The sequence below is a fragment of the Corallococcus sp. BB11-1 genome (assembly GCF_026626625.1).
In the GTDB taxonomy this organism is placed as follows: Bacteria; Myxococcota; Myxococcia; order Myxococcales; family Myxococcaceae; genus Corallococcus; species Corallococcus soli.
Window position 1 is genome coordinate 1 of the sequence record NZ_JAPNJY010000008.1, and the last position, 55,241, is coordinate 55,241.

52 protein-coding genes and 1 pseudogene (1 of these 53 running past the window's edge) are annotated in these 55,241 nt (G+C 72.2%); 28 read left to right on the top strand and 25 right to left on the bottom strand.

The window, feature by feature from the left end:
• Positions 1-364 (bottom strand): annotated as a pseudogene (locus tag OV207_RS09520) (hypothetical protein); the annotation flags it as partial.
• A gap of 80 nt (positions 365-444) precedes the next feature.
• Complete coding sequence (locus OV207_RS09525; protein ID WP_267554423.1) at positions 445-1,242, bottom strand: pilus assembly protein N-terminal domain-containing protein; 798 nt, start codon at positions 1,240-1,242, stop codon at positions 445-447.
• A 55-nt stretch (positions 1,243-1,297) separates the two neighbouring features.
• Here OV207_RS09525 and OV207_RS09530 point away from each other — a divergent pair, with 55 nt between their 5' ends.
• On the top strand, positions 1,298-2,722 hold the full coding sequence (locus OV207_RS09530) for a hemolysin family protein (protein ID WP_267554425.1): 1,425 nt from the start codon (positions 1,298-1,300) through the stop codon (positions 2,720-2,722).
• Between the two features lie 15 nt (positions 2,723-2,737).
• Here OV207_RS09530 and OV207_RS09535 read toward each other — a convergent pair whose 3' ends face one another.
• Genes OV207_RS09535 through glgA form a run of 3 tightly spaced genes read right to left on the bottom strand, consistent with a single transcriptional unit; the run spans position 2,738 to position 5,616 of the window.
• Entirely contained in the window at positions 2,738-3,229 is a 492-nt protein-coding gene (locus tag OV207_RS09535) for a hypothetical protein (protein ID WP_267554426.1), read from the bottom strand.
• The gene (locus tag OV207_RS09540; RefSeq protein WP_267554427.1) at positions 3,229-4,146 is read right to left on the bottom strand and encodes a serine/threonine protein kinase; all 918 of its coding nucleotides are present in this window, start codon (positions 4,144-4,146) and stop codon (positions 3,229-3,231) included. Before OV207_RS09540 ends, OV207_RS09535 begins: the two co-directional genes overlap by 1 nt.
• Positions 4,147-4,182: 36 nt before the next feature.
• Entirely contained in the window at positions 4,183-5,616 is a 1,434-nt protein-coding gene (gene glgA / locus OV207_RS09545; protein WP_267554429.1) for a glycogen synthase GlgA, read from the bottom strand.
• Positions 5,617-5,682: 66 nt separating this feature from the next.
• Between glgA and pdxH the strand changes: the two genes are divergently transcribed.
• The gene (pdxH, locus tag OV207_RS09550) at positions 5,683-6,279 is read left to right on the top strand and encodes a pyridoxamine 5'-phosphate oxidase (protein WP_267554430.1); all 597 of its coding nucleotides are present in this window, start codon (positions 5,683-5,685) and stop codon (positions 6,277-6,279) included.
• 9 nt (positions 6,280-6,288) lie between these two features.
• Here pdxH and OV207_RS09555 read toward each other — a convergent pair whose 3' ends face one another.
• Positions 6,289-8,694, bottom strand: coding sequence for a CapA family protein (locus OV207_RS09555; RefSeq protein WP_267554432.1), 2,406 nt, complete (start codon positions 8,692-8,694; stop codon positions 6,289-6,291).
• A gap of 161 nt (positions 8,695-8,855) precedes the next feature.
• The gene (locus OV207_RS09560; protein ID WP_193346945.1) at positions 8,856-9,545 is read right to left on the bottom strand and encodes an SDR family oxidoreductase; all 690 of its coding nucleotides are present in this window, start codon (positions 9,543-9,545) and stop codon (positions 8,856-8,858) included.
• 100 nt (positions 9,546-9,645) lie between these two features.
• Between OV207_RS09560 and hemG the strand changes: the two genes are divergently transcribed.
• The 3 genes from hemG (at position 9,646) to OV207_RS09575 (ending at position 13,163) form a co-directional block, all read left to right on the top strand.
• Positions 9,646-11,013 carry a protoporphyrinogen oxidase gene (gene hemG / locus OV207_RS09565; RefSeq protein ID WP_267554434.1) on the top strand — a complete coding sequence of 456 codons (1,368 nt, stop codon included), beginning with the start codon at positions 9,646-9,648 and terminating at the stop codon, positions 11,011-11,013.
• A 285-nt stretch (positions 11,014-11,298) separates the two neighbouring features.
• A complete protein-coding gene (locus OV207_RS09570) occupies positions 11,299-12,354 on the top strand; it encodes a sensor histidine kinase (protein WP_267554436.1) in 1,056 nt (351 codons plus the stop codon).
• Positions 12,351-13,163 carry a LytR/AlgR family response regulator transcription factor gene (locus tag OV207_RS09575; protein WP_267554437.1) on the top strand — a complete coding sequence of 271 codons (813 nt, stop codon included), beginning with the start codon at positions 12,351-12,353 and terminating at the stop codon, positions 13,161-13,163. Before OV207_RS09570 ends, OV207_RS09575 begins: the two co-directional genes overlap by 4 nt.
• 25 nt (positions 13,164-13,188) lie before the next feature.
• Here OV207_RS09575 and OV207_RS09580 read toward each other — a convergent pair whose 3' ends face one another.
• On the bottom strand, positions 13,189-14,655 hold the full coding sequence (locus tag OV207_RS09580; protein ID WP_267554439.1) for a hypothetical protein: 1,467 nt from the start codon (positions 14,653-14,655) through the stop codon (positions 13,189-13,191).
• A 131-nt stretch (positions 14,656-14,786) separates the two neighbouring features.
• On the bottom strand, positions 14,787-16,274 hold the full coding sequence (locus OV207_RS09585; RefSeq protein WP_267554441.1) for a glutamate--cysteine ligase: 1,488 nt from the start codon (positions 16,272-16,274) through the stop codon (positions 14,787-14,789).
• 163 nt (positions 16,275-16,437) lie between these two features.
• Here OV207_RS09585 and rlmN point away from each other — a divergent pair, with 163 nt between their 5' ends.
• Together rlmN and OV207_RS09595 are read left to right on the top strand one after the other, a co-directional pair.
• Positions 16,438-17,520: a 23S rRNA (adenine(2503)-C(2))-methyltransferase RlmN gene (gene rlmN / locus OV207_RS09590; protein WP_267554443.1), complete on the top strand. Its 1,083-nt coding sequence runs from the start codon at positions 16,438-16,440 to the stop codon at positions 17,518-17,520.
• A gap of 219 nt (positions 17,521-17,739) precedes the next feature.
• Positions 17,740-18,126 (top strand): hypothetical protein, encoded by a 387-nt coding sequence (locus OV207_RS09595; protein ID WP_193346939.1) that lies wholly within the window; start codon positions 17,740-17,742, stop codon positions 18,124-18,126.
• Positions 18,127-18,170: 44 nt separating this feature from the next.
• Here the strand turns inward: OV207_RS09595 and OV207_RS09600 are convergent, their stop codons facing one another.
• Both OV207_RS09600 and OV207_RS09605 read right to left on the bottom strand, forming a co-directional pair.
• Positions 18,171-19,781, bottom strand: a complete 1,611-nt coding sequence (locus OV207_RS09600; RefSeq protein WP_267554445.1) for an adenylate/guanylate cyclase domain-containing protein — start codon at positions 19,779-19,781, stop codon at positions 18,171-18,173.
• 47 nt (positions 19,782-19,828) lie between these two features.
• On the bottom strand, positions 19,829-20,683 hold the full coding sequence (locus OV207_RS09605) for a metallophosphoesterase family protein (RefSeq protein WP_267554514.1): 855 nt from the start codon (positions 20,681-20,683) through the stop codon (positions 19,829-19,831).
• An 88-nt stretch (positions 20,684-20,771) separates the two neighbouring features.
• Here OV207_RS09605 and gluQRS point away from each other — a divergent pair, with 88 nt between their 5' ends.
• From gluQRS to OV207_RS09640, 7 genes are all read left to right on the top strand, one after another.
• Positions 20,772-21,710 (top strand): tRNA glutamyl-Q(34) synthetase GluQRS, encoded by a 939-nt coding sequence (gluQRS, locus tag OV207_RS09610; protein ID WP_267554446.1) that lies wholly within the window; start codon positions 20,772-20,774, stop codon positions 21,708-21,710.
• A gap of 154 nt (positions 21,711-21,864) precedes the next feature.
• Positions 21,865-22,839 (top strand): hypothetical protein, encoded by a 975-nt coding sequence (locus OV207_RS09615; protein ID WP_267554447.1) that lies wholly within the window; start codon positions 21,865-21,867, stop codon positions 22,837-22,839.
• A gap of 62 nt (positions 22,840-22,901) precedes the next feature.
• Positions 22,902-23,552 (top strand): AgmX/PglI C-terminal domain-containing protein, encoded by a 651-nt coding sequence (locus OV207_RS09620; protein ID WP_267554448.1) that lies wholly within the window; start codon positions 22,902-22,904, stop codon positions 23,550-23,552.
• Between the two features lie 40 nt (positions 23,553-23,592).
• Positions 23,593-24,432, top strand: a complete 840-nt coding sequence (locus OV207_RS09625; RefSeq protein ID WP_193347429.1) for a GNAT family N-acetyltransferase — start codon at positions 23,593-23,595, stop codon at positions 24,430-24,432.
• A gap of 208 nt (positions 24,433-24,640) precedes the next feature.
• The gene (locus tag OV207_RS09630) at positions 24,641-25,090 is read left to right on the top strand and encodes a hypothetical protein (RefSeq protein ID WP_193346934.1); all 450 of its coding nucleotides are present in this window, start codon (positions 24,641-24,643) and stop codon (positions 25,088-25,090) included.
• A 140-nt stretch (positions 25,091-25,230) separates the two neighbouring features.
• Positions 25,231-25,893, top strand: a complete 663-nt coding sequence (locus OV207_RS09635) for a hypothetical protein (RefSeq protein ID WP_193346933.1) — start codon at positions 25,231-25,233, stop codon at positions 25,891-25,893.
• A 104-nt stretch (positions 25,894-25,997) separates the two neighbouring features.
• Positions 25,998-26,621 (top strand): tRNA-(ms[2]io[6]A)-hydroxylase, encoded by a 624-nt coding sequence (locus OV207_RS09640; protein ID WP_193346932.1) that lies wholly within the window; start codon positions 25,998-26,000, stop codon positions 26,619-26,621.
• Positions 26,622-26,636: 15 nt separating this feature from the next.
• Here the strand turns inward: OV207_RS09640 and OV207_RS09645 are convergent, their stop codons facing one another.
• Positions 26,637-28,439 (bottom strand): SLC13 family permease, encoded by a 1,803-nt coding sequence (locus OV207_RS09645; protein WP_267554450.1) that lies wholly within the window; start codon positions 28,437-28,439, stop codon positions 26,637-26,639.
• Between the two features lie 258 nt (positions 28,440-28,697).
• Between OV207_RS09645 and OV207_RS09650 the strand changes: the two genes are divergently transcribed.
• The 3 genes from OV207_RS09650 (at position 28,698) to OV207_RS09660 (ending at position 32,898) form a co-directional block, all read left to right on the top strand.
• Positions 28,698-30,491 (top strand): phosphoenolpyruvate carboxykinase (GTP), encoded by a 1,794-nt coding sequence (locus OV207_RS09650; RefSeq protein ID WP_193346930.1) that lies wholly within the window; start codon positions 28,698-28,700, stop codon positions 30,489-30,491.
• Between the two features lie 137 nt (positions 30,492-30,628).
• Positions 30,629-31,462 carry a tetratricopeptide repeat protein gene (locus OV207_RS09655; protein ID WP_193346929.1) on the top strand — a complete coding sequence of 278 codons (834 nt, stop codon included), beginning with the start codon at positions 30,629-30,631 and terminating at the stop codon, positions 31,460-31,462.
• Positions 31,462-32,898: an ABC transporter substrate-binding protein gene (locus tag OV207_RS09660; RefSeq protein ID WP_193346928.1), complete on the top strand. Its 1,437-nt coding sequence runs from the start codon at positions 31,462-31,464 to the stop codon at positions 32,896-32,898. The genes OV207_RS09655 and OV207_RS09660 overlap by 1 nt, the downstream gene beginning before the upstream one ends.
• Here the strand turns inward: OV207_RS09660 and OV207_RS09665 are convergent.
• From OV207_RS09665 to OV207_RS09690, 6 genes are all read right to left on the bottom strand, one after another.
• On the bottom strand, positions 32,879-34,222 hold the full coding sequence (locus OV207_RS09665) for a pyridoxal phosphate-dependent aminotransferase (protein WP_267554451.1): 1,344 nt from the start codon (positions 34,220-34,222) through the stop codon (positions 32,879-32,881). The two genes, OV207_RS09660 and OV207_RS09665, sit on opposite strands and share 20 nt — an antisense overlap.
• Complete coding sequence (locus OV207_RS09670) at positions 34,219-34,497, bottom strand: hypothetical protein (RefSeq protein WP_120535228.1); 279 nt, start codon at positions 34,495-34,497, stop codon at positions 34,219-34,221. Before OV207_RS09670 ends, OV207_RS09665 begins: the two co-directional genes overlap by 4 nt.
• A 115-nt stretch (positions 34,498-34,612) precedes the next feature.
• Positions 34,613-35,311 (bottom strand): dethiobiotin synthase, encoded by a 699-nt coding sequence (gene bioD, locus OV207_RS09675; RefSeq protein ID WP_267554454.1) that lies wholly within the window; start codon positions 35,309-35,311, stop codon positions 34,613-34,615.
• Positions 35,295-36,482: an 8-amino-7-oxononanoate synthase gene (gene bioF / locus OV207_RS09680; RefSeq protein WP_267554456.1), complete on the bottom strand. Its 1,188-nt coding sequence runs from the start codon at positions 36,480-36,482 to the stop codon at positions 35,295-35,297. Before bioF ends, bioD begins: the two co-directional genes overlap by 17 nt.
• On the bottom strand, positions 36,479-37,504 hold the full coding sequence (gene bioB / locus OV207_RS09685) for a biotin synthase BioB (RefSeq protein WP_267554458.1): 1,026 nt from the start codon (positions 37,502-37,504) through the stop codon (positions 36,479-36,481). Before bioB ends, bioF begins: the two co-directional genes overlap by 4 nt.
• Positions 37,505-37,697: 193 nt before the next feature.
• Positions 37,698-37,967, bottom strand: a complete 270-nt coding sequence (locus OV207_RS09690; RefSeq protein WP_120597359.1) for a GlsB/YeaQ/YmgE family stress response membrane protein — start codon at positions 37,965-37,967, stop codon at positions 37,698-37,700.
• Between the two features lie 175 nt (positions 37,968-38,142).
• On the opposite strand from OV207_RS09690, the gene radA reads away from it, so the two are divergent.
• Positions 38,143-39,504: a DNA repair protein RadA gene (gene radA, locus OV207_RS09695; RefSeq protein ID WP_193346924.1), complete on the top strand. Its 1,362-nt coding sequence runs from the start codon at positions 38,143-38,145 to the stop codon at positions 39,502-39,504.
• A gap of 4 nt (positions 39,505-39,508) precedes the next feature.
• On the opposite strand, the gene OV207_RS09700 is transcribed toward radA, so the two are convergent.
• On the bottom strand, positions 39,509-40,291 hold the full coding sequence (locus OV207_RS09700) for a hypothetical protein (RefSeq protein WP_267554463.1): 783 nt from the start codon (positions 40,289-40,291) through the stop codon (positions 39,509-39,511).
• Positions 40,292-40,300: 9 nt separating this feature from the next.
• Positions 40,301-42,034 carry a hypothetical protein gene (locus OV207_RS09705; protein WP_267554464.1) on the bottom strand — a complete coding sequence of 578 codons (1,734 nt, stop codon included), beginning with the start codon at positions 42,032-42,034 and terminating at the stop codon, positions 40,301-40,303.
• A 332-nt stretch (positions 42,035-42,366) separates the two neighbouring features.
• Between OV207_RS09705 and OV207_RS09710 the strand changes: the two genes are divergently transcribed.
• A complete protein-coding gene (locus OV207_RS09710; RefSeq protein ID WP_267554465.1) occupies positions 42,367-43,848 on the top strand; it encodes a sensor histidine kinase in 1,482 nt (493 codons plus the stop codon).
• On the opposite strand, the gene OV207_RS09715 is transcribed toward OV207_RS09710, so the two are convergent.
• A complete protein-coding gene (locus tag OV207_RS09715; protein ID WP_267554467.1) occupies positions 43,822-44,421 on the bottom strand; it encodes an NUDIX hydrolase in 600 nt (199 codons plus the stop codon). The two genes, OV207_RS09710 and OV207_RS09715, sit on opposite strands and share 27 nt — an antisense overlap.
• A gap of 161 nt (positions 44,422-44,582) precedes the next feature.
• Between OV207_RS09715 and OV207_RS09720 the strand changes: the two genes are divergently transcribed.
• Together OV207_RS09720 and OV207_RS09725 are read left to right on the top strand one after the other, a co-directional pair.
• Positions 44,583-45,989 carry a sigma-54-dependent transcriptional regulator gene (locus tag OV207_RS09720; protein WP_267554470.1) on the top strand — a complete coding sequence of 469 codons (1,407 nt, stop codon included), beginning with the start codon at positions 44,583-44,585 and terminating at the stop codon, positions 45,987-45,989.
• 190 nt (positions 45,990-46,179) lie between these two features.
• Positions 46,180-47,238 (top strand): TetR family transcriptional regulator, encoded by a 1,059-nt coding sequence (locus tag OV207_RS09725; RefSeq protein ID WP_267554472.1) that lies wholly within the window; start codon positions 46,180-46,182, stop codon positions 47,236-47,238.
• Positions 47,239-47,269: 31 nt separating this feature from the next.
• On the opposite strand, the gene OV207_RS09730 is transcribed toward OV207_RS09725, so the two are convergent.
• Positions 47,270-47,812 carry a hypothetical protein gene (locus tag OV207_RS09730; protein ID WP_267554474.1) on the bottom strand — a complete coding sequence of 181 codons (543 nt, stop codon included), beginning with the start codon at positions 47,810-47,812 and terminating at the stop codon, positions 47,270-47,272.
• Positions 47,813-47,908: 96 nt separating this feature from the next.
• Here OV207_RS09730 and OV207_RS09735 point away from each other — a divergent pair, with 96 nt between their 5' ends.
• Positions 47,909-49,003, top strand: coding sequence for a hypothetical protein (locus OV207_RS09735; RefSeq protein ID WP_420715196.1), 1,095 nt, complete (start codon positions 47,909-47,911; stop codon positions 49,001-49,003).
• Between the two features lie 9 nt (positions 49,004-49,012).
• On the opposite strand, the gene OV207_RS09740 is transcribed toward OV207_RS09735, so the two are convergent.
• Positions 49,013-49,327, bottom strand: coding sequence for a tetratricopeptide repeat protein (locus tag OV207_RS09740; RefSeq protein WP_267554478.1), 315 nt, complete (start codon positions 49,325-49,327; stop codon positions 49,013-49,015).
• Between the two features lie 61 nt (positions 49,328-49,388).
• On the opposite strand from OV207_RS09740, the gene rsfS reads away from it, so the two are divergent.
• The 4 genes from rsfS (at position 49,389) to OV207_RS09760 (ending at position 52,396) form a co-directional block, all read left to right on the top strand.
• Positions 49,389-49,949, top strand: coding sequence for a ribosome silencing factor (rsfS, locus tag OV207_RS09745; protein WP_267554480.1), 561 nt, complete (start codon positions 49,389-49,391; stop codon positions 49,947-49,949).
• A 1-nt stretch (position 49,950) separates the two neighbouring features.
• Complete coding sequence (locus tag OV207_RS09750) at positions 49,951-50,415, top strand: 23S rRNA (pseudouridine(1915)-N(3))-methyltransferase RlmH (protein WP_193346914.1); 465 nt, start codon at positions 49,951-49,953, stop codon at positions 50,413-50,415.
• A gap of 62 nt (positions 50,416-50,477) precedes the next feature.
• Entirely contained in the window at positions 50,478-51,635 is a 1,158-nt protein-coding gene (locus OV207_RS09755) for an RNA ligase RtcB family protein (RefSeq protein WP_193346913.1), read from the top strand.
• Positions 51,636-51,694: 59 nt separating this feature from the next.
• Positions 51,695-52,396 (top strand): ComF family protein, encoded by a 702-nt coding sequence (locus tag OV207_RS09760; RefSeq protein ID WP_267554482.1) that lies wholly within the window; start codon positions 51,695-51,697, stop codon positions 52,394-52,396.
• A gap of 9 nt (positions 52,397-52,405) precedes the next feature.
• Here the strand turns inward: OV207_RS09760 and OV207_RS09765 are convergent, their stop codons facing one another.
• Together OV207_RS09765 and OV207_RS09770 are read right to left on the bottom strand one after the other, a co-directional pair.
• Entirely contained in the window at positions 52,406-53,284 is an 879-nt protein-coding gene (locus OV207_RS09765) for a Uma2 family endonuclease (protein WP_267554484.1), read from the bottom strand.
• A 190-nt stretch (positions 53,285-53,474) separates the two neighbouring features.
• A complete protein-coding gene (locus tag OV207_RS09770; RefSeq protein ID WP_267554485.1) occupies positions 53,475-53,792 on the bottom strand; it encodes a DUF3817 domain-containing protein in 318 nt (105 codons plus the stop codon).
• Positions 53,793-54,165: 373 nt separating this feature from the next.
• Here OV207_RS09770 and OV207_RS09775 point away from each other — a divergent pair, with 373 nt between their 5' ends.
• Both OV207_RS09775 and nagA read left to right on the top strand, forming a co-directional pair.
• A complete protein-coding gene (locus OV207_RS09775; RefSeq protein WP_267554487.1) occupies positions 54,166-55,197 on the top strand; it encodes an SIS domain-containing protein in 1,032 nt (343 codons plus the stop codon).
• A protein-coding gene (gene nagA, locus OV207_RS09780; RefSeq protein ID WP_267554488.1) for an N-acetylglucosamine-6-phosphate deacetylase crosses the window boundary here: on the top strand, positions 55,197-55,241 show its 5' end (the start). The gene runs 1,137 nt beyond the window's last position; only the first 45 of its 1,182 coding nucleotides appear in the window; it begins with the start codon at positions 55,197-55,199; its stop codon lies off the right edge, out of view. Before OV207_RS09775 ends, nagA begins: the two co-directional genes overlap by 1 nt.

Below are 55,241 nucleotides of genomic sequence, written 5' to 3' on the forward strand. Positions count from 1 at the left end.
TCGCGTCCGCCTTGCCGAAGACCCAGAGCGGCACCTTCGTGTCGGGCGCTCCCAGCTTGCGCGCCATCTCCGCGGGCACCGGCTTCACCCCGGAGCGGCTGCGCGCCCCGGCCTGGAAGAACTTGTCCTTGGCGGGGGGGATGATGGCCTGGTGCACCAGCCAGCCCAGCCGCTCGATGCCCACCAGCCCCATGGGCGTCATCGGCAGGAACTCCGGCTTCACCGGGCAGCCCCGGTCCGGCTCCGGCATGTCCACCACGACCGCGTCGCCGTTGTCCTCATCCACCTGGGCCCGCGCGGCCATGGGCCACACCGCCAGCACCAGCACCCCCGCGAACACCGCGCGCATCGCTCGTCCCGTCATCGTCGGACCTCCGCCGGAAGTCATACCGCAAGCGGGCCCTGGGACGCAGGGCGTCCCGCCTCACGGCGGGAGCGCGGCGCTCAGCGCTTCTTCTTCGTCGGGACGGCCTTCGGCTTGCCCTGCGCGGGCACCGTCCCCGCGTCCGGCGCCGGCACGTCCGACACCGTCGGGTCCACGGTCTCCTCCGCTGGCGGAGACTCCGGCTTCGGGGGGGCCTCCACCTCCGTGCGGTCCTCCAGCGGCACGCGCCCCACGGCGCGGTTGAACAGCACCCACAGCGCCTTGCGGTGTCCCGCCCGGTCCGTCTTGCCCGTCAGCACCAGCCCCGCGCCGCTGTAGCGCACCGTCAGCCCCGGCGGCATCCCCGCAGTGAAGTCCTCCAGCTGCGCCTGGAGCTGCGGCATGTCGAACGTCAGGTCCAGCTCCCGCGCCAGGTACGCCTCCGTGCGCAGCAGCTCGCGCAGCGCCTTGCGACACGCGGTGTCCTTCACCGTGACGGTCAGTGACTTGTCCACGCCCTGCGTCGCCTTCAGGTCCGGACAGGCCTTCTTCGCCGCCGCCAGTTGGGGCGCGAAGTTCTCCAGCTCCGTGGGCCCCACCGCCAGGCGCCAGACGGCGAAGCGCCCCTCCGCGTAGAGCAGCATCTGCGTGACGCCGGGCTTGTGGGCCGTCAGCAGCAGCTCACCGCTGCCCGACAGCGCCTCCGCCGACGCCACGGCGGGGTCCTCCACCTCCGCCCAGTCCACGGCGGTCAGCTTCTGGAAGGTCTCCTTGCCCGGCTCCAGCGTCAGGGCCTGGTCCACCGGCCAGGCCAGGGCCGCCGTGGGGGCCAGCAGGCCCAGCAGTCCGCCAATGACGTACATCCGACGTCCCCGCATGGTGCCTCCCGCCAGGGTGGTATGCCCCTCTAGCACGGGATAAGAACGTCGCCCTATGCCTACCTGGACCCTCTGGGTCGCCTGCCTGGCCCTCTGTTTCACGAGGTCCCTGGTCGCCGCCGCGGAGTCCGCCCTCTATGGGACCTCGGACCTGCGCGCCCAGGAACTCGCCGAGGAGAACAAGTCCTCCGCCGCCCGCCGCGTGCTCCGCCACAAGACGGAGCGCGAGGCCACCGCCACCGCCCTGCGCCTGGGCATGGTGCTCAGCGGCTTCCTGGCCGCCGCCATCGGCGCGTTCGTGCCCCCGCGCCTGCTGGACTTCAGCCGCTACGGCGAGGCGGCCTGGGTGCCCGTGGCCACCGTGTGCGCGGGCGCCCTCTTCGTGGGCGTGCTCGCCAGCCTCATGGAGGTCACCATGCGCGGCCTGGCCAACGGCAACCCGGAGCGCTGGGCGCTGCGGCTCGCGTCGCTGGTGTCCGTGCTGGTGCTGCTGCTCTACCCGCCCATGCGCATCATGCTGGGCCTGCTCAACCTGGGCGCCCGCACCTTCGGCCGCACCCTGCGCTTCGAGCCGCCGCCGCCGCCCCTGGAGGAGCTGGAGAAGCTGCTCGCCGCCCAGGCCGCCCGCAACGAGGTGGACAAGAGCGCGCCCCAGCTCATCCGCTCCATCTTCGAGCTGTCCGACAAGCGCTGCCGCGACGTGATGGTCAACCGCACGGACGTCATCTCCGTGGACATCACCACCCCGCCGGACGAGGTGCTGCGCATCCTGGCGGAGGAGAACCACTCGCGCATCCCGGTGTACCACGACGACGTGGACCACATCGTCGGCGTGCTGCACGCGCGCGACCTCATCCCGCTGCTCCAGCACCCGGAGCTCATCGTCCTGCATGACGTCATCCGCCCCGCCCACTTCGTGCCGTGGATGAAGCCCGTGGGCGACCTGCTGCGGGACATGCAGAAGCGGAAGATCCACATGGCCATGGTCGTCGACGAGTACGGCGGCTTCATGGGCGTCGTCACGCTGGAGGACATCCTGCGTGAAATCGTGGGCGACATCGGCGACGAGTTCGAGGTGGAGGAGAAGCTCGTCGAGAAGATGGCCGACGGCAGCTCGCTGGTGGACGCCGCCATGGAGGTGGATCAGTTCACCAAGGTCTTCGGCTTCCCCCTGCCCGAAGGCGACTTCGACACGCTGGGCGGCTACCTGTCGTCGCTCGCGGGCCACCTGCCCGACGTGGGCGAGCGCTTCACCTACAACGGCTGGCAGTTCGTCGTGGCCACCAAGGAAGGCGCCCGCATCGACCGCGTGCGCATGAGCCGCCTCAAGAGCGCCGTGCCCGGCCTGTCGTCCGACGGCGTGCCCCGTGAAGGCGCGCCCACCTCGTCCGTGAAGGAAGAGGCCCGGGACGCCGCGCGCCGCGCCGACAACGAGTCGTCTCCGACGGACTCCGGCGCCCCTCCCGAAGCCAAGCGCTGAGCGGCCCGGGACGGCTCAGGGCGCCGGGACCACCGCTCCGCCCGGCATCCACGGGATGCCCAGCACGCGCGCCTCGCGGAAGGGCGCTCGCCGCTCGGAGCCTCCGAAGCGCAGCACCACGCCGCCCTCCAGGCGCACCGCGTGGGACGTGGGCTCCGGCCGGGCCGCAGAACGGGGAACGGCCAGCGGGAAGCGCAGCTCCAGCGGGACTTCGCTCCGGCCATCCAGCGGCACGCCCATCACCTGCTCGCCCGTGACCATGCGCTGGCCATCCACCCGCAGGTCCAGGTCCACGCGGGTGATGGAGGCCGCGTCGGAGGACGGGTTTCGCACCTTCAGCTTCAGCGTGAGCGCCCCGGCGCCCTCGCGCGTGAAGGCCACGTCCACCGCCTCCACCCGCACCGCCTCGTCGTAGGCGCTCGGCTGGAAGGGCACCACGCCCAGGCAGCCGGAGCCGGCCAGGGCGCCGGCCAGCAGCAGCCCGAGCACCGCCCGGCGCGAGCGCATCAGCCGCCCAGCAGAGGCTGCAGCGCCTCCACCGTCAGGGGCCAGCCCGCGCGGCGCGACAGCACCTCCAGCGCCTTGATGAACTCCGCCGCGGACTGGAAGCGGCGGGCCTTGTCCGCGAACAGCGCCTTGCGCGCCACCTGCGCCGCGTAGTCCGGCAGGTCCGGCGACACCGTGGACAGCAGCGGCACGCGCGCGTCCCGCACCTGGTGCATGAGCTGCGCTTCGTTCTCCCCGGTGAACAGGCGCCGGCCGCCCCACAGCTCCCAGAGCATCACGCCCACGGCGTACAGGTCCGTCCTCGCGTCCACCGCCAGGCCCAGCACCTGCTCCGGGCTCATGTACGGCAGCGTGCCGCGCAGCGCGCCGGAGTCGCCGCGCATCATGCCCTCCACCTCCGCCACGCCGAAGTCGGTGAGCTTCACGTCGCCCTGGATGCCCAGCAGCACGTTGGCGGGGTTCACGTCGCGGTGGACGATGGTGGCGCCGTTCTCCCCCACCTTCGCGCGGTGGATGTAGTCCAGCGCCTTGAGCACGCACCACGCGATGTAGCAGGCGGACTCCGGCGGCATCGCGGCGCCCGCCTTGATGAGCAGCTCCTGCATGTAGCCGAGCGTCCGGCCGCTCACGAGCTCCTGCACCATCAGGTAGTCGGGCCCGGCGCGGAACAGCCGGAAGGTCCGCACGATGTGCGCGTTGCGCAGGCGCACCGTGAGCTTCGCCTCGTCGACGAAGGCCTTCACATACGCGGGGTCGTTGCGGAAGGACGGGTGCAGCCGCTTGATGACGACCTCCTCGGGCTCACCCGGGGAGCGCTGCGTCGTCTCGCGCGCGCGTGCTTGATACACCTCCGCCATGCCGCCGACCGCCAGCCGGCCGACCACTTCATAGCCACCCAGGTCCGGAGCTTCCGCCACGGCGGTAAGACTATCCCGGTTCCGGGAAGCGCCCCACTATTCCGCGATGAGGGAGGCGAAGAGGGACTCGTATTTCCGGGCGGACGCCGCCCAGGAGAAGTCCTTGCCCATCCCCCGGCCCCGGAAGTCCCCCAGGCGCACGGGGTCCGCGTACAGGGCCATGGCCCGGCGGATGGCGGCCAGGAGCGCGGAGCGGTGGAAGGACTCGAAGAGCAGCCCGTTGCCGTCCAGCCCCCCCTCCACCGTGTCCACCAGCCCGCCCGTGGCCCGGACGATGGGCACCGTGCCGTAGCGCAGCGAATACATCTGGTTCAGGCCGCACGGCTCGTAGCGGCTGGGCATCAGGAAGAAGTCCGACCCCGCCTCCACCAGGTGTGACAACTCCGGGTCGAACCCGATGTGCACCCCCACCTGCTTCGGGTAGCGGGCCTGCAACGCGCGCAGGCCCTGCTCCAGGACGGGGTCGCCGTTGCCCACCGCCACGAAGCGCAGGTCCGCCTGGAGCGCCGCCGGCAGGGTGTCCAGCAGCAGGTCCACGCCCTTCTGCCACGCCAGCCGGCTGACGATGCCGAACACCGGCGCCCCGGTGTCCCCCGGCAGCCCGAAGCGCTCCAGCAGGGCGCGCTTGCAGACCGCCTTGCCCGTGAGGTCGTCCGGGCCGTAGCGCTCCGGCAGGAAGGCGTCCGTGCGGGGGTTCCATTCGTGCGCGTCGATGCCGTTGAGGATGCCGGTGAGCGAGTGCGCGCGCCGGCGCAGCAGGCCGTCCAGCCCGTAGCCCTGCTCCGCCGTCTGGATCTCCCGGGCGTAGGTGGGCGACACGGTGGTCAGCGACTCGGAGAAGACGAGCCCGGACTTGAGGAAGTTCACCTGGTCGTAGAACTCCACGCCCTCCGGGGTGAACAGGTCCCAGGGCAGCCCCAGGTCCTCCATCGTCCCCTTGGGGAACTGCCCCTGGTAGGCGAGGTTGTGGATGGTGAAGACGCACTTCGCGCGCGCCAGCGGCGTGTCCTGGAAGCCCCGGCGCAGCGCCACCGGCACCAGCCCCGTCTGCCAGTCGTGCAGGTGGATGATGTCCGGGAAGAAGCGCAGCCGCTGCGCGGCCTGGAGCGCGCCCACGCACAGGTAGGCGAAGCGGCGGGGGTTGTCCGGGAACTCGCCGCCCGCGTCGCCGTACAGCCCCTTGCGGCCGCCGAAGAAGGCCTCGTTCTCCAGGAACCACACCTCCAGGCGTTCGGAGAGGCGCGCGGACAGGACGGGGCCCCCCGTCTCACCGAAGGGGAAGCGCAGCACCAGGGACTGCCCGGTGGGCTCCAGGTGTCCGGTGTTGCGCACATCCTGGTAGCGGGGCGTGACGATCTTCACGTCGTGCCCCAGCGCGGACAGCGCCGTGGGCAGGGCCCCTGCGACGTCGCCCAGTCCCCCCGTCTTCGAGAAGGGGGTGACCTCCGAGGCGATGAAGAGAATCTTCATGGACACACCATTGCGAGTCCAGACGGGGAGTCAACCGCGAACGTGCGCGGCGGGGTGGGGTTTCCTATGGTGCGGCGCGTGATGATCCCCCCCGACCCCATCCAGCGCTTCGCCGAACTCTTCGCCCAGGCAAAACAGGTCATCCCCGTGGACCCCAACGCCATGGTGGTGGCGTCGGTGGACGACGAGGGCCGCCCGAGCGCCCGGGTGGTGCTGCTCAAGGACTTCGATGCGCGGGGCTTCGTCTTCTTCACCAACTTCCACAGCCGCAAGGGGCGCCAGCTCACCGCCCACCCCCATGCCGCGCTGTGCTTCCACTGGCAGCCCCTGGAGCAGCAGGTGCGCATCGAGGGCCGGGTGGAGCAGGTGACGGACGCGGAGGCGGACGCGTACTTCCAGAGCCGGCCGCGCGGCAGCCAGATTGGCGCGTGGGCCAGCCTCCAGAGCCAGGAGCTGCCGGAGCGCACGTTGCTGGACGCGCGCGTGGCGGAGGTGGAGGCCCGGTTCCAGGGCCGGCCGGTGGAGCGGCCTCCGCACTGGAGCGGCTTCCGCGTGGTGCCGGAGCGCATCGAGTTCTGGCACGCCCGCGCCAGCCGCCTGCACGAGCGCAACCTGTACCTGCGCGAGGGCGAAGGCTGGAAGACGCAGCTGTTGTTTCCCTGAGCGGAAGCGTCAGGGCACGCGGTGCTCGCGGAAGGTGACGCGCAGCGTGTACGTGCCCGCAGGAGCCTCCACCCGCACGAAGTCCCGCGCATGCGGCGTCTCCAGCGTGAGCGTCGCGCCGGGCGCCTGACGCTCCCAGGCCACCAGCGCCAGGTCATCCACCGCCGTCACGCCCTGCCCCGTCTTCGGGGACGCGGTGTGGAGCGTGAGGTTGAGGGCCCAGGGCGCGTTCCAGAGGTTCGGCCGGGGCGGATCCGCCGGGAAGCGCAGGTCCTCGGACACCTGCTTCCAGTCGAACGTGCCGCCGTCGTGGCGCAGCAGCGTCTGCTCCCCGAAGAGTGAATAGGACTCCACGGGCAGGTACTGCACGCCCACCCAGAAGGCGCCGCCGCCCCGACCCTTCACCCACGCCACCGCCGTGAGGTCGCGGTTGGGGGGCCCCTCCGCGAAGCCCGGCGGCCGGAAGCGGTTGACCAGCGGCACGGCGCCCTTGCGCTGGCAGAGCGCCGCGGCGCCCCGGCGCGGCCCGTCCTGGCACACGTAGCCCGCGCCGTTGCCCACGCCCCAGCGCGGCGCCTCGTTGGCGTCGTCGTCCACGTCGTGGTCCTCGAAGTCGCCGTGCAGGAGCACGTCGCGTCCTGCCTTGAGCTTCACGCCCGCGGGCGCCCCCTCTCCGGTGAGCTGTGCCACCGCGACGGACTCCCCTTCGTGGCGCAGGGCGCGCAGGTCCACCGTGGCGCGGCCGCTGGCGTCCACCGTCACCGGCACGTCCACGGTGCGCTCGCCCACCGCCGCCTGCTGGCCCGCGGGGAGCAGCTCGCCCCAGGAGGGCTGCGGCACCAGCGCCACGCCCCCCTCGCGGGAGAGCTCCGAGAGGTTTCGCAGGAAAGAGTCCGCCAGGTCGCCCGCGAGGGGCCGGGGGCGGTAGTCCTCGATGTACACGGGCACCGCGCGGGCCCGGTCCACGCGCGCGCCCGTCGCCTCCACCTCCGCGAGCAGGCCCACCATCGTCTCCATGCGGTCCTGGTCGAAGGCGAAGTTGCCCAGCGACTGCGCCATCAGCACGCCCTTGTAGCGCGCGAAGCCCTGGGGGATGTGCGGGTGGTGCGCGATGACGAGCTTCGCGCCCGCGTCCACCATGTCGCGCATCCGCTGCGCCGTGGGGGCGGAGGGCCGCACGCTGTACTCGACGCCCGTGTGGAGCACCGCCACCGGGACGCGGCCCTGGGCGCGCTCGGCGCCGAGCAGCGACGTCACCCGCGACGTGTCCCGCGCGTCCGCCGCGCCGCCCTGGTGCGGGCCCGCGACGTACTGCTGCGCATGCGCGCTGCCGGTGATGGAGCACATGGACACCAGGCTGTAGCTGGAGCCCGCCAGCGGCACGCGCGCCGGGACGAAGGCCTCCGTCTCGTCGCGGCCCGCGCCGCTGTAGGCCATGCCCGTCGCGGCGACGTGCGCGAGCGTGTCGTCCAGCCCCGGCGCCAGGTAGTCATAGACGTGGTTGTTGCCCAGGCTCACGTAGTCCACGCCCAGCCACGGCAGCGCGGGCAGCGAGCCGGGCAGCGTGAAGAACGCATAGGCCTTGTCGTCGTGGGGCGTCGTGGGCGAGTCCGTCACCGGCGTCTCCAGGTTCACCGCCCGGAAGTCCGCGGCCTGGAAGAAGGGCCGGACGTGGGTGAAGACGGCCTTCGTGCCCGGCAGCGGCTCCGACACGCGGATGAGCGCCGCGGGGTCGTCCGGCGGCAGCCGGTCGCGGGGCGTGGTGTCGTCCGGATCCAGGAAGCGCCGGCCCAGCGACACGTCCCCCGCGAAGAGCATCCGCACGCCGCCCTCCTTCGGGGACAGCCGCACCGGCGGCAACGTGACGCGCGTCTGGGACAGGCCCCGGCGCAGCGCCACCGCGACCACGGCCGGACGGAAGCCCTCCGCGTCCACCTGGAGCAACCGGTTGTGCCGGGGCAGCACGGGGAAGCGGAAGCGCCCCTGCGCGTCCGTGCGCGCCCGCGCGTCCCCCACCTGGACCGTGACGTTCGCGACCGGTGCGCCCGTCATGGAGACCACCGAGCCCTCCAGCGCGATGCCGGTGCACGCGTAGGCGCGACGGGCCTCGCGCTCGGCCGCGGGCAGGGACGCCTCGTCCACGGGCTCTGGCGCGCAGGTCGTCAGGACGGGCGGCGGCTCCTCCGGAGGCGGCTCCCCGGGCGGCGGCGTTTCGCCGGGCGTCTCATCCGGAGGCGGCTCGGACGGAGGCGGTGTTTCCTCAGGAGGGGGCGTCACCGGCGGCGGGGCCGTGGGAGGCGCTTCGTCTCCCGGCGCCGTCACGGAGCCCTGTCCGTCCGACGGGACCGGGCCCCCCGAACCGCAGGCCACCACACACGCCGCCACCCACGCCACCGGCAGATACCGCCGCCCCATCGCATCCCCCAGCCGTCCTCGACCACCGACCCCTTGCGCCGTCGAGATGGGGACGAAGTCGGCCGAGCGCCAGGGAAGGCCTCGTCCCCGGGGGCTGCCTGCCTGCCCTCGCGCCCCCGGGCCCGTTCAAAGCCAGACACCGGGCCTTCAGGCGCGGGCGACTACCAGGGGACCTCCGCGCCCTCGTAGTCGAAGAAGCGGCCGGAGTGCTCCAGCGAGACCCCGTCGATGACCCGGAGCATCCCGCGCACCGAGTCGTCCGCCGGCAGCGGCGCGTCCTGGCCGCCCATGTCCGTCTGCACCCAACCCGGATGCAGCAGCACGCACGCCAGGCCGTCCCGGCGCAGGTCGTTGGCCATGGAGCGCACGCCCATGTTCAGCGCGGCCTTGGACATGCGGTACGCGTACGCGCCGCCCTCCGTGTTGCTGGAGAGCGAGCCCATCCGCGACGTGACGTGCGCCACCTTGCGGCCCACGCCATGCCGCAGCGCGGGCAGCAGCGCGGACGTGATGCGCAGCGGCCCGAGCGCGTTCACCGCGAACGTGCGCTCCAGGTCCTCGAAGTCCAGCTCGTGCAACCCCACCCACTGGCCCGACACGCCCGCGTTGTTGATCAGCACGTCCACCGGCTCGCGGCAGACGTTCGCCGCGAACGCGCGCACGCTGTCCCCCTGCGTGACGTCCAGCGCGTGGATCCGCAGGCGGTTGCCGGACTCGTGCAGCAGCGGCTCCAGCCGACGCGCCATCTCCGGGGCGCGCACGCCCGCGTCGACGGTCTCTCCTCGCCGCAGCAGCTGCTGCACGAACTCGAAACCGATTCCGCGGCTGGCTCCCGTGATGACGTAGCGCATACTTGTATTAACGCGCGGGGTTGCTCTCCTTGGCAAAGCCTCCCCCTTCGCACTAAGGCGCCCGTGGGTGCTCACCTCACGACAGCAGGGGATGGACGACATGACGGTGGCGATCATCGGCGGGGGGATTTCAGGACTGGTCCTGGCTCACCGATTGCGGTCGCGCGGCACGGCTGCCGTGGTGCTGGAGTCCTCGTCGCGCGTGGGTGGAAACGTGCAGACCCGCACACGCGGTGAGTACCTGCTGGAAGCCGGACCCAACAGTTTCCTGGACCGCGAGCCCGCGACGCGTTCACTGGCGGGGGCCCTGGGTCTTGAAACACGCATCCGTGCAGCGGATGCAGCGGCAAAAAACCGTTACATCTTCACTCGTGGTGCGCTCCGGGTATTGCCTGCCTCACCTCCCGCGTTCCTCAAATCCGACCTGATTTCCCTGCCTGCGCGGCTGCGGGTGTTGGGGGAGCTGTTCAGCGGTCGCGGTCCCCGGGGCGTGGACGAGTCGCTGGCGCAGCTGGGCCGGCGCCACCTGGGCCGCGAGGCGACCACGGTGCTGCTGGACGCGGTGCAGACGGGCATCTACGCGGGCGACCCGGAGCGGCTCAGCGCGGAGGCCACGTTCCCGCAGCTGGTGAAGTTCGAGCGCGACCACCGCAGCCTCATCCTGGGCGCCATCCGCGCCCAGCGCGCCGCGCGGGAGGCCGCGAAGGGGGACGGCGCCGCGAAGTCCCGGCTCACCGGCCTGTTGAGCACCTTCGATGGAGGGCTGGGCGTGCTGGTGGACGCCCTGGCGGCGGCCCTGGGCGACACGGTGCGCACCGACGCGAAGGTGGAGGGCCTCACGCCCACGCCGGACGGGTGGAGGGTCCAGGCGCGCGAGCGCGGGCAGCCGGTGGAGCTGAGCGCGTCCCAGGTGGTGCTGGCGGTGCCCGCGCACGTCGCGGCGGACCTCCTGCGGCCGCTGGACGCGCCCATGGCGGCGACGCTGGGGGCCATCGAGTACGCGCCCATGGCGGTGGTGCACCTGGGCTTCGCGCCGGGGACGACGCCGAAGCCGGACGGGTTCGGGTTCCTGGTGCCGGCGGTGGAGGGCAAGGCGGTGCTGGGCACCATCCACGTCTCCACCACGTTCCCCTTCCGCGCCCAGGGCGGCCGGGTGCTGCTCACGTGCCTGCTGGGCGGCACGCGCCGGCCGGACGTCGTCGCGCGGGACGAGGACGCGCTGGCGGCGCTGGCGCGCGAGGAGCTGAAGGCGATGACGGGCCTCACCGCGACGCCGGAGCTGACGGAGGTCGTGCGCTGGCCTCGCGGCATCCCGCAGTACACCGTGGGCCACCTGGGGCGGCTGGCGTCGCTGGACGGCCAGCTGAAGCGCTGGCCTGGCCTGCACCTCACCGGCAACGCGTACCGGGGCGTGGGCGTCAACGACTGCATCCGCGACGCGACCCGGCTGGCGGACGCGCTGGGGTAGCCGACGGGGGGAGCGGCCAGCGGCTCGGGAGCGACCGCTCAGCCCCATTCCCCGACGGCCTGGCGCAACCCTCCCTGGAGGGCCCCTGGGGCGCTGACAGAGTGCGTGGACATGTTCCACGGACACTGGAGAAACCCCCCATGTTCTCACTGCGCTCGCCGCTCCTGTTCGTGCTCGCCGTCCTCTTCTTCCCGGCCCTCCTCGCCGGGACGCTCGTCCTGGACCTGGTCCCGGCGCCCGTCCCCCGGCGCTAGGCTGCCGGACGGTGTAGCCTTCCGCTCCAGCATGTCGGAGACGTCGGAAGGGTCCATCGTTCGCGCCACGCTGCGCGCCCTCGTCGCGCCGTGGCGGCTGGCCCCCATCGTCCTGGTGTCGCTGCCGCTGCTGGCGGCCCAGGTGCGCTGGAGCGTGGATCCAAACGCGTTCTGGCTGGGCCTCCTGCTGTGCCTGCTGTGCGTCGCCGTCGCGCCGGTGTCCTACCGGGTGCTGTTCCCGGAGGGGCTGGACCTGAGCCACGGCGGCATCCGCCTGCTGCTCTACGGGGCGGTGGGCAGCGGCGTGGTGCTGTCGGTGGGCTACGCCCTGCCCCGCGTCACCCAGATGCTGCCCACGTTCCTGTCGGAGCCGTACAACCTGGCCGTCTGCGGCGGCCTGTTCCTCGTGGCCGGCTGGGGCCTGGGGCGGGACATCGGCTTCGAGGAGACGCTGCGCCGGGAGCGAGCGCGCGCCACCCGCTTCGCCTGGGAGGCCGAGCAGGCGCAGCTGCTGGCCCTGCGCAGCCACCTGGATCCGCACTTCCTCTTCAACACGCTCAACGCCATCGCGGAGTGGTGCCGCGAGGACGGCGCCGTCGCGGAGGCCGCCGTGCTGCGCCTGTCCACGATGCTGCGCTCGGTGCTCGCGGGCGTGCGCAGCGTCACCTGGCCGCTGTCCCAGGAGCTGGAGCTGATGCGCACGCTGTTCGAGCTGCACCTGCTGCGCGACCCGGAGCTGTTCCAGCTGGGCATGACGGTGGCGGACGGCGTGGGTGACGTGCCCGTTCCGCCGCTCTTGCTGCTGCCGCTCGCGGAGAACGCGGTGAAGCACGGGCCGGCGTCCGGGCACCGGGGGCCGCTGCGCGTGGACGTGGTGGCGCGCGACGGGGGGGTGGAGGTGTCCATCGACAACCCCGGCGCCTCCAAGGGGCCGCGCGAGGGCAGCGTGGGGTTGCCCACCGTGGAGCGCCGGCTGGCGCTCGCGTACGGCGGCCACGCGGTGCTGGCGCTGGACAGCGCGGACGGGCGCACCCGTGTCACCGTCACCCTGCCCCGCCGGGGCCCCCAACCCGGAGTCCTCACGTGAGAGAGCCGCTGCGCGTCCTCATCGCCGATGATGAACTGCTGGCCAGGAAGCGCCTGGCCCGCCTCCTGGCCGCGCTGCCGGACGTGAGCGTGTGCGGCGAGGCGGTGGACGGGGACTCGGTGCTCGCCGCGGTGCGCGCGGGCGGCGTGGACGTGGTGCTGCTGGACATCCACATGCCGGGCCTGAGCGGCCTGGATGCCATGGCGCTGCTGCCGCAAGGCGGGCCCCACGTCATCTTCTGCACCGCCCACGCGGAGCACGCGGTGAACGCCTTCGAGCACGGCGCCGTGGACTACGTGCTCAAGCCCGTGGAGGCGGCGCGGCTGCAGAAGGCGCTGGAGCGCGCCCGGGCGCGGCAGCCGGTGCCCGCGCAGGCCGCCACTCCGGCCGCGCGGGCGAAGAACGCCGCCGTCCCGCCACCGGCCGCCGGAGGCACCGGGGGAGGCATGGGGTCCGCCTTCGCGCGGCTGCCCATCCCCACACGCCAGGGGCTGGTGCTGGTGTCGCCGGACGCCATCTCCCACGCGTCGCTGGAGGACGAGCTGGTCACGGTCTTCACCACGCAGGGGGACTTCCTCACCGACTTCACCCTCAACGAGCTGGCGGACAAGCTGCCCGCCGAGCACTTCCACCGGGTGCACCGACGGGCGCTGCTCAACCTGGCGCACGTGACGCGCCTGGAGCCGCTGGAGACGGGCGGCTACCTGGCGCGCACGGCGCGGGGACACTCGGTGGAGGTGAGCCGCCAGTCCGCGCGCGAGCTGCGCCGCATGCTGGGCCTGCGCAAGGGCGCGGAGGACGAGGGCTGAGCGCGCCCCCGTCCCGCCTTCCGCCTCAGTTCCAGACGAACAGCTGGTGCACCTGCCCGGCGTCGTCGCCCAGCGTGTCCACCAGGGCCTGCCGCGCGTGCCCCGGGAGCTCCGCGCCGCCGCGGGCGCAGCGGGCGGCCTCCTCGCGGGTCAGCGCGGGGGCGGAGCAGAAGGCATCCTGCCAGCGCGCCAGGAGCGTCTTGAAGAAGGTCTGCTCGTAGCCCTGGAGCTCGCCGTCCAGCCACCCCTCCTTGTTGGGCGCCGCGAACTTCTGCGGCGTCACGCCGCCCGGGGTGAAGGTGATGTTGTGCTCATAGCCGGAGGCGGTCAGCGACCGCTCCGCCTTCACCGCCAGGGGCGCGTGCTGGTCCTGGAGCACGGCCTGGGCCACCACCGCGAAGTGGTACTCCACCTCCCGGCGCAGCGCGCGGTACTCGAAGGCGCGCGACACGTCGCGGTACTTCGTCACCTCCACCGTCGTCTTGTACTCCACCGTCTTCTTCTGGGTGACGAGCCGCTTCTTCATCACGCCCTTGTCCTCGTACGCCTCCTCCACCGAGTACGGCACCTCCGCCGTCGCGGTGCGGTCCTCGTGGGCGGTGTAGGGCACCTGCTCCGTCCACGTCGCCGTCAGCGACACCGGCTGGCTGCTGTTGTCCACGCGCAGCCTGCCTTCCAGCGTGAGCGGCACGCGGCGCGAGGAGGCGTCCGAATACCAGGGCGAGGATTCGAACGCGCCCGCCATCCGTGCCAGCAGATACTTGACGACGTCGTTGCTGATGCCATCCACGGACACCTGGAACATGGGAACGCCCAGCGCCTCCGGGAACATCGGCGCCCGGGGCGCGTCCTGGCGGTAGTGCCGGCAGTAGCGCGACACCAGCTCCGCCCAGTGCGCGGTGCCGTCCGAGGGCGTCTGCTTCAGCCGGGCGCACGCCGCCTCGCCGCCCTGCTGCACCGCGTTCTCCATGTCTCGGCGGATGGGCGCCATCTCCGCGTGGGCCAGGAGCGCGCGCTTGCGGTTGAGGTGCGACTCCGCCGTCAACGCGTTGCCCCGCTTCGCCTGCTCGACGATGAGCTGGCGCAGGTGCTGGTGCGTGCCCGCCATCTCCTCCAGGAGCGAGCTCTCCATGCCGCCGTCCAGCTTGGAGTTCCACTTCACCTTGTAGGCGAGGAACTGCTCCAGGTTCCGCTCCGCGTCCTCGTCCCTGCCCTCCAGCCGGGCCTGCCTCGACCCGGTGAGCAGCTGCGACAGGCCGCGCCAGCGCAGGTCGTCCAGCGACGCGCGCAGCGACGTGTCATTGGGCGAATCCTCGACGACCTTCACGTACAGCTCGGCGGCTTCGATGAAGCGGCCCTTCTCCGCCAGGTCATTGGCCTTGCCCCGGAGGGTGGAGCACGCCGTCACGGTGCTCGCCAGCAGGAGCAGCGGCGCGAGGAGGAGCTTCCGGCGGAGGCCGGAGCGGAACGACGGGGAGGTGGAGGCAATCACGGAAGACGGCACCCTTCAGCGCGTGGCGCGTGGCCCGCAGGCTGACGACCAGGATGACCGCCATATTCACCGCGACGCCCTTGTCCAGACAAGGGCCCCCCGGGTCCACGCCGCCCTGCTCCCGCCCGCGCTCAGTCCACGGGCCACGTGTGCACCGGCAGCCCCTCCTCCGCGTGCTGGAGGTAGCGCTCCAGCAGGGCCGCCAGCGCGTCCTGCCGGGGCATGTGGGCTTCCAGCTTCGCCAGCACCTCCCGCTGCCAGCGCGCCCCGGTGCGCCGCACGGCCACCCGCTGGGCGATGACGTCCAGCATCGCGTCCGCCTCCTCCGGCGCCACCCCGTGCTCCGTCAGGCCGCGCCGGGCCACCGGCAGCAGCTGCTTCACCAGGTCCACCACCGGCACGGGGCGGGGGCTGGGCGCGACCTCCGCCGGCCACAGCATCACCGCGTCCAGGCCCACCCTCGCCGCCTGCTTGAAGTTGCGCCGCGCCTGCCAGAAGGGCAGCGCCGGCAGGAGCGCGTCCACCCGCTCCGCCAGGCCCAGCGTCAGCCCCAGCAGGAACGCCCCGTTGGCCACCATGTCCACCACCGTCGGGCCCGCCGGCAGCGCGCGCAGCTCGATGCGCACGTGGCCTTCGCCGTGCGGATCATAGATGGCCCGGTTCCAGCACCAGACCGTGCCCTGGTGCAGCCGCAGCTCGCCCAGCTCCGGCACGCCCCCCGCGGCGGCGACCTCCAGGGGGGACTCTTCGCCCATCACCGGCAGCAGGGGCGGGTAGAGCGCCACGGCCTCGGCGAACAGCTCGTGCACGCCCTCGCGCACCCAGCCGTGGCCGAACGTCACGCGCGGGTGCAGGTGGGCCACGTCGTCCCCGCCCTCGCCCCGGTCGTCGGTGGCCTGCTGGAAGAGCGCCACGCGCGTCTCCTCCCAGAGGCGCTTGCCCAGGAACAACGGCGAATTGCCCGACGCCGCCAGCACCGGCGCCGTGGCGAGCTGCGCGGCGTTGTACACGCGCGCGAAGTCCTCCGGCGCCACGCGCAGGTGGAACTGGAGCGACGTGTTCGCCCCCTCCAGCGTCACGTCGTCCCAGGCGAGGTTGAGCGTGTCGTCGCCCGCGATGGCCACGTGGAAGGGCCCCCCCCGCCGCTTGCGGATGGCCGCGTTCAGGGCCCGGTAGCGCGGCTGCTGCGTGAGCGCCCCCTTGCCCAGGTCCGCCTGCCGCAGCGTGGGCAGGATGCCGACGGCCGCCACGCGCGCGCCCTGCGTCGCCGCCGCGCGCCCCAGCTCCTTCAGCACGTCCTCGAACTCCGCCCGCAGCGCGGTGAACGGCCGCCCCGCCAGCAGCGAGGGCCGCACGTTCATCTCCATGTTGAAGCGGTTCAATTCCAGCGTCAGCCGCTCATCCCTGGACCGCGCCAGCACCTGCTGGTTCACCGGCAGCGGGTGGCCCGCGCCGTCCACCAGGTACACCTCCAGCTCCGCGCCCATCGTCGTGGGCCCCACGCCGAAGCCGGGACGGCGCAGCAGCGCCCGCAGGGCCTCCAGGCTCTCCGCGAGCCGCTGCACGAACCGCTCGTGCTCCTCTGGTGTGAACTCCTCCTGCTGGATGGCGAGCCCCATAGGCCTTCCACGATTGGCACGACGCGCCCCGCTGGCACGGCGGATGTCCGCCGCTGGACGTCGCATCCCCCCACGCGCCGTCCGCCACCGGCCCCGTGCCCCCCTGGCCGGCCTCCAGCCCGGCTCGGAGACCGGGGCGCGGGTGTGTTATCTCGAAGCCGTCATGTCGGACGCCCCCACCGCTCCCAACCTCTATGACCTGCCGCGCCCCGCGCTGGACGCGCGCCTGGCCGACTGGGGCTTCAGCCCCCAGTACCGCGAGCGCGTGTGGACGGGGCTGTACCGCGACGGGGTGACGGCGCTCGGCGACGTGGCGGGCCTGCGCCCGGACCTCCAGGCCGTGCTCCAGGAGCGCGCGCGGCTGGGCCACCTGACCACCCACCACGAGAGCTTCAGCAGCGACGGCCTCACCCACAAGCTGCTCCTGCGCCTGCACGACGGGCAGACCATTGAAACGGTGCTGATGCGTTTCAAGGGCCGCGCCACCGTGTGCGTGAGCACGCAGGCCGGGTGCGCCATGGGCTGCGTCTTCTGCGCCACCGGGCAGATGGGCCTGTCGCGCCACCTGACGCCGGGCGAGGTGGTGGGCCAGGTGCTCCACGTCACGCGCATCCTGCGCGAACAGGGGGAGGCGCTGCGCAACATCGTGCTCATGGGCATGGGCGAGCCCCTGCACAACTACGACAACACGATGGCCGCGATGGACATCCTCGTGGACCCCAAGGGGCTGGCGCTGGCCCCTCGCTTCATCACCCTGTCCACCGTGGGCGTGGTGCCCGGCATCATCCGGCTGGCGGACGAGGCGCGCCCGGTGCAGCTCGCGGTGAGCCTCCACGGCGCCACCGACGCGGAGCGCGCCGCGCTGGTGCCCGCGGGCCGGCGCTGGCCGCTCCAAGAGCTGATGGACGCGTGCCGCTACTACGTGGCGAAGCGCAGGCGGCGCATCTTCTTCGAGTGGACGTTGATCGCCGGCCGCAACGACACCGCCGAACACGCGCACCACCTGGGGGCGCTGCTGCACGGGCTGGACGCGCACGTGAACGTCATCCCGCTCAACCCCACCGTGGGCTATGACGGCGGCCCCAGCGTGCCGGACGCGGTGCGCGCGTTCCAGGACGTGCTCACCTCGCACGGGGTGCCCAGCACGGTGCGCCAGCGCAGGGGCATCGACATCGACGCGGGCTGCGGCCAGCTCAAGGCCGCCGTGGAGCGCAAGCCCCGTCGGCCCCTCCCCGTCGCGTCCTGAGCAACACACCGACGTCCGCACACCAGGGTCGCGCGGCACACCCGGGCACGACGACCCGGCGTGTCACCCCCCTCCAGTAGCGTCCGCCCCGCCCCCACGTACAACATCACGTAGGGGGCGCCGCGCATTTCCAGAGCCCCTTGCAGGGAACTGGCTCGTGGGCACATTCTTCACGACGGCTTCCACGCAACCCCAACGGCTTTCCCGGAGGAGGTGGGCATGCTTTCCATCCAGGAGCACGGCACGGTGGAAGAGGCGAGCAGCAATCTGCTCGACTTCATCCTCATCCCCGACAATTGGCTCGAACAGGCGGCGCCGCAGCCCGAGGGCTCCTCCGCGTGGCCGGCGTCGGACATGCAGTACCAGCGGCGCGTGGGCACCCTGCGCATCTGCGCGTCGGTGGACGTCGCGCCGTCGCTGGACGTGACGCTCCACATCGCGTTCCGCGCGCCCGGGCTCACGCCCATCAAGGCCGCGGACCACCTGGAGAGCTTCCTCAAGCAGCGCCTGCCGCTGACGCCCAACAGCGAGTGGCAGGTGGAGGTGGACGACCGCCGGTGGATCCACTTCTCGCGCCGCTACGCGGGCGAGCACCTGCTGGCCTGAGGCCCGCCCCACACCCCCGCCGCACGCGCGCCGGCTGTCACCCCTCACGGTGACAGCCGGTAGTGTCGCAGCGGCTGCGCCACGTTCTTCACCGGCGTCTCCGTGAGGGGGCCGAACTGGAGCTTGCGCACGAAGGGCTCCTGGGACGTCTTCAGCGCCTCGTGCACGCTCCGCATCACCAGCGTCTCCCGGAAGCCCGCCAGGGACTGGAGCCGCGCGGCCTGGTTCATCCCGCTGGAGAAGGCCGTGTAGTTGCGGTTGGGACCGAAGAGGCCGCAGTTCGCGGTGGCCAGGTTCACGCCCACCGCCACGCCCAGCCCCGGCAGCCCCACCCGCTGGCACAGGGCTGCCACCTCTTCGCGCGCGCCCAGTTGCGCGGTGAACGCCTGGATGTCGCACGCGGCGCGCACGGCGGCCTCCGCGCGGCGCACCGGGTCCGTCTGGAAGAAGGGCGGGCCAAAGAGGCCGATGACGCAGTCCCCCACCATCTTGTCGAACACGCCGCCGTGCGCCCAGATGCAGTCCACGGCGCGCGCGCTCCACTCGTCCACGAAGCGGCCGATGCTGCGCGGGCTGTCGAAGCCCTGCTCGCAGATGCGCGTGAAGCCGTTGATGTCCGCGAACAGGATGCCCACCTCCTGCTCCTGCGCCCGCAGGTGCCGCGCGTAGTCGGGGTCCTCCAGCAGCGCGTCGATGGCGCCCGTGGGGAAGAACTGCGACAGGTGGATGCGCTCGCGGTTGTAGTCCAGCAGGCGCTGGCTCAGCGTGGAGGCCAGCACGCGGATGAGGTCCATGGCGTACGCGGAGAGGCCCTCGTTGTTCCAGACGACGAGCTTCCCCAGCGGCTCGCTGCGCGCCCCGGCGGAGATGAGCACCGCCTCCGTGGTGCGCCCGTCGAACAGGCGCTTGAGCACGCCCGCGTCGCCGTGCAAGAGCCGCGTGCCGTGCTGTTGCAGCAGCGCCTCCAGCGGGGCGCTGGGCTGCTCCCCGCTCTCGTACTCCAGCTGGCCGTGGCGGTAGGTGCGGTAGTGCAGCACGTGGGGCTGCACGGCGTCGCGGTACAGGAGGAGGAAGCCCGGCAGGCGCACCCGCAGCGCCAGCGTGCGCACCGCCTGGTCCATGCCCGCCTCGAAGACGGGGTTGGCCAGGTGTTCGTTGCACTGGAGGATGATCTGATGCTTCTCCGACGCGGTGTGGACCAGCATCAGCACCGTGTCCAGCTCCTCCGCCAGCGCGTCCAGCACGCGCAGCCTCCGGGCCCCCGTCTCCGCGTCGCCGGGCGCGCCCGCGTAGAGCAGGCCCAGCGTGCCCACCGGGGAGCCCGCCACGTCCAGCGTCTGGGTGACGAGCGTGTCGCCCCCGTGCGCGCGCACGCCCTCGGGGCCCGTCAGCAGCGAGCCCGGGAAGACGCCGCCCCAGTCCCCCTCGCTCCAGGTCTGCTCCACCAGCTCCTCGTCGCGCGCGGTGAGGGCGATGGCGCGCGCGCCGGTGTGTTCGAGCAGCGTGGGGAAGCAGCGCCGGAAGCACTGGGCCAGCGTTTCGCGCTCCCGGAGGCTCTCCTCCAGGAGGTCGTCCGCGACGCGCCCGAGCTGGCGCAGGAAGCGGTACTCCTCCAGGGACAACTCAGCGGGTGGGGCGATGGGCGCGGGGGTCATGTGCGCCCCTTGTATCGCCGCCCGTGGGCCGTGTCAGGAGGCCCCCGTCACAGGACCGGCGTGTGCTTCGTGCCGCCCACCACCTGGCCCCCCTCCACGTCGATGAGCCAGTAGCCCTCATTGCCTGCCTGGGTGGAGGAGCCCGCGCCGAACAGGTGGGGCCGCTCCGGGGTGGCCGGGTGGTGGTAGCGCCGGTGGATGTGGCCGTGGAGCACCGCGAAGCGCGGGCCCGGCAGCAGCTTCAGCAGGGCGTCCGCGTCGTGCAGGCCGTGGTGCCAGCCGTCCGCGTGGTCCGCGGCGTTGCGGGGCGCGTGGTGCACCACCACCAGGATGGCGCGTCCGTCCAGGCGAGGGTCCGTCAGCAGGGCCGCCAGGCCTTCGAGCTGCGCGGGCCCCACGGTGCCGTAGGACAGGCCCGGCGTCGGCAGCGGCCGGGCGGAGCACAGCCCCACCACGGCGGCGCCCTCCCCCACCAGCCGCACGAAGGGGAAGGCGCCCTCGCGGCGGTACTCCGGCAGGTCGCTCTCCAGCAGCTGACCGAAGTGCTGGGCGAAGCGGCCCCGCTGGTGGCTGCCGGGGGTGAAGACGTCGTGGTTGCCCGGGATGACGGTGCAGCGCGCGGGCGTCCGGGCCAGGGGGCCCAGCGCGGCGCGGGCGGCGCGGAACTCGCCCTCCAGCGCGTAGGCGGTGAGGTCGCCGGAGAGGATGAAGTGATCCACGCCGGGGGCCTGTCCGTCGCGGGCGATGGCGGCGAGCGTGTGCTGCGCGTCGCGGTAGGCCTTCGCCCGCCCGCCGGCCGTCAGCTCCACGAGGGCCACCCAGCGGCGCCAGCCCAGCCGGTGCAGCGGCAGGGCGAAGTAGTCCTCGGTGATGTGGACGTCGGAGCAGTGCAGGAAGCGCATGGACGGGGTCACGGGCCAGAGAACGCCAGGGAGCGGCGGGGCATTCTCTCCCAGTCACGCGGGGGAGGAAGTTATGGTCGCGCCCACGATGAGAGGACGTTTCGCGCCCAGCCCCACCGGGCGGATGCACCTGGGCAACATCCGCAGCGCGCTGCTGGGCTGGCTCCAGGCCCGGGCCGCGGGCGGCACGTTCCTGCTGCGCATCGAGGACCTGGACCGCGCGCGCTGCAAGCCCCGCTTCCTGGAGGACCTCTACGAGGACCTGCGCTGGCTGGGCCTGGACTGGGATGAGGCGCCGCTCTTCCAGAGCGAACGCGACGCCGTGTACCGCGAGGCCCAGGCGGAGCTGGAGCGCGAGGGGCTCGTCTACCCGTGCTTCTGCACGCGCGCGGAGATCTCCCGCGCGGCGAGCGCGCCCCACGGCCTGGGCGACGACGGCCCGCGCTACCCGGGCACCTGCGCGCACCTCACCGCGGAGCAGATCTCCGAGCGCTCCCGCACGCGCGCCCCCGCGTACCGCTTCCGCGCGCGCCCCGGCGCGGTGCGCTTCACCGACGACCTGATGGGCCCCTACGCCCAGGACGTGCAGGCGCTGGTGGGGGACTTCGTGGTGCGCCGCAACGACGGCGTGGCCAGCTACCAGCTCGCGGTGGTGGTGGACGACGCGGCCAGCCGCATCACCCACGTGCTCCGGGGGGATGACCTGCTGCCCTCCACGCCCCGGCAGCTCCAGCTCTACGAAGCGCTGCGCCTGCCCGCGCCCGACTTCCTCCACGTCCCGCTGGTGATGGGCGAGGACGGCAAGCGCCTGGCGAAGCGGGACGGCGCGTTCGCGCTGGCGGAGCTGCGGGCGCGCGGCCGGCCTCCCGAGCACGTCCTGGGCCTGCTCGCCGCGTGGAGCGGGCTGGGGGATGGCAGCCCGGTGTCCCTGCCCTCGCTGGTCGCCCGCTTCGACGTGAGCGTGCTGCCGCACGCGCCCGTGGTGGCGCGCGAGTCACAGCTCCTTGACGCGCTCGGCCTGCGCTGATGCGGGCCGGCCGTCCGCCCCACCCTTCAGGGCGGAGCGGCCGTGCGGAAGTGAAATGAAGGCGCCTCCGGGGTGCACACCTTCGTTCCAGACACGTACGTCCTCGCCGTGACGACCGCGGCCGGGCGACACACGGAAGCGAGGGTGTAGATCCATGTCAACCATTGTCGAAAGTGAGCGGGCCGGCGTCATCCGGGAGCGCTCCGGCGCCATCCCGGCGATTCCGGGCAGCGCGTCCAAGCTGAGCTGGGGGGCCATCTTCGGTGGCACCTCCGTCGCGCTGGGCGTGTGGATCCTCCTGTACACGTTGGGGCTCGCGCTGGGCCTGTCGTCGGTGGACCCGGGCAACACGGGCAGCGCGCGCTCCGCGGGCATCTTCACCGGCATCTGGAGCGTCATCGCGCCGCTCGTCGCCCTCTTCGTGGGCGGGGTGGTGGCCGCGCGCACCGCGGGCATCGTGGACAAGGCGGGAGGCGCGCTGCACGGCGCGGTGCTCTGGGGCCTGACGACGATCGCGGGCGTCATCGTGCTGGGCATGGTGCTGTCGTCGGTGCTGGGCGCGGTGTTCAACGTCGGCAAGGCGGCGGTGGACGCGGGAGGCTCCGCGGCCATGGGCGCGGTGACGGGCGGCGGCTCCGCGGCGCAGGCCTTCGGCCTGGACGCCAACGACGCGCTCGCGCCGGTGAACCAGCGGCTGCAACAGGAGGGCAAGCCCGCCATCACGGCGAACCAGCTGGAGGCGGCGACCAAGGACATCGTCACGGAGGGCGTGCGCCAGGGCCGCGTGGACCGCGAGCTGCTGGTGAGCAACATCGCGCAGAACACCAACCTGTCACGCACGGACGCCGAGGACGTGGCCACCCGCGTGGAGCAGCAGGTGGCGCAGGCCAAGGGCAAGGCCGGGCAGGTGGGCCAGCAGGTGCAGCAGGGCGCGTTGCAGGTGGCGGACCGCTCCGGCCGCGTCTTCTGGGGCATCTTCGCCGGGCTCCTGCTGGGGCTCGTCGCGGCGGTGCTGGGCGCCACGCTGGGCGTCAGCCGCCGCCAGCGCATCCTCGGTGAGGGCGTGGTGACGACGACCACCCCGCCTACGACGACGACGCCGACGTCGCGTCGCGAGGTGTACCCGTAGTCTCGGGCGCTCGCGTGCATCCCCGCTTCACGGTGAACCCGTGAGGCGGGTATGACACGCGGGTGGCGCCCTCGCACCGCACCCTCCTGCACTGGCTGGTCATCCCCGGCGTGAGCCTGGGGCTGTTGCTGCTGTGCGCGCTCGTGGGCTCCTGGCTCACGCGGCCCACCGACACACAGGCCCCGCCCCTCCCCTTCCCCGAACCGCCCCCGGCCGCCGAACCCCGCGCCCGCGCGCCCGTCCCCCTAAGCGAACCGGCCCCCGCGACGGCCGCCCCCACCGCGCCTCCACGGCCCCCCGAACCCGCGCCCGCCGTCCGCGCACCGCCGCGCGCCTCCTTCGACGCCCCCGACCCGCGCCGCGTGGCCATCGTGGAGCCCCTGGTGGAGTCGTCTTCCGGACGCATCGACGCCGAGGACCTGCGCCTGGCCCTCCAGGCGGTGACTCCGCTCGTGCAGCAATGTTTCCAGGACGCCGCACAGCGCAACCGGGGCGCACAGGAAGTGAAGCTGCGTTTCACGGTGGAGGGGGAGAATGGGGACGGAAAGATGAACCGGGGGGAGCTGCTGCGCAGCAGCATCCCGGACCCGATGGTGCAGGCGTGCGTGCTGGATTCGCTGCTGGACGCGCGCTTTCCGGCGCCCCGGCTGGGGGGGACGGCCACGGTGGTGTACCCGTTCCGCTTCGCCCCCCCCGGGGAGGCTGGCCCGTGAGGTCGGGTTGCGCGTAAGGTTCGGCCCCCTTCCCCCGCGCATGCCCGTCACCGTCGAACAGCTCGTGCCTTCCCACACGGACGCCCTGCGCGCGCTCCTGGCGAAGGATGCCGTCCACAACCTCTACCTGCTGGGGTTGCTGGAGGAGTTCGGCATCACGGCCCCGGCGCGCGCGGCGGCCTTCTCCTTCCATGGCCGCTTCGACAGCGGCGTCCTCACCGCGGCCATCTTCGTGGGCGGCGAGGGCGGGCTCGTGGTGCCCAGCGCCAGCGACGCCAGCGCCACCGGCGTCATCGCGGACGCGCTCGCCGCCTCCCTGAAGCTGCGCGCCACGGTGGGGGACAAGTCCTCCGTGGACGCGCTGGTGCGAAGCCTGTGTGAAGGCAAGCCGCGCCTGTCGCGCACCCAGCGGCTGTTCAGCGTCTCCGCGGACGACCTGGGGCCCTTCACCAACCCCACCCTGCGCCTGGCCCGCGAGGAGGACGTGCCCCGCCTGCTGCCCCTGGCCCAGGGCTACGTGCGCGAAATCCTGGAGCGCGACCCGCTGGCAGAGGATCCGGCCCACTACGAGGCCCGCCTGCTCCAGCGCGTGCGCCAGCGCCGCACCTACGTGCTGGAAGAGGACGGCGCGCTCGTCTTCAAGGTGGACATCGGCTGCCGCTCGCAGTTCGGCGCGGAGCTGGAGGGCATGTACACGCTGGCCTCCCGCCGCCGCGAAGGCCACGCCACGCTGTGCCTGGGACAGATCTCCCGGCACCTGCTGTCTTCGCTGCCCCGGCTCGCCATGCGCATCGACGAGCGCGACGAGAGCACCGCCCGCATCGCGCGCAAGGTGGGCTACCACGCCGGCCGCACCCAGCGGCTCGTGCTGGTGGACTAGCACGCCCCTCCCCTGTTGCCTCCGGAGCAACCCAGGCAACACCGGCCTGTGGCTTCCGAAACAACAGGGATTGCCAACATTGCAAGCAAGCATGTGAAAACACGTCATCCCCGCGAACGGGCATGACGCTTGCTCCTGGAGGGCGTGGCGCGCGGCATCCGCGAGCCCGGCGGCCCCAATCACCGCCGCATTTCACGGGAGCAGGACGATGAAGGGTTTCCAGACGCTGGCGAAGGTGTGCGCATTCGGGGTCGTGGCGCTGAGCGCGGGCACGGCGGCCGCGTGGCAGTACCACCCGGGCTACGCGTTCAAGGCCTACTATGCCGGTGACACCGGGTGCTTCAACCCGAACAGCTGGTCGAGCATCCGCAATGACTGTACGACGACGCGCACGCTGATCGCCTCGGTGCCGATGTGGGCGGTCGGGAACCACCCGACGACGGTGCAGATCTACGGCAACAACAGCTGGTGCCAGTCCTTGACGGTCAACGGCGTGGGCAACGCCGGCCAGGTGGGCCCCGTGGTGTACACGGTGGCCGGCCCCATGGCGTGGCAGACGCTCAACACGGGCACCCGCTACGTCTGGGAGGACTACGCCATCGCCATCCACTGCGGCCTCCAGCCGGGCGGCGTCATCGGCGGCTTCACCATCGACTGAAGCACCTTGTGACCCGCGCCGGCGGACGTCACCGGCGCGGGAGCCGTCCTGATGCGCGGCCGCGCGAAGCGCCTCCTCCCGCTTCCTCCCCCTTTCGCGCGGCCCGTTCCTTCCTCCCGCAGCCCCTCGCGAGCGCCCCGATGTCCTCCCGGCTCCAGACCGTCCTCGCCTTCGTCAACACGGCCGCCATCGCGGGCGTGCTGTTCGCCTTCGTGGATCATCAGCGCGACTCCCGGCAGGAACTGGAGGAGCTGCGAGCCCAGGTGCGCAAGGCCTCCCAGGGCGAAAGCCCGGAGCTGGCCGGGCGTCGCGCCGCCGCGGAGACCGCGATGCGGCTGTGGGCCGCCAACGCTGGCGCGCAGCCCGCGGCCGCCCGTGCGCGGCCCGAGGTCCAGACGCCCGCGCCCACGGAAGGGGCCGCGGAGGACGCCACGGACGACGTGCCACCGCCGCCGCCGCCCCGGCCTCCACCGCCGTCCTTCGACCAGTCGCGCACGCGCGTGTTCACCGCGTTCGCGGAGGAGCGGGTGGACAACGACTGGAGCGGCAAGGCCGCGCAGACGCTCAACGACGCCTTCCGGCAGCACCTGCCCCCAGGCTCCCGCGTGAAGTCCCTGGACTGCCGCGCCACGCTCTGCCGCGTGGAGCTGGTGCACCGGAGCGCGGCGGACCACGGGGCCCTGCTGATGAACGGGATGCGCGCGTGGCCGGGCTCCGTCTTCGTCGCCAGCGAGGCGCAGGAGGGCGCGGACTACGTCGTCACCCTGCTCGCGTCGAAAGAGGGGACGAACCCGCCGCTCTGAGCGGCCCCGCGCATGACGGCCGGCCCCGGAGGGGGCGGGCTCGCGGCCATGCGCGAAGACGCCCGCGCACGGCACCCGGCGGATGCCCTACAGTCGCGCCCCGCATGAGCCGTCCCACGCCCACCCGCCGTCCCCTCTCCGGAGCGGGCCCCGTCATCCTCCACGCGCCCACCGACCCGGGCTGGCTGCCGCTCGCCCTGGCGAACTTCGACGCGGTGCTGGTGGACCACGCCCACTGCGAGAAGAAGGCCGCCGCCAACGCGCTCTCCATGCTCCAGGCCTACCCGGACCTGCCCGGCCTGCCCGCGCAGATGGCCCGGCTGGCGCGCGAGGAGAGCGCCCACCTGGCCCGCGTGCTGGACCTGATGGCCGCCCGAGGCCTTACCCTCACGAAGGACGCGGGCGACCCGTACGCGCAAGGACTCCAGAAGCACGTGCGCACCCCGGCCCCGGAGCGGCGCGTGGACCGCCTGCTCGTCGCCGCCATCATCGAGGCGCGCTCCTGCGAGCGGCTGTCCCTGCTCGCCGAGGGGCTCACCGACCCGGCGCTCGCCCGGTTCTACGGGGAGCTGGCCCAGTCCGAGGACGGCCACCAGTCCCTCTTCCACCGGCTGGCCGTCACCGCGGCGGGTGGGGACGAGGCCAGCGTCGACGCGCGCCTGCAACACCTGCTGGCCCAGGAGTCACAGGTGCTCGCCGCCGTGGGCCTCCGGGCCGCCATCCACTGACGAAGTCCGGGCCCCTCAGGGCCCGGCGAACGGCCACACCCAGGGCACCGCCACCACGAGGAAGGCCACCAGCACCGCGGTCAGCGGCGTGCCCAGGCGGAAGAAGTCGGTGAAGCGGTAGTGGCCGGGCCCGTAGACGAGCACGCAGCTGGGCTCCAGCGGGGTGATGAACGAACAGCTCGCCGCCAGCGTGATGCCCATGGCGAAGGGGCGCAGGTCCACGCCCAGCTGGGTGGCCGCGCTGAGGGCCACGGGCAGCACCACCAGCGCCGCGGCCTGGTTGCTCATGGGCGCCGACAGCGCGATGGTCAGCACCATCAGCAGCGCCAGCACCGCGCGAGGCCCCCCGTACGCCCCCAGCCGGGCCACGTGGTCGCCGATGAACTTCCCCGCGCCGCTCTCCTCCATGGCCAGCCCCAGCGCCATCATGGACCCGATGAGCAGCACCACCCGCCAGTCCACGCGGAACGCGGTGCGCGCGTCCACGCACCCGGTGGCGATCATCGCCAGCATGCCGGCGAGCCCCGCCACCGACAGCGGCAGCAGCCCCACGGAGCCCGCCCCCAGCGCGGCCACGAAGAGGATGACCGCCAGCAGCGCCTTGGCGTAGCGCGGCGGCTCGTACTCGTGCCCCTCCAGCACCATGAGGTTCGCGCCTCCGGCCAGCTCCGCCACCCGCCCCCGGGGCCCGCGCAGCAGCAGCACGTCCCCCACCGACAGGGGCAGCGTGGACAGCGAGTGCTCCCCCCGGGCGCGCCGCAGCAGCTGCAGCTTCGTGAGCCGCCGGATGGCGGGCCTCCGGTGCAGCGCCAGCGCCACCAGCCCGAAGCGCTCCACGAACAGCACCTCCTTCAGGCTGCGCCCCACCAGCGGGCTGCCGGGGGGCACGCTCGCCTCCACGAGCAGCGACTCCGGCCCCTCCAGCTCCGCGTCCGACAGCCGCACGTCCGGCCGCAGCTCGATGCCCTGCAGGTCCTTCACCCGCAGGATGTCCTCGCGCCGGCCCTCCACCACCAGCCGCTCGTCGCCCTGGAGCACGTACGTGGGCAGCGCGGAGTGCGTCTCGCCCTCGCGCACGATGCCCAGCACCCGCAGGCCCAGCCCCTCGCTGATGTCCGCCAGCGGCCGGCCCACGTAGCGCGAGTCGGGCGGCAGCACCGCCTCCGTGAGATACTCGCGCAGCGCCCAGCCTTCCGTGCCCGGCTTGCCCTCGCGCGCGGGCAGCAGCCAGGGCCCCAGCAGCACCACCACCGCGAGGCCCAGCACCACCACCGGCAGGCCCACCGGCGCCAGCTCCGCCACGCCAATGGCCGGCAGCCCCCGCTGCACCAGCGCGGCGGACACCACCAGGTTCGTGGACGTGCCGAACAGCAGCACCGTGCCGCCCATCATGGAGGCGTACGCCAGGGGCATCAGCACCTTGCTGCGCGGCACCTTCGCGCGCTGGGCCGCGCCAATGGCCACCGGCAGGAAGGCCGCCGTCGTCACCGTGTTGGAGATGAAGGAGGAGAACACCGCCACCACGCCCATCATCGCCAGCACGAACGCCTGGTGACCGAAGCGCGCGAAGAACGCCATCCGCTGACCGATCATCTGCACCACGCCGGTCGCGGCCAGCCCCTGCGTCATCGCCAGCAGGGTAAAGATGAAGATGACCGTGTCGTTGCTGAACCCCTGGAACGCCTGCGTCGGCGTCAGCACCCCGCTCAGCGCCAGCAGGCACACCACCACCAGCGAGGTGAACTCGATGGGGATGGTTTCAATGGAAAAGAGGACCAGCGCGACGACGATGACAGCCAGGACAAGGGCGATGGACATGGGGGTCGGGGGGCCCAGTATGGGCACGACGCGACGCGCCGGCAGGGCGTGCCGCACCGCGCCGTTTACTGATGGGCGACCGGGGGCTGATAAGTGGAATTAGACCAGAGCGGTCGAAAGTCCGGTTGACTGCCGGACGTCAGTTGCTTTTGGGGCGCTGCTCCAGAAGGTTTGGTGTTCTTCCACTGGTAGGGTCGTTCCCCCTTGTGACCCGGTATTGCGGGAGACCCGTTCATGAGACACCCCGAGGAAACTTCCATGGCTTCGACGCAAGCGGCAGCCGCCAACGGGCAGGCGCCCACGAAGAACCCCACCCTGCTGGCCTGGGTGGCCAAGATGGCCGCGATGACCCAGCCGGACAGCATCGTCTGGTGTGATGGCTCGGAGGCGGAGAAGCAGCGCCTCACCGAGGCGGCCGTGAAGGACGGCACGCTCATCCCGCTGAACCCGGAGAAGCGCCCGGGCTGCTACCTGCACCGCTCCAACCCCAACGACGTGGCGCGCGTCGAGCACCTCACGTTCATCTGCACGCCCAACAAGACGGACGCGGGCCCCACCAACAACTGGATGGACCCGGAGGCCGCGTACACGAAGCTGGGCCACCTGTTCGAAGGCTGCATGAAGGGCCGCACCATGTACGTGGTGCCCTACGCCATGGGCCCGCTGGGCAGCCCCTTCACGAAGATTGGCGTGGAGCTGACGGACAGCAACTACGTCGTCCTCAACATGCGGATCATGACCCGCATGGGGAAGGCCGCCCTGGACATGCTGGGCGACAGCGACGACTTCAACCGCGGCCTGCACTCCACGGGCGACGTGAACCCGGACCGCCGCTACATCTGCCACTTCCCCCAGGACAACACCATCTGGAGCTTCGGCTCGGGCTATGGCGGCAACGTGCTGCTGGGCAAGAAATGCCTCGCGCTGCGCATCGGCAGCTACCTGGGCCGCGAAGAGGGCTGGCTCGCGGAGCACATGCTCATCCTGGGCGTCACCAGCCCCAAGGGTGAGACGACCTACGTCGCCGCCGCCTTCCCGTCCGCGTGCGGCAAGACGAACTTCGCCATGATGATCCCGCCCAAGGAGTACAAGGGCTGGAAGATCGAAACGGTGGGCGACGACATCGCCTGGATGCGCCCGGGCCCGGACGGCCGGCTGTACGCCATCAACCCGGAGGCCGGCTACTTCGGCGTGGTGCCGGGCACCAACAACAAGACCAACCCCAACGCCATGGAGACCATCTCCAGGGACACGCTCTTCACGAACGTGGCCCTGACGGCCGACGGCGACGTGTGGTGGGAGGGCAAGGACGGCGAGGTCCCGGACGAGCTCACCGACTGGCAGGGCAAGCCCTGGAAGAAGGGCAGCGCGGAGAAGGCGGCGCACCCGAACAGCCGCTTCACCGCGCCCATGAGCAACAACCCGGTGCTCAGCGCCAAGGCCAACGACCCCATGGGCGTGCCCATCAGCGCGCTCATCTTCGGCGGCCGCCGCTCCAGCACCGTCCCCCTGGTCCTCCAGGCCTTCAACTGGACCCACGGCGTGTTCCTGGGCGCCACCATGGGCAGTGAGACGACGGCCGCGGCCACCGGCAAGGTGGGCGTGGTGCGCCGCGACCCCATGGCCATGCTGCCCTTCTGCGGCTACCACATGGGCGACTACCTCCAGCACTGGCTGGACATGCAGAAGTCCATCCCGCAGCTGCCGAAGATCTTCCAGGTCAACTGGTTCCGGCAGGACAAGAACGGCAAGTTCATCTGGCCGGGCTTCGGGGACAACATGCGCGTCCTGGAGTGGATCGTGAACCGCGTCCACGGCCGCGTCCCCACGCAGGAGACGCTGCTGGGCTGGGTGCCGCGCCAGGACCAGGGCCTCAACCTGGAGGGCCTGGACCTGTCCCAGGAGGCCGTCGCGGAGGCCACCTCCATCAAGGAGGACGAGTGGAAGTCCGAGCTCAAGAGCCAGGAGGTCTTCTTCGAGCAGCTGGGCACCAAGGCCCCCGAGGCCCTGATGCTCCAGCGCAAGCTGCTCATCGCGCGCCTGGACGGCTGACCGCCCTGTAGCACCTGGGACGTGCCCCTCGGGGCCGCTCGTCCCCCCTGGAAACAGGGGGGTGGGGGCGGCCCCGGCGCATTTGGTGGGGTCACCGCTTCGACGGCCGGTGGGTTCGGCGCTAGGCTCCGCGTCCCATGAGACTGGTTTTCGTGTTGTCGCTGGCGCTCGCGCTGGCGCCGGGCTCGGCCCTGGCGCAGCGGGGCGGGACCAAGGCCCCCAACCATCAGGCGCTGCTGAAGGAAGGCAAGCGCCTCTATGACGCGGGCAAGTACAAAGAGGCCGCTGACGCGCTGAAGCAGGCGCACGAGGCGCAGCCCCATCCGCAGCTCATGTACAACATCGCCGTGGCGCTGGAGTACGCGGGCGAGCCGCGCGAGGCCATGACCTGGTATCGCCAGTACGTCACGTCCAACAGCGAGGACACCAACGCCACCCTGCTGAAGAACAGCAACCGCGCCATCGACCGGCTGCGGGTGCAGCTGGACCGCGAGGACCAGGCGCAGGCGACGGCGGACGCGGACCGCAAGCGGCTGGAGGCGGAGGCGGACGCGGCCCGGCGGCAAGCGGAGGAGGAGCAGATGGCGGCCCGGCGCGCGGAGGAGGACAGCCAGCGCCAGCGGCAGGCGGAGTTCGACCGCGCGCTGAAGTCCTACCAGCGCCAGCGCATCGGCGCCTTCGCGGTGGGCGGCGTGGCGGTGCTGGGCGTGGGCGCGGGCGTGCTGTTCGGCATGCAGGCGCGGGACGCGCGCGAGCAGTTCGACAACGCCTCCACGCTGGAAGACAAGGAGACGTTCTCGGACAGCACGAAGAGCAAGGCGCTGCTCGCGGACATCGGCTTCGGCGTGGGGCTCGCGGGGGCCATCACCGCCATCATCCTGTATCCCAAAGAAGGCCCTCCGACGCAGGGCGAGGTGCGCGTGACGCTCGCGCCGCGCGGGGTCGGGGCTGGCATGGAGGTCCACTTCTGATGCGCGCACTGGGAATGATGACGCTGGGCATGGCGCTGTTGACCTCCGGGTGCAGCTTCACCACGGCGGGCGGCCTGTCCGAATGCGTGACGAGCAGCGACTGTGGCAGCAACAGCGTCTGCACCGCGGGCTTCTGCCTGCCGCAGCCGGCGGGGTGCGGCCAGGTGGTGGGCGCCACGTCTTCCGCGAACGCCATCGCGCTGGGCGCGCTGGTGCCGCTCACCAACCGCGGCGGCAACGCGGAGATCGAGCAGCAGCGCCTCAACGGCCTGAAGCTGGCGCTGGACGAGGTGAACGCGCTGGAGGGCGTGGGTGGCCGGCAGTTCGTCATGTACGTCTGCGACACGCAGGCGGACGTGGAGACGGCCAAGACGCAGGCGCGCTGGCTGGTGGACGACAAGCAGGCGGTGGCGGTGTTCAGCGCGGGCAGCGCGCAGACCATCGGCATCAGCTCCATCACCATCCCCAAGGGCGTGCTGCTGATGAGCCACACGGCCACCAGCGCGGCCTTCACCACGCTGGAGGACAGGAACGGTGGCAGCGTGGGCCTGGTGTGGCGCACCACGCCCTCGGACGTGCTCCATGGCCGCGTCATCGCGGACGTGCTGCGGGGCACCACGGTCATCAATGATCCGGGCGTCCCGTTCACCCCGCCGACCAAGGTGGGCGTGGCGTACGTGAACGACACCTACGGCCAGGGCCTGTATTCGTCGCTGCTGGACCGGCTCACCACGAAGACGCTGGAGGGCGCGCAGTACGAGCGCGGCGGCGACGTGACGGGCGCGGTGAGCCGGCTGGTGACGTTCAAGCCGGACCTGACGGTGCTCGCGGGCTTCACGGAGGACAACTCGCGCCTGCTGCCCCAGGCCGCGGCGGCGGGCGTGTCCGTCGCGAACAACAACCGGTGGTTCCTCACCGACGCCAGCAAGGACCCCACGCTGCTGACGAACCTGGGCACGAACAAGAGCGAGATCGTGGGCGCCTACGGCACGGCGCCCGCGTCCGCGCGGCCCACCGACTCCACGTACAAGCTCTTCGCGGACCGCTTCAACACCGCCTACAAGGTGGACCCGGGGCAGTTCTCCTTCACCGCGCACGCGTACGACGCCATGTACGCGGTGACGTTGGGCGCCGCGTACGCGGTGGGCAACGACCTGGCCAACCCGCAGCCCATCACGGGCGTGCGCATCGCGGAGGGGCTCACGAAGCTGACGCCCGCCTCCGGTCAGACGGTGAACAGCTACCAGTTGGGCCCGGTGCAGTTCACCGGCGCGCGCGACGAGCTGCGCCAGGGCAAGGTCATCAACGTGCGCGGCGCCAGCGGCGACCTGGACTTCAACAGCGACACGGGTGAGGCGCCTTCGCCGTACGAGCTGTTCAAGGTGGAGAGCAACGGCTTCCGCACGCTGCAGCTCATCACCCCGCCGGTGGACTGAGCGCGCGCACCAGCGGCGCGAGCGCGGCGGTGAAGACCTGGGGCGTCGGCAGCAGCGACAGCACCAGGTGCGCACCGCCGCTGAAGTCGTAGAAGTAGCCCGGCTGCACGCGCACGCCGTCGGCGAGGAGCCTCAAGCAGGTGGCCTCCTCGCCGGGCGTGCGCGGGATGCGCAGCACCGCGCTCCAGCCTCCGTGCGCGGGCACCACGCCCCAGGCCGCGTCCGCCGGGCGCGCCGCGACCAGCCGCTCCCGGTTGCCCTTCACGCGCGCCAGCAGGGCCCGCTGGAAGCCGGGCGCATGGGCCAGGAGCGCGGGCAGGGCGAGCTGCACGGGCGTGCCCACGGACAGGGCCGCGTCCGCCACGTCCTCCAGCCGCGCCAGGGCCTCCTCGCGCGGGGCCGTGGGGCCGCCCACGAGCAGCCATGACAGCTTGAGGCCGGGCAGGCCCGCCACCTTGGACAGGCCGGACAGGGCGAAGGTGAGGCATGGCAGCGGCCTGCCCGCCACGGACGTCACCCTCCCCGCCTCCGTGTCCCAGGCGAAGTCGGAGAACACCTCGTCGCAGATGAGCGCCAGGCCATGGCGCGCGCACACGTCCGCGAGCGCCTGGAGCTCCCCTTCGTGGAGGAAGTGGCCGGTGGGGTTGCCCGGGTTCACCACCAGCACCGCGCGGGTGCGCGCGTCGAGGGCCGCCTCCACCGCCGCCGCGTCCAGGCCGAAGCCGTGCACGGCGGGCAGCCGGTAGGAACGCGCGTGCACGCCCTCCAGCCGCGCCAGCACGTCCAGCAGCGGGTAGCCGGGCGCGGGGACGAGCACGCTGTCCCCCGGGTCGCACAGCAGCTTGAAGAGCCAGCCGTAGGCCTCGCTGGTGCTGGCGCAGAGGACGACGTGCGCCGCAGACACGGGCGCGCCCCGCGCGGACAGGTGGCCGGCCACGGCCGCGCGCGCGGAGGGCAGGCCGAAGGGCTCCGGGGCGTAGTGGAAGGGCGAGGGGCTCGCGCCTCGTGCCTCCAGGGCATCGTGGCGATGCGCGGACGGCTCCCGGAGGTTTTTGCCCTCCTGGGCGCCAGGGCCGGGTGCAGCGAGCGCGGTCAGCGCCGACGGAGCGTGTCCGGTGGCGTCAGCCGGTGCGTGGGACGGAGCGCGGATCCTCCGCGCCCCGGACAGCAGGAGGGCCGGATCGGGCAGGGGCAGCCCGACGCGGGTGGGGTTGGTCTCCGCCAGGTCCAGCAGGGGCAGCCCGCGCGACTGGCGCTCGGCGACGGCCTGGGAGAGCGGATTGGGCGTGCGCGCGAAGGCGGTGCGGAGCGAGAAGCGGCTCACAGCCCCGTCTGCAGCATGGCCGTGGCCACGCGGCGGATGAGCTCGCGCCGCAGCTCCTGCCGGCAGTGCTCGATGGCCTTCTCGTGCGGTTGGGGAAGCTCCGGGTCACGGGTGCGCATCGCAGTGCGGAGAACGAGCTCGACCTTGGAAGGCTCAAGCTGGAACAGCCGCGGACCGTCTTTCTGGAGGAAGTAGGACAGCCCGCGCTGTTCGATGAGCTTCTGGAAGAAGCGTCGGACGTCCGCGAGGAGCGTGATGTCGATGATGTCCGCCATTCGTGCCGGCTTTCTCGCGCGGAACAAACGGGACGTCCATTTCGCGGCCTCCACCACGCGAAAACTTGCGCGACCTGTAGCACGCGCCCGAAAGGCGAACGCGGCGGAGGCCGATTTATCGGGCCCGCGCGCGTTCGGGCACCAGCGGCGCGAGCGCCCGCCGGAACGCCAGATGGCGCCTGCGCGCGTCCTGCACGTAGGGCACCGGCCCCAGCACCTCCACCCCGTGGCGGGACTCCAGGTAGCGTCGGTTGTCCCGTTCCGCCAGGTCGCTTCCGGGCACCCCGCGCGACAGCACCACCGCCCGCACCGACAGCTTCCTTGACGCCAGCGCCTCCAGCGACAGCGCCACGTGGTTGAGCGTGCCCAGCCCCGCCCGCGCCACCAGCACCACCGGCAGGTCGAAGGTCTGGATCAGGTCCACCACGTCGCGCTTCGCGTCCACCGGCACGAACAGCCCCCCTGCCCCCTCCACCACCACCGCCCCGTCCTTGAGCCGCCTCCACGCCGCGAGCGTCACCCGCCAGTCCGGCTCCCGCCCCAACCGCCAGGCCGCGATGCCCGGGGCCAGCGGCGCGCGGAAGCGGTGCGGGCACACGGCCTCCACCGGCAGCGTGCTGCCCGCGGCCTCCCGCATCGCCAGCGCGTCCGACGGCGCCTTGAGGGACACGCAGCCACTCTCGTAGGGCTTGAAGCCCTGGGGCGACAGGCCCGCGTCCCGCATCAGCGACAGGAGCGCGCACGACACCTGCGTCTTGCCCACGCCCGTGTCCGTGCCGGTGACGAAGAAGCGGGGACTAGGGGGCTGGGACACGGGAGACTCCCACCCGGCGCAGGGCCTCCAGCGCCAGGTCGATGTGGTCCGTCGAGTGGGCGGCGGACAGGCAGAAGCGCAGCCGACTGGTGCCCTCCGGCACGGTGGGCGGGCGGATGGCCTTCACCAGGAGCCCCGCCTCCCGGAGGCGCTTCGCCGCGTCCATCGCCCGGGCCGGCTCGCCCAGGATGACGGGGAAGATGGCGCTCCGGGCTTCGGCTGGAAGCCCCAGGGCGCGCAGGCCTTCGGTGAACCGGTGGATGTGCCCCCACAGCCGCTCGCGCAAGGCCGGGTCGTGCTCCACCAGGTCCACCGCGCACGACGCGGCGGCGCACAGGGCGGCGGGCAGCGCGGTGGAGTAGACGAACGGCCGCGCGCGGCTCACCAGCAGGTCCGCCACCGCGCGCGACGTGGCCACGTACGCCCCCAGCCCGCCCAGCGCCTTGCTCAGCGTGCCCATGCGCAGGTCCACGCGCGCCTCCAGGCCCAGCGCCTCGCACAGGCCCGCGCCCCTCGCGCCCAGCACGCCGGTGGCGTGCGCCTCGTCCACCATCAGCGCGGCGCCATGGGCCTCGCACGCCTCCACCAGCGCCCCCAGGGGCGCCACGTCCCCGTCCATGGAGAAGACGCTGTCGGTGACGACCAGCTTGCGCCGGGCCGGGGTGTCCGCGAGCGCCCGGGCCAGCGCGCCCGCGTCCGCGTGCGGATAGACGACGACGCGCGCGCGCGACAGCCGGCAGCCATCCACCAGGGAGGCGTGGTTGAGGGCGTCGGAGAACACGGCGTCGCCGGGGCCCACCAGCGCGGGGAGGATGCCGGTGTTGGCGGCGTAGCCGGAGTTGAAGAGGCGCACGGCCGGCGCGCGCTCGAAGCGGGCCAGGCGCGCCTCCAGTTCCTGGTGCGGCACCATGTCCCCCACCACCAGCCGGCTCGCGCCGGTGCCCACGCCGTAGCGCTCCAGCGCGGAAGCGGCGGCGGCGCGCACGGCGGGCGACGCCGCGAGGCCCAGGTAGTCATTGGAGGAGAAGTTGATCAACCGCGCGTCGCCCAGGCGCACCTCGGCGCCCTGGGGGGAGCCGAGCGGCTCCAGCACGCGGGCAAGGCCCTTCGCGGACAGGGCCTCCAGGTCCTCGCGCGCCCAGCCGTCCGCGATGGGGCCCGGGGACGTCACCGGTCCTGCCGGGGCTCCAGGGGGCGGATGCCCGCCTTCTCCAGCAGCGCCATGTCCTGGGTGTACTCGGGGTTGCCGGTGGTGAGCAGCTTCTCCCCGAAGAAGAGCGAGTTGGCGCCCGCGAGCATGCAGAGCAGCTGCGCCTCCTCGTTCATCTGCATGCGGCCCGCGGACAGGCGCACCATGGCCTGGGGCATCAGCAGGCGGGCGGTGGCGATGGTGCGCACCATGTCCACCGTTTCGATGCGGTGCTGGTCCGTCAGCGGGGTGCCCTCCACGGGGACGAGCGCGTTGATGGGCACCGACTCCGGGTGGACCTCCTGGTTGGCCAGCGTGCGCAGCAGGTTGCAGCGATCATCCACGGACTCGCCCATGCCGATGATGCCGCCGCAGCACACGGAGATGCCCGCGTCGCGCACCCGGTTGAGCGTGTTCAGCCGGTCGTCATAGGTGCGGGTGGAGATGATGTCGCCGTAGTGCTCCGGGGACGTGTCCAGGTTGTGGTTGTACGCGGACAGGCCCGCCTCGCGCAGGCGCTTCGCCTGGCTCTCCGACAGCATGCCGAGCGTGGCGCACGCCTCCATGCCCAGGGCCCGGACGCCGCGCACCATCTCCAGCACGCTGTCGAACTGGGGGCCGTCCTTCACCTCACGCCACGCGGCGCCCATGCAGAAGCGCGTGGCCCCCGCCTGGCGGGCCTGCGTCGCGGCGGCCAGGACCTCCGGCACCGCCATCAGCTTCTCCGCCTTGACGCCCGTCTTGTAGCGCGCCGCCTGCGGGCAGTACGCGCAGTCCTCCGGACACCCGCCCGTCTTGATGGAGAGCAGCGAGCACAGCTGCACCTTGTTCTCCACGAACACCTGCCGGTGCACCGTCTGCGCCTTGTGCACCAGGTCCAGCAGCGGCAACTGGTACAGCGCGCGAACCTCCGCGAGCGACCAGTCGTGTCGCACCGTCACCCCTTCCGGGGCGGGGGCGGCGTGGTGGGCGTGGCCGTGGAAGGACTCGGCGGTGTCGGACATGCGGGCGCGGCTCCTCAAGCAGGGGCGTCAGGGGCCCGACGGTGCGTGGCGGAGAGGCCATTGTCAACGCCCTCGCGACAGGGGGTTGACGAGCCCTGGCCCGAGCCCGCAAAGACAGAAGGGACGTCCGTGCATGACGGACGCCCCTCTGTTGTTTCCCGCCTCATCGGCCGGGAAGGGTCCAGCGTGGCGGCTAGACGTGGACGCGACGGCCGCGGCCGGCGAGCCCCACGAGGAACAGCACCACCAGTGCGCCCAGGACGGAGAACAGGAGTCCGGTGGGGTGCAGGTCGAACACGCGACCGTCACTGGAGAACAGCGAACCCACGAAGCCGCCGACGAACGAACCGGCGATGCCGAGCAGCGTGGTGGCGATGAGCCCCATCGACTGATTGCCCGGCATGATGGCGCGCGCAATCAGACCCGCAACCAGACCAATCACCAGAAACGCGATAATCCCCATGACAACCTCCCTGTGTAGGGGGCCCGCTCTGTGCGACGCCCGTGGACCAGAAACTGGGTTGCCCCGCCCTGTAGGGCAACTCGGCACCTGATCCTGGATACGGCGCTTGCCTGCTCTCCTGCCGGGGCCTCACGTAGGACGAGGAAACGTCAGGGGTCTGGGTTACACCCCGCCCATGGCGAAGGCGAAGACGCACTACACCTGTCAGGCCTGTGGCTACCAGACGGCGAAGTGGCTCGGGAAGTGCCCGGACTGCGGCGCCTGGAGCTCGCTGCTGGAGGAGACCGAGGCGAAGGTGGACGACAAGCGCCCGGCGTGGGGCGCGTCGGGCGGCGCCTCCCGGCCGGTGAAGCTCCAGGACGTGACGGGGGAGACGGAGGTGCGCCGGCGCACGGGCATCGCCGAGTTCGACCGGGTGCTGGGCGGCGGCGTGGTGGGCGGCTCGCTGGTGCTCCTGGGCGGTGACCCCGGCATCGGCAAGTCCACGCTGCTGCTGGCGGCGCTGGACAAGCTGGCGCGGCACGGGCCGGTGCTCTACGTGTCGGGTGAAGAGAGCCTGCGGCAGACGAAGATGCGCGCCGAGCGCCTGCGGGTGGAGAGCGAGAACATCCACCTGTTCGCGGAGACGGACGCGGACCGGGTGCTCCAGGCGGCGGAGGCGCTGAAGCCCCAGGCGCTGGTGGTGGACTCCATCCAGACCATGTACCTGCCGGAGCTGGGCAACGCGCCGGGCAGCATCACGCAGGTGCGCGAGGTGGCGGGCCGGCTGATGGCGTTCGCCAAGCGCAGCGGGGTGCCCACGTTCCTGGTGGGCCACGTGACGAAGGAGGGCTCCATCGCGGGCCCCCGGGTGCTGGAGCACATGGTGGACACGGTCCTCTACTTCGAGGGCGAAAGGGGCCACCCGTTCCGCCTGCTGCGAGCGCACAAGAACCGCTTCGGCAGCACCAACGAGATTGGCGTCTTCGAGATGAAGGGCGCGGGGCTGATGGAGGTGGCGGACCCGTCCGCGCTGTTCCTGTCGGAGCGGCCCCAGGGCAAGTCCGGCAGCGTGGTGACGAGCACGCTCAACGGCACGCGTCCGCTGCTGGTGGAGGTGCAGGCGCTGGTGGCGCCCACGGGCTACGGCACGGCGAGGCGCACGGCGATCGGCGTGGACGGCAACCGGGTGGCGCTGCTGGCGGCGGTGCTGGAGAAGAAGGAGGAGATTCCGCTGGTGGGCTGCGACCTGTTCGTCAACGTGGCGGGCGGCATGCAGTTGAGCGAACCGGCGTGCGACCTGGCGGTGTGCGCGGCGCTGGTGAGCAGCCTGCAGAACCGGCCGTTGGATCCGAAGACGCTGGTGCTGGGAGAGGTGGGGCTCGCAGGCGAGGTGCGCGCGGTGGGCCAGGTGGAGCCGAGGCTCGCGGAGGCCGCGAAGATGGGCTTCCAGCGGGTGGTGATGCCCGCTGGCAGCGCGCGCCGGCTGGAGAAGACGAAGATGCAGGTGGTGGGCGTGGAGACGCTGAGCGAAGCGCTGGCCGCGATGTTCGACTGACGGCTCAGGACACGCGCGGTGGCAGGAAGGCCGGGTCCGGCACGCGCGTGGGTTTGGTGAGCGTGGGCAGGTCGAAGAAGGACTCGGGGCCCAGCGCGGTGATGAGCCGGGCCTCGGCGGCGTCCCCGTCCGGGGTCATGGCCTGGGTGGGAAGTTCGTAGGGCTGGACGAGGACGATGCCGCCGTCGAGGGCCTGTCGGTGCTCGGCGGGGAGCGCGTCCAGGCGCGGGCCGAAGTGCTTCACCAGCGGGGCGCCGAAGAAGTTGCGCCAGTAGAGGCCCGCGAAACCTTCGCTGTAGTCGCGCACGTTGAAGTCACGCCTGGAGCCGACGCCGTCCTCACTCGGCACACAGCGCCAGTTCTTGCGCTCGAAGTCGTCATCAGGTCCGGACTGCACCAGGGGCGAGCCCAGCAGGTGCATGATTTCAACGACCTGGCGCAGGTGGGCTTCACGCCATTTCGCCTTCCGGGGCTCCACGATGGACGTCATCCAGGTGAAGGAGCCGGCGTAGGGGTATTCGCCGTGGCGCTCTGGATTGATCTGGAGGAAGTCGCGATCCGTCTTCGCCCCGATGGTGAAGTTCTTGAAGTCCTCGTAGTAGCCCGCGAGGACATCCGGGTTGAAGGGACCAGCCTCCAACCGGTTCGCCATGTTGAAGCCCCCAAACCGCACCGGCTGGAACCAGCGGTACTCCAGGAAGAACAGACGAGCCAGCTCGCGGATGGTGCTTGTCTGGGGAACGCCGGGCGGCAGGGAGAACCGTGTCTTCAGGAAGCGCCGAGCCATGATCTGTCTTCAAGGAAAGAAGCGGACGTCAGCGCGTCCTGCCTGCCTGAGTTCATCAATCTGTTCCAGTAAGGACTTGGACAGGTGGGTTGCCCCGGACGGATGCTTCGAGGAACGAATCCAGAGTTCGATGAAACCACCGTAGCTAGCCACGTAGTCCATCATGCTCTTCAAGTTGCCCGTGAGCGACAATTCCGCACGGCCCTTCACCTCGATGAAGTTGTAGGGCTGCCCCCAGACGAGATCCCGGGGACGCCCCAGCACGGAATCCGGGACGAAGCCCTGGGCCGTACTCCCTGGCGGCGGCAACAACAGGCCCGTGTTCTTCGGGTAGTTCCTGCTCTGGAGCACGGCCTGCTCGAACTCGCTGCCCGCGCCCTTGTTCTTGATGACGGTCTGGTAGAGCCGCTCCCACTCCGGATCCACCGCGTACTTGAACTGCGGGTACTTCGCTGGGTGACGGAACTGGTAGTCCACCCACGCCTGCGCCAGGTGCTCCGCGCTGCCTGGCACCAGCCGCGCGCCCTCCGCCGTCACCCGTGAGCCCACCAGGGCCACGCGCTTTCCCTGGCCCAGCACTCGGCCCGCTTCGGCCAGCGGGGACTCCAGCCGCTTCGCCACGGCTTGCAGCTTCGCCACGTCCTCCGCGGACACCGCGTCGCCGCGCCCCGACGCGCGCAGCACCCGGCGGATCTCCTGCGCCTCCTGGGGTGACAGGTGCTGCACCACCCGCTGCAACACCTGCACCTCGCGCAGGCTGCGGCCCGTCAACAGCGCCGCGCGCTCCACACCCTGCGCGCCTTCCGACAGCAGACGCCCCGACACCACCGGCAGCGCCACGCTCACCGCGCACAGCAACCGCTCGCCGTCCGTCAGCGGGTGTCCCAGGATGCTCACGCCCAGCACCACGCCCGTCACGTCCGCCACTTCCCCCGCGACGGGCAGCAGGCCCACCGCCATCTCCAGCACGACCTCTTCGGGAGGAATGCCTGGAGGCTCACGGCGCGGATCCCACGTCGGAGGCGCCAGGCGGCCCGCCTCCACCGCCGAGGCCAACAGGCTGTCGCGCGCCAGCAGGTAGAGCGCCACCTCGCTGGGGCTCTTGCGCACGAAGTCCGGGTCCAGCGTGTGCGCGTAGGCCCAGTCCAGCACCGCCTCCACCAGCGCGCGCTGCGTCGCATCGTACAGCGCGCTCTCGGTGAGCAGCCCGTCGTGGCCGAGCCTGCGGAAATGCGACTCCGCCAGGGCCTTCCCGCGCGCATCCGCCCAGCGGTGGAATTCGTCCAGCTTCGCGTCCACCTGAGTCGAGCGCGCTCCGTCCTCGCGCTGGCGCCGCGCGTGCTCGACTTTCAGGCGCAGGTAGACCTCCAGCGGTGAGTCCTCCGCGAGCTGCGCCTCGGTCCGCGAGAGGGCCCAGATGAACAGCTCATTCAGCGCGGCGTGGCCCGCCTGACGCTCCTCCTCCGTCACCGCGGGCTTCCTCAGCTCCGCCCGCTTCTCATTGATGAACGCGAGGTAGTGCCCCAGAACATCCCTGCCCACCGCACCGGCCGTGCTGCCCGAACCACCCGTGCCACCCGTGCTCCTGGCTTCACGAGGGAACGGAGGCGGCGAAGCACTGCGATAGCGCGTGTAGCCGTAATGCCCCACCGGCAGGGCACCGGCGCCCGGCGTGGTGCACGCCGTGAGCGCCAGCATCAACACCAGACTTCCGCCGAAACGCCCCAGACGTCCATCCGGCATGTCCTGCCTCCCCAGCCATTTCAAATATCAATCAGCACTGACGTGCCCCGTGCCGCGCTTCCTGACGCGTGCCGCGACACGCGTTCCCCCTCCCAATGACTCCCGAGTCTCGGGCCTGACGCTTTCACTGGCCCGTCGCGCCCCGCCTCACCGTCCACGACAGCGCTGACGCCACCGCCCCCGGAACGCCCCCAGGTGCTCGGACAACCTCGTGCCGTCGCGGGTTCCCGAAGCACTTCCTCCCCGCGTCTTTCCTCGCCGTGCCCGGGAACGAGTGCTGGTCAGGACGGGGGGCATGCCGTTTGATGCGTGACACGAGGAGCGCCGCCCGGATGACGCATCGCCCCCTTTCCTCCCGCCTGCGAGACGCGCTGGGCTCGCTGTCGGCGCGGCTGCTGGTGGCGTTCCTCCTGCCCACCCTCCTCTTCCTCGCGCTGGCGGGGGCTTCCGTGTACGCGCTGGCTCGCGCGAGCCTGGAGGACGAGCTGGGCTCCAGCCTGTCCGCGCTCGCCGCCGCCACCGCCAGCCAGGTCAGCGGCGAGCGCATGCTCACCATCGAGCCCGGTGACGACGTGTCCGGCACCCGCACCTGGCGCAACCTCGTGCGACTGCTCGATGGCGTGCGCACCGCCAGCGGGGTGCGCCGCGTGTACGCCGTGGACGCGCAGGGCCGCGTTCGCACGGACGTGGGCGGCAACCTCCCCGTGGGCGCCGAGGTGCCGGAGCTCGCGCGCGACCGTCTGGAGTTGACCCGGGTCCTCGCCGGCGAGCGCGCCGCCAGCCAGGTGCTCTTCACCGGCTCCGACGGGCTGCTCTACAAGACGGGCTACGCGCCCGTGGTCCAGGACGGACAGGTGGTGGGCGCCATCGCCGTGGAGGGCAGCGCGGCCTTCTTCGGCCCGCTGCGCCGGCTGTGGCGCACCTTCGTCATGGCCAGCGTCGTGGCGCTCGTCGTGCTCGCCTTCATCGCCATGCTCACCGCGCGGGGACTGGCCCGCCCGCTGCGCCGGCTGATGGACTCCGCGCTGCGGATCGGCCGGGGCGACCTGACCACGCCCGTCCCCCCGGAGCCCACCCGGGAGATTGGCGTGCTGGCGCGCGAGCTGGAGGTCATGCGCGGCGCGCTGGAGAGCCGGGACCGTCAGCTCAAGCTCATGCTCGCGGGCGTGGCCCACGAGGTGCGCAACCCGCTGGGCGGCATCGCCCTCTTCTCCGGCCTGCTCCAGGAGGACCTGCGCGCGGGGGCCCACGCGGACGCCGGCAGCCACGTGGACCGCATCCAGCGCGAGGTCACCTACCTCCAGCGCATCGTCGAGGACTTCCTCGCCTTCGCCCGCGAACAACCGCTGGCGCGCTCACCGATGGAGGCCCCCGACCTCGTCTCGAGCGCGTGCGAGCTGCTCTCCATGGAGGCCAGCGGCAAGGGCGTCGCCCTGGACGTGCACGCCGCGCCCGCGCACCTGGAGGCGGACGGAAGCCTGCTCACCGCCGCGCTCGTGAACCTGGTGAAGAACGCCGTGCAGGCCGCGCCCCCCGGCAGCAGCGTGCGCGTGCGCGGCCAGCAGCGCGACGGCGGCTACGCCATCGACGTCCAGGACTCCGGCGCCGGCGTCCCCGAGGCCGAACGCGACCGCATCTTCGAGCCCTTCTTCACCACCCGCGAGCAGGGCACCGGCCTGGGCCTGCCCCTCGCGCGGAAGATCGTCCGCGCGCATGGCGGGGAGCTGGCCCTGCGCTCCACGCCGGGCGACACCGTCTTCACCCTCACCCTGCCCTGCCCTCCAACGTCAGGGGAGGCGCGGGCGCGCTCCTGAGGCTCCGCCGCCTTCCAGGGCCTCGCGCGCCTTGCCCAGCATGCGCCGCAAGGGGGCCTCGTCCGCGCGCTTCAGCGCTTCGTCCCAGGAAACCCACTGGATGCCGAAGGACTCCGCGGGGTCGTGCGCGAGCGCTTCGGGGTCTTCCGCCACGAAGAGGTAGCGCACGTCCAGGTGACAGTGCTCGGGCTCGTCCTTGCGCGCGGGGATGGTGTGGATGTCCACGTCCAGCGGGCGCGGCGCGGTGGGGTGGAGGTGCACGCGGCACCCCGTCTCCTCGCGGGCCTCGCGCAGGGCGGTGGCCTCCATGTCGCCTCCATCCCCGGCCTCCGCGTGACCGCCCGGCTGCAACCAGCGCTTCAGCTTCGCGTGGTGCAGGAGCGCCACCTTCGTGCCCGTGGGGTCCACCACCACCGCGCTGCCGGTGAAGTGCGCCTCCACCTGCGAGCGCGAGAAGGGCTCCCCCAGCGACGTGGCGAAGTGGCGCATCCGGGACAGGTCCTCGCGCTCCTTGTCGTCCCGGGGGACGTGGCGGGCGAGCAGCTCGACGAGGGCAGCGGAAGCAGGGGCCATGCGCCGGGGTTTAGACACACGCACCGCAGGGGACGCCAGCGCTTTCACCGCGCCGGACGTGCGGCCGTCCCGGTCCGGTGTAGGGTGCCGCCTCCAGGTGCGTCCTCCCGCCGGGACGCGCCCCTTCCTTCCGGCGGACCCCTCGAGCAGGTGAGCAGGCCATGGCGCGCATCCTCGTCATCGACGACCACGACACCCTCCGCGAGGGCATGACCGTCACCCTCACCCGCTCCGGCCACACCGTGTCCGCGGTGAAGGGCGGGGCGGACGGGCTCGCCGCGTACAGGAAGGCCCCCTTCGACCTGGTCGTCACCGACCTGAAGATGGACGGCATGGACGGCATCGCCGTCACGCGCGCCCTCAAGCAGCTGGACGCGGGCGCGGTGGTGATGGTGGTGACGGCCTTCGGCACCATCGAGACCGCCGTGCAGGCCATGCAGGAGGGCGCCTACGACTTCATCACCAAGCCCTTCCCGCCGGAGGTGCTGCGCGCCAAGGTGGACAAGGGCCTGGAGCTGGCCGCCACGCGCCGCCAGGTGGAGCGCCTCACCGCCCGCACCGACGCGCACGACGCCGACGCCGCCCTCACCCACCGCGACATCGTGGGCGACAGCGAGCCCATGCAGAAGCTGCTCGGACAGGTGCGCAAGGTGGCCGCCAGTGACGCCACCGTGCTCGTGCGCGGCGAGAGCGGCACCGGCAAGGAGCTGGTCGCCCGCATGCTCCACCAGCAGTCCCCGCGCAGGGGCGGCCCCTTCGTCGTCGTGCACTGCGCGGCCCTGGCGGAGACGCTGCTGGAGAGCGAGCTGTTCGGCCACGAGCGCGGCGCCTTCACCGGCGCGGTGAAGCGCAAGCTGGGCCGCTTCGAGCTGGCCGACGGCGGCACCCTCTTCCTGGACGAGATTGGGGAGATTCCCGCCTCCGTGCAGACGAAGCTTTTGCGCGTGCTCCAGGAGAAGGAGCTGCAGCGCGTGGGCGGCGAGGAGACCCTCAAGGTGGACGTGCGCGTGGTGAGCGCCACCCACCGCGACCTCCAGGCGGAGGTGAAGGCGGGCCGCTTCCGCGAGGACCTCTACTACCGGCTGCACATTGTCCCCTTGACCCTGCCGCCCCTGCGCGAGCGGCCCGAGGACATCACCGCGCTCGCGCGCCACTTCGTCGCCAAGCACGCGCCCCGGGTGAACCGGCGCGTCACCGGCATCGAGGACGCCACGCTGCACGCGCTCACCCGCCACGCGTGGCCCGGCAACGTGCGCGAGCTGGAGAACGCGATGGAGCAGTCGCTCGTCTTCGCCGAGGGTGAAACGCTCACCCCCGCGGACCTGCCCCCGCACCTGTCCGGCCAGACGCCGCGCATGGACTCCGGACTGCCCGTGCCCCAGGGCGACCGGCCCCTGCCCGAAATCCTGGAGGACCTGGAGCGCCAGCTCATCGCCCGCGCCTACGAGAAGGCAGGCGGCGTGAAGACGGAGACCGCCCGGCTGCTGGGCATCAAGACCTCCGCGCTGTACTACAAGCTGGAGAAGTACGGCTTCCTCCCCCGGGGCGAGCGCCCCGAGGAAATCTGAAGCCTGGGACTCCTGCCGCCTCGGAAATCCGTCACCCCCGCCCTGGCCCCATGATTTTCCACCGCCCGGCTTCCCCACCCCTGACCACCTCGTCCGCGCCAGGTGCCCGGAACCAGGAGGCTTTCCGGCCGGGCAGGGAACCGGACACGGGGGTGGGACTGGCATCCGCCTTGCTGAAGGTTTCTCCACGATGACGCTGCGTGCCCTAGCCCTTCTCGCGTGCCTGCTGGTGGGCGCTGCCGCCGGGGCGTCCTCCGGGCTGGAGCAGGCGCGGGCGCAGGCCCAGTCGGCGCGCGTCGGCGTCCGCGCCCTGCGCACCCAGCAGCAGGGCCTGCGCGAAGAGCTCAACGGGCTGGCCGCGCGCATCGAAACCCTCAAGTCCCAGCGCCAGGGGAAGCTGACGACGGGCGAGGAGCTGGAGTCCGCGCTGCGCCGCTCGCAGGAGCTGAGCGGGGAGCTCACGGGGCTGGCCCAGTCCGTGTCCGGCGCGGAGGGGGACGTGGAGCGCGCGCACCTGGCGCTGCACGGCGCGCTGTCGCAGGAGCTGACGCGGCTGCGCTCGGCGTGGGACGCGACGACGGACCGGACGGAGCGGGCGCGGCTGCTGGAGCGGATGCGGTCGGTGCGCGAGGAGCGGGAGGCCGTGCGCGCGGCGCTGCCCGCCTCCCAGGTGCCGGCGCTGGACGGGGCCACGCGGGGGGATGATCCCGAGGACCTGCTGGCCCAGGCGGACGCGCTGCGCGACAGCCAGGACAAGGTGCGCCAGCGGCTCCAGGCCCTGAAGGCGCGCATCAGCGAGGTGCGCGAGGAGCGCGACCTGGACCGGCGCATGAACGACTTCCTGGGCGAGGAGTCCATGTTCGACGACCAGGACCGGCGCCTGCGCCTGCGCTCCTCGGGCGACCAGGGCTTCCAGGTGGCGCCCACGCAGCGGACCGGGAGCTCACCGTCGCCGGCCTCCAGCTCGGACGACTACTCCGGCTTCCCACCCATGGCGGGCGGAGGAGAGACGGGAGGCGGGGACAGGCCCGCGTCGGGACCGGGCGACGTCGCGACGCCGCTGTCCTCCAGGGCCGCGAGCGACCGGCGGCCCCAGGTGGATCCCGTGCGCGCCCAGGCCCTGGCCGCGGGCGGGCCGGAGGACCTGAAGTCGCTGGAGCAGGAGGCCGCGAAGCTGGAGTCCCTGGCCCGCGAGCTGGACGGACGCGCGGGCGCGCTGGAGCGCCGGGCGAAGACGCTGGCGCCCTGAGGCCCGGAGCCGGGCCCTCCCCTGGCGTCCGCTAGAGCAGCCCGCCCTCCACCTCCAGCACCACCGTGGCCTGCAGGCGCACCTCGCGCTCGGGCAGGCGCCCGGAGCCGCGCAGGATGAACGCCATGGTGGGCGCGGCAACGTAGGGGCGCAGGTCCACGCTGCCGTCCGCCTTCAGGGACAGCGTGGGGTTGGGCGGGCCAAGTCCCAGCTGCGCGATGCCGTCCTGCCCGGCGAAGCGCGACTCCCGGTCCCCCGCGCGGGCCACGGCCTCCAGCGAGTCCAGGAAGTCGAAGCCCTGGTCATTGGGGCTGAGCACCTTGAGCGACAGCGACTTCACCTGCACGCGGGACACCTGGTCCTTGGTGACGTCGCGGTTCTTGAAGTCCTGGTTCTCGTTGAAGTCCAGCGCCGCGAAGCTGCTGATGGCGGGAAAGGCATTGAGCAGGGTGGGCGCGCCGGTGGGGCTCGCCGGCACCGTCGCCTCGCCCTGGACCTGCGTCGTGAAGGACGACGGGGAACAGGCGACGAGCCCCAGGCCAGCCACCACCGCGAACAAGGACACATGGGACATGGCCCCAATGTACCGGGCGTCCGGGTGCGGCGTCACCGACCGCTGGCGCCACGGGCGTGTCCCCCGGACAACGGGGTGGGCGGGCGCTTCGTGACGATGGGGCGTGCAGGCGGCCCGGAGTATGGTGCGCGCGTCTTGGACCGCCGCCTCCGCCCGCTCCTCTTCGTCCTCGCCACCCTGTGGGGCGGGGGTGCGCTCGCGGCCGAGTGGGAGGGCTCGCTCAAGGGCACCGGCCGGCTGCTGGTGGACGGCAACGCCCCGCGCGACTTCTCCGACGGCGTCACGCCCGGCCCCACCCCGGACGTGGCGCTGAGCGTGCTGGGGACGGCGGAGGGGCGCGGCACCGGCGAGCGCGCGCAGCTGGTGGGCCGCTACGAATTGGGCGCGCGCAAGTACGTGGCCTACGCCAACGAGGACACGCTGGTGCAGGCGGGCGCCCTGGAGGGCTCGCTGGCGCTGGGCACCGAGTGGGGCGTGGGCGCGGAGGGCCACGCCAAGGACCGGAGGGGCGGCAGCCGCGCGTACTCGGACCTGGGCACCAGCCTCTTCGCCGAGTACGCCCCGGACGTGCGGCTCGCGCTGCGCGTGCGCCTGGGAGCGCGCCGCTTCGTGTACCGCCCGGACCCCACCGCCAACTTCGGCGGGCCGGAGGTGGGGGTGCTGGGGCGCTACCGGCTGGACCGGCGCCATTCGCTGAATGTGTTTGGCGAATGGGGTTCGCGCCGCTACGGCCCCCCGGCCCGGCCCTTCCCTGGCTACGTCCAGACCCTGGAGCGGCGTCAGGACGGGGCCCTGGTGGCGGGGGCGGGCTACACGTACCGGGGACCCGTGAAGCTGTCGCTCACGTATGCCTTCCAGGAGGTCAGCTCCAACAGCTACGGGGAGACGGCGCTGCGCCACCGACTCACCGGGAGCGCGGGGGTGCGGCTGCCGTGGAAGACGACGCTGCTCGCGCAGGGCAACCTGGGCCTCGCGCGCTACCCGGACGGCATCTTCCTGTCGCCGGAGATCATCCTGGTGGAGGAGGACGAGGGGCAGAATTCCCTGTCCCTCAAGCTGGCCCGGCCCGTCTCCCCCCAGGTGGACCTGGAGCTGTCCTGGGGCATCTGGAGCACCCGCCTGCCACGCAACGGCCTGAGCTACACCCGGCAGGTGTTCGGCGTGGGCTTCACCTGGCGCGACCAGGACTAGGAGGCCGGGTCAGTCCAGGTCGGCGATGCGCTCGTCGATCTCCTCGGCCAGCCCGGGGTGCCCCTGGGCAAGAGCGTGGTCCCGGCCGGTGGTCAGCACCTGACGGGCCTTCTGCGTCTGCCCGGCCGCCACATAGGCGTCCCCGAGGGAGACCAGCGCGGCGGCATAGTTCGGGTCCAGGCGGACGGCGGCCTCCAGGCTCTGGATGGCGTCCGTGTATTCCTTGCGCTCCAGGTGGAGCTTCCCCAGGGAGAACCAGGCCATGGGGGCGTCGGGGAACTGGGCCACCATCTTCTTGAATTGTTCCAGGCGGGCGTCGCTCATGGACGGAACCCATTAGAGGAGCGCTGGAAGGTTGCCAAGGGTGCGGTAGGGTAGTTGGCACATGGCCACGAAGAAGAAGACCCCCGCGTCCAAGACGACGAAGACGAAGGCGAAGGCGAAGAGCGTCACCCGGGCTCCGGCCCGGAAGAAGACGGCGGTGAAGAAGGCGGCGAAGTCCAGCCTCCGTCCGCCGCCGCGCAAGACGACCGCCGCCGCCCGCAAGAAGGCTCCGCGCGCTCCGGCGCCGCCGGCTCCGCCCAAGATCGCGGAGAACCCGAAGGCGCGCGAGCTGGCGCGCCGCATCGGCGACCTGCTGCTCGACAAGAAGGCGTCCGACGTCGTCATCCTCGACATGCGCGGGATGACGTCCTACGCGGACTACATCGTCATCGCCTCCGGCGAGAGCGACCGTCAGGTGAGCGCCATGGCGGAGAACGTCCAGGTGCAGCTCAAGGCGGGCTCCCAGCCCCTGCGCCCCATCAGCACCGAGGGCATGGAGACGGGCCAGTGGGTGCTGCTGGACTACGACGACGTCGTGGCCCACCTGTTCAACGGCGAGGTGCGCGCCTTCTACGACCTGGACGGGCTGTGGGCGGACGCGCCCCGGGAGAAGCTGGCCTGAGGTGAAGGTCCGCCTGCTGTCCATCGGCAAGGACCGCTCCGGGCTGTTCGAGCCCGCCGTGCAGGAGTACGCGCGGCGGCTCGAGCACTACACGCGCTTCGAGCTGATTGAGTTGACCGAGGCGTCGGGCAAGAAGCTCAAGCCCGGCGAGGCGAAGGCCGCCGAGGCCGCCGCCATCCTGTCCAAGCGCAAGCCGCAGGACTGGGTGGTGGCGCTGGACGAGCGCGGCACGCTGCTGGATTCGGTGGCGCTGGGCCGCTACGTCGCCAAGGCCCAGACGGGCGCGAAGGACCTGCTCTTCGTCATTGGCGGAGACGAGGGCCTGGACGACTCGGTGCGCGCCGCGGCGCACCAGGTGCTGTCCCTGTCGAAGATGACGCTGCCGCACCGGCTGGCGCGGGTGGTGCTCATCGAGCAGATCTACCGCGCCTTCACCATCCTCAAGGGCGAGCCCTACCACAAGTAGGCGGCCGGGCAGGCGTGACGCCCCGGCGTCAGGCCCCGCGCGGGGCCCGCGTCCGAGCGGCCATGTCCACGTCACTTCCTGGAACCTCCACGGCCGTCGCGCCGGCCGCCACGGTGCGCATCATCGCCTCCCCCCAGTCCTGGGTGGAGGGCGAGGCGGTGCGCCAGTTGGAGGCCGTGGCGCGACTGCCCGGCATGCGCCTGGCGGTGGGGCTGCCCGACCTGCACCCCGGCAAGGGCGCTCCGGTGGGCGCGGCCTTCGAATCCGAGGGGTTCCTCTATCCCTACCTCGTGGGCAGCGACATCGGCTGTGGCATGGGCCTGTGGGACGTGGACCTGCCAGTGCGCAAGGCGAAGGCGGAGCGGTGGGCCGCGAAGCTGGACCTGGAGGGCGCGTGGGAGGGCGACGCGGAGGCCTTCCTGACGGAGCACGGCGGCAGGGCCACGGGCTTCGAGGCGGCGCTGGGCACGGTGGGCGGCGGCAACCACTTCGCGGAGGTGCAGCGGGTGGAGACGGTGCACGACGCGCGGGTATTCGAAGCGCTGGGGCTGCGCGCGGAGCGGTTGCTCCTGCTCGTGCACTCGGGTTCGCGCGGGCTGGGCGAGGCCATCCTCCGCACGCACGTGGACCGGCACGCCGCGGGCGGACTGACGGCGGGGACGCCCGAGGCGCGAGCGTACCTGGAGCGGCACGACGGCGCGGTGACGTGGGCCCGGGCGAACCGCGCGCTGGTGGCGCGGCGGACGCTGGAGGGCATCGGGGCGACGGGGCGGCGGGTGCTGGACGTGTGCCACAACAGCGTCACCGTGCGGCACTCGGACGGGCGCGTGGGGTGGCTGCACCGCAAGGGCGCGGCGCCCTGGGATGAGGGGCCGGTGGTGATTCCGGGCAGTCGCGGCGCGCTCAGCTACCTGGTGTTGCCGGTGGGCACGGGCGAGCACAGCGCCCACAGCCTGGCGCACGGCGCGGGCCGCAAGTGGACGCGCACGGCGGCGCGCGAGCGCTTGAAGGAGCGCTTCACCGCGGACTCCCTGACGCGCACGGTGTTCAAGAGCCACGTCGTCTGCGAGGACCGCGACCTGCTCTTCGAGGAGGCGCCGCCCGCGTACAAGGCCATCGACCGCGTGGTGACGGACCTGGTGGAGGCGGGGCTGGTGCGGGTGGTGGCGACGCTGGCGCCGGTGCTCACGTACAAGACGCGAGGCCGCTCGGCGGAGTGAGGCGCGGCACGGGGCTGGCACGAGGGGCGCGGCATGCGCTGCCCCCGGGAGCCCCGCTGATGTGGAAGGCCTTGTTGGACCTGCTGTATCCGCCCATGTGTCTGGCCTGCGCGAAGGTGCTGCCGGGCGTGGGCGCGGTGTTCTGCGAGCCGTGTGACACCGCGCTGGAGCGACTGCCGCCGGTGTGTTGCCGGACGTGCGCGGAGCCGGGCACGTTCCCGGGGCACATGTGTCCCAGGTGTCGGACGGTGACTCCGCCGTTCAGCCGGGCCTGGGCGCCCTTCGCGCACGAGGGGCCGGTGGCGCGCGCCATCCATCGCTTCAAGTACGAGGACCAGCCGGACCTCGCCGCGCCGCTGGGCGCGCTGCTCGCGGACGAGGCGCGCGGGTTCCTCAGGACGGCGCCGGAGTGCGTGGTGGCGTTGCCGCTGCATGTCCGGAGGTTCCGGACGCGGCAGTACGACCAGGCGCAGCTGCTCGCGGGGACGCTGGCGAAGGCGACGGGACGCGTGGCGCCGGTGGGGTGGCTGGAGCGCATGCGCGAAACGAAGCGGCAGGTGGGGCTCAGTGAGGCGGAGCGCACGGGCAACGTGGCGGGAGCGTTCGTGGCGTCGCGGGCGGTGAAGGGGCGGGAGGTCTTGCTGCTGGATGACGTGTTCACCACCGGGTCCACCGCGCGGGCCGCGGCGGTCGCGCTGCGGGAGGCGGGGGCCACGCGGGTGGAGGTGCTGACGCTGGCGAGGGCGTTCACCCTCGCCTGAGCGGGTGGATCAGCGCTGGGACTTCTTCATGCGGGCCATCTCCGCCTGGAGTTCCGTGAAGCGACGCTCCAGTTCCTCACGGCTCTGCGTTTCAAGGTTGCGGCGCAGCTCTTCCGCCGCGAGCCTGCGCTCCAGCTCCTCGCGGCTCCGCGCCTCCTCATCGAGACGCCGTGTCTCTTCAGAGAGACGCCGTTCGGCAATCTCCGCGCGGCGTTGCAGTTCCAGGGAGTGGCCCTCCATGCGGCTGATGAGCTCCCTGGACTCCAGCAGGGGAGCATTGCCAGCCCAGAAGCGCAGGTGTTCGCCTTCCACCTGGAGTTCGAGCCCCAGCACCTCGGACACAAGGCGCCCGTGACGCGGCACCATGCGGGTGTAGCTGCGCGCGTCGGGTGTCGCCAGCCGGTAGCCCTCCAGCGTGAGCCGTCCCCCGTCGAAGATGAAGTACTCGGGGATGCCCAACCGGGCGTAGCGGCTCACGTTGAATTCAGCGTCCTTCTTCCGGTCGCCGCCAACGTGGACCTCCATCACCCAGTCCAGGCCACGCCCCTCGTGGCTCACCACCCACTTGTCACGCCAGTGGGTCTCCGCCTCCAGAACCACCAGCAGGTCCGGCGCGAAGCGTCGCTCCGCCGGGTAATACACGGGCAGCTCCGTGCCCACGTACACCTTGCGCCCCCGTCGTTCAAAATAGCCCCGGAGCACATCCACCGTGCTCATCTTGGGCTGGGAGTGGCGGTCGCCCTCCGGCATCGCCATCTCGTCGTACGTCACCTCCGCGGGCAGTGCCTCCACCGCCTGCGCCCTCTCCTCCTGCCCCATCCGCTCCCACGCTTCCTGCGAGGGCGCCCGAGGGTAGGCGTCCCCAACCTTGTCGGTATGACGTCCCATGACCCCAAGCCTGCGTCGGGTAGGACTCGCGGTCAATCGCCCCCGAGCGAGCGATTGAGCAAGCCACGAGCCAGCGGCTCCGCGCTCCACGGGAACGGGCGTGAGCCATCGCGAACGGGCAGCAGGCGTCCCGTGCCCCGGACACCGCGCGCCCTGACGCGCGCTGGAGCGGGCTCCAGAACAACAGCGCTCAGGCCGGCTTCACCGTCTCAAGCGCCTGTGCCTCACCGCGCAGCTGCGCGTCCAACCAGAACGTCCCACCGGGCACCAGCGAGGCCGCGAAGGCCACGACGATGCGCTTCACGCCCCAGCGGTACTCGATGGCGGCCATCAGCAGCGTGTACAGGTACGCCATGAAGAGCACGCCGTGCGCCATGCCCACCACGCGCACGCCCTGGGGCATGCCCATCATGTACTTCAGCGGCATGGCGATGAGCAGCAGCACCAGGAAGGACAGCCCTTCCCAGAAGGCAACGGCGCGGAAACGTCCCAGGGCGGTCTTCAGCATGTCCCCTTCTCCCCTCCGCGCCGCGACACCGTCAAGCCTCGGAGCCTGGACCGCATGGGCCTGGGTGGTAACGGCGGTGAGCCCCGGTGATGAAGGGCGCCTCCCCGCGCGGACAGCTTGTTGCTCGCAGGCCCCTCGACCCACCTCGCGGGGGTCGCCTCCACGGGCCGCCTGAGCCGGGCCTCCCCGCTGGCTGAGCATGCGGCCTGGCGTCGCGAAGCCCGGCCTGAAGCGGGCCCCCGCCAGGACCGAGGGTGCGTCCTCACTGCCGCATCGCCATTCTCGGAAAGAGGCCGCGCCCGTCACACGGGGCGCCTTCCTCCACCCGCAGCGCCCCGGAGACTGCTATCCCCTGCGCCGTGAGCACACCGCGATGACTCCTCCCCTTCCCACCCTCGCGCGCGAGGCCGCCCAGGCGCCCGCCGCCGCCCGCCTCCAGCTCGACCGCTGCCGGGACACCCTGGCGTACCTGGGGGCCCGCCTCCGCCGGACCCCGCCCCGCTTCGTCGTCACCTGCGCTCGGGGCAGCTCCGACCACGCGGCCGTCTACGGCAAGTACCTCATCGAAACGACGCTGGGCCGCGCCGTCGCGTCCCTGGGCCCCAGCGTCGCGTCCGTCTACAACACGCGCTCGCTCGACCTGCGCGACTCGCTCTTCATCGCCATCTCCCAGTCCGGCCAGAGCCCCGACCTGCTGCGCATGACCGAGGCCGCGCGCGCGGGTGGCGCCGTCGTGCTCGGCTTCATCAACGACGAGTCCTCGCCCCTGGCCGCGCTGTGCGACGTGCACGTCCCGCTGTCCGCCGGCCCCGAGCACAGCGTCGCCGCCACCAAGTCCTACCTGCTCTCCGGCCTCGCCTTCCTCCAGCTCGTCGCCTACTGGTCGGACGCCCCCGAGCTGCACGACGCCGCCCGGCGCCTGCCCGACGCCCTGGAGGCCGCGGGCCAGCTCGACTGGTGGCCGGCGCTGGCCTCCCTCAAGGACGCCTCCAGCCTCTACGTCGTCGGGCGCGGCAGTGGCCTGGGCGCCGCGCTGGAGATGGCCCTCAAGCTCAAGGAGACCTGCCGCCTGCACGCGGAGGCCTTCAGCTCCGCCGAGGTCCTCCACGGGCCGCTCGGGCTCGTGCGGCCGGGCTTCCCCGTGCTCGCGCTCGGTCAGGACGACAACGCGGCGCCGGGCACGCGCGCCGTCGTGCAGCGCATGGTCGAGCTGGGCGCCACCGTCCACGCCACCCTGTCCGTCCCGGGCGCGAAGCCGCTGCCCACGCTGCCGGACCTGCCCGCCGTGCTCGCCCCCTTGTGCCAGGTGCAGAGCTTCTACTTCGCGGTGCACCAGCTCGCGACCGCGCGCGGCTTGAACCCCGACGCCCCCGCGCACCTGCGCAAGGTCACGGAGACGGTGTGATGCCCGGCGCCACGGTCGTCGTCCTCCACGGCGCGCGGGTCTTC

What these genes read in the sequence shown, in the direction of transcription:
- OV207_RS09535 (WP_267554426.1), bottom strand. Translation starts at nt 3,229, where the DNA reads ATGCGCTCGCGCCGGGCGGTGCTCGGGCTGCTGCTGGCCGGCGCCCTG.
- OV207_RS09660 (WP_193346928.1), top strand. Translation starts at nt 31,462, where the DNA reads ATGCGCGCACTGGGAATGATGACGCTGGGCATGGCGCTGTTGACCTCC.
- OV207_RS09700 (WP_267554463.1), bottom strand. Translation starts at nt 40,291, where the DNA reads ATGGCTCGGCGCTTCCTGAAGACACGGTTCTCCCTGCCGCCCGGCGTT.
- rsfS (WP_267554480.1), top strand. Translation starts at nt 49,389, where the DNA reads ATGGCCACGAAGAAGAAGACCCCCGCGTCCAAGACGACGAAGACGAAG.
- pdxH (WP_267554430.1), top strand. Translation starts at nt 5,683, where the DNA reads ATGGTGCGGCGCGTGATGATCCCCCCCGACCCCATCCAGCGCTTCGCC.
- OV207_RS09740 (WP_267554478.1), bottom strand. Translation starts at nt 49,327, where the DNA reads ATGAGCGACGCCCGCCTGGAACAATTCAAGAAGATGGTGGCCCAGTTC.
- OV207_RS09585 (WP_267554441.1), bottom strand. Translation starts at nt 16,274, where the DNA reads ATGGGGCTCGCCATCCAGCAGGAGGAGTTCACACCAGAGGAGCACGAG.
- OV207_RS09765 (WP_267554484.1), bottom strand. Translation starts at nt 53,284, where the DNA reads ATGGGACGTCATACCGACAAGGTTGGGGACGCCTACCCTCGGGCGCCC.
- OV207_RS09625 (WP_193347429.1), top strand. Translation starts at nt 23,593, where the DNA reads ATGCCCGTCACCGTCGAACAGCTCGTGCCTTCCCACACGGACGCCCTG.
- OV207_RS09655 (WP_193346929.1), top strand. Translation starts at nt 30,629, where the DNA reads ATGAGACTGGTTTTCGTGTTGTCGCTGGCGCTCGCGCTGGCGCCGGGC.
- OV207_RS09650 (WP_193346930.1), top strand. Translation starts at nt 28,698, where the DNA reads ATGGCTTCGACGCAAGCGGCAGCCGCCAACGGGCAGGCGCCCACGAAG.
- OV207_RS09775 (WP_267554487.1), top strand. Translation starts at nt 54,166, where the DNA reads ATGACTCCTCCCCTTCCCACCCTCGCGCGCGAGGCCGCCCAGGCGCCC.
- glgA (WP_267554429.1), bottom strand. Translation starts at nt 5,616, where the DNA reads ATGAAGATTCTCTTCATCGCCTCGGAGGTCACCCCCTTCTCGAAGACG.
- OV207_RS09525 (WP_267554423.1), bottom strand. Translation starts at nt 1,242, where the DNA reads ATGCGGGGACGTCGGATGTACGTCATTGGCGGACTGCTGGGCCTGCTG.
- bioB (WP_267554458.1), bottom strand. Translation starts at nt 37,504, where the DNA reads ATGTCCGACACCGCCGAGTCCTTCCACGGCCACGCCCACCACGCCGCC.
- OV207_RS09555 (WP_267554432.1), bottom strand. Translation starts at nt 8,694, where the DNA reads ATGGGGCGGCGGTATCTGCCGGTGGCGTGGGTGGCGGCGTGTGTGGTG.
- OV207_RS09615 (WP_267554447.1), top strand. Translation starts at nt 21,865, where the DNA reads ATGTCAACCATTGTCGAAAGTGAGCGGGCCGGCGTCATCCGGGAGCGC.
- OV207_RS09530 (WP_267554425.1), top strand. Translation starts at nt 1,298, where the DNA reads ATGCCTACCTGGACCCTCTGGGTCGCCTGCCTGGCCCTCTGTTTCACG.
- radA (WP_193346924.1), top strand. Translation starts at nt 38,143, where the DNA reads ATGGCGAAGGCGAAGACGCACTACACCTGTCAGGCCTGTGGCTACCAG.
- OV207_RS09720 (WP_267554470.1), top strand. Translation starts at nt 44,583, where the DNA reads ATGGCGCGCATCCTCGTCATCGACGACCACGACACCCTCCGCGAGGGC.
- OV207_RS09755 (WP_193346913.1), top strand. Translation starts at nt 50,478, where the DNA reads ATGTCCACGTCACTTCCTGGAACCTCCACGGCCGTCGCGCCGGCCGCC.
- OV207_RS09735 (WP_420715196.1), top strand. Translation starts at nt 47,909, where the DNA reads ATGGGGCGTGCAGGCGGCCCGGAGTATGGTGCGCGCGTCTTGGACCGC.
- OV207_RS09645 (WP_267554450.1), bottom strand. Translation starts at nt 28,439, where the DNA reads ATGTCCATCGCCCTTGTCCTGGCTGTCATCGTCGTCGCGCTGGTCCTC.
- OV207_RS09570 (WP_267554436.1), top strand. Translation starts at nt 11,299, where the DNA reads ATGTCGGAGACGTCGGAAGGGTCCATCGTTCGCGCCACGCTGCGCGCC.
- OV207_RS09715 (WP_267554467.1), bottom strand. Translation starts at nt 44,421, where the DNA reads ATGGCCCCTGCTTCCGCTGCCCTCGTCGAGCTGCTCGCCCGCCACGTC.
- OV207_RS09670 (WP_120535228.1), bottom strand. Translation starts at nt 34,497, where the DNA reads ATGGCGGACATCATCGACATCACGCTCCTCGCGGACGTCCGACGCTTC.
- OV207_RS09600 (WP_267554445.1), bottom strand. Translation starts at nt 19,781, where the DNA reads ATGACCCCCGCGCCCATCGCCCCACCCGCTGAGTTGTCCCTGGAGGAG.
- OV207_RS09730 (WP_267554474.1), bottom strand. Translation starts at nt 47,812, where the DNA reads ATGTCCCATGTGTCCTTGTTCGCGGTGGTGGCTGGCCTGGGGCTCGTC.
- OV207_RS09770 (WP_267554485.1), bottom strand. Translation starts at nt 53,792, where the DNA reads ATGCTGAAGACCGCCCTGGGACGTTTCCGCGCCGTTGCCTTCTGGGAA.
- rlmN (WP_267554443.1), top strand. Translation starts at nt 16,438, where the DNA reads ATGTCGGACGCCCCCACCGCTCCCAACCTCTATGACCTGCCGCGCCCC.
- OV207_RS09760 (WP_267554482.1), top strand. Translation starts at nt 51,695, where the DNA reads ATGTGGAAGGCCTTGTTGGACCTGCTGTATCCGCCCATGTGTCTGGCC.
- OV207_RS09605 (WP_267554514.1), bottom strand. Translation starts at nt 20,683, where the DNA reads ATGCGCTTCCTGCACTGCTCCGACGTCCACATCACCGAGGACTACTTC.
- OV207_RS09710 (WP_267554465.1), top strand. Translation starts at nt 42,367, where the DNA reads ATGACGCATCGCCCCCTTTCCTCCCGCCTGCGAGACGCGCTGGGCTCG.
- OV207_RS09635 (WP_193346933.1), top strand. Translation starts at nt 25,231, where the DNA reads ATGTCCTCCCGGCTCCAGACCGTCCTCGCCTTCGTCAACACGGCCGCC.
- OV207_RS09640 (WP_193346932.1), top strand. Translation starts at nt 25,998, where the DNA reads ATGAGCCGTCCCACGCCCACCCGCCGTCCCCTCTCCGGAGCGGGCCCC.
- gluQRS (WP_267554446.1), top strand. Translation starts at nt 20,772, where the DNA reads ATGAGAGGACGTTTCGCGCCCAGCCCCACCGGGCGGATGCACCTGGGC.
- hemG (WP_267554434.1), top strand. Translation starts at nt 9,646, where the DNA reads ATGACGGTGGCGATCATCGGCGGGGGGATTTCAGGACTGGTCCTGGCT.
- OV207_RS09705 (WP_267554464.1), bottom strand. Translation starts at nt 42,034, where the DNA reads ATGCCGGATGGACGTCTGGGGCGTTTCGGCGGAAGTCTGGTGTTGATG.
- OV207_RS09725 (WP_267554472.1), top strand. Translation starts at nt 46,180, where the DNA reads ATGACGCTGCGTGCCCTAGCCCTTCTCGCGTGCCTGCTGGTGGGCGCT.
- OV207_RS09690 (WP_120597359.1), bottom strand. Translation starts at nt 37,967, where the DNA reads ATGGGGATTATCGCGTTTCTGGTGATTGGTCTGGTTGCGGGTCTGATT.
- OV207_RS09560 (WP_193346945.1), bottom strand. Translation starts at nt 9,545, where the DNA reads ATGCGCTACGTCATCACGGGAGCCAGCCGCGGAATCGGTTTCGAGTTC.
- OV207_RS09595 (WP_193346939.1), top strand. Translation starts at nt 17,740, where the DNA reads ATGCTTTCCATCCAGGAGCACGGCACGGTGGAAGAGGCGAGCAGCAAT.
- OV207_RS09630 (WP_193346934.1), top strand. Translation starts at nt 24,641, where the DNA reads ATGAAGGGTTTCCAGACGCTGGCGAAGGTGTGCGCATTCGGGGTCGTG.